The sequence below is a fragment of the Streptomyces botrytidirepellens genome (assembly GCF_003721215.1).
Classification (GTDB): domain Bacteria; phylum Actinomycetota; class Actinomycetes; order Streptomycetales; family Streptomycetaceae; genus Streptomyces; species Streptomyces himastatinicus.
In genome coordinates this window covers 1-57,671 of record NZ_RIBZ01000324.1, presented here as the reverse complement: position 1 = coordinate 57,671, position 57,671 = coordinate 1, and the positions used below count along the sequence as shown (strand labels likewise).

Here is a 57,671-nt window from a genome sequence, read left to right as displayed (position 1 = left end):
TCGCCGCCACCGCGTCCAGGACCGGCTTCACCCGCTCCCCCGCGGTGTCCGGATCACCCTTCAGCTGGAAGGCGACCAGCCCCTCACGGCCGCCGGCCGAGCGCACCGGCGGCTGGATCCGCGCGGTCTCCCCGGTCTTCTCCAGTCGGGCGGTCAGGTCGCGGGCCGCGGCCCGCCAGCCGTCCGGGTCCGTGCTGCGCAGCATCACCATCTCGCCGGCCGGGGTGCTGAGCCCGGCGTCCTCGAGAACCTTCTGGGCGCGTGCGGAGTCGCCCGCGCCGTTCTCGGAATTGGTCATCTGCCGGGAGCCGGACATGCCACCGACGACGGCGACGACCACCACGAACAGCAGCCATCCGATGATCGCGGACTTGCGGTGGCGGGTGCTCCACCCGCCCAGCCGCACGGCCAGGCCTCGCCTCGTTGTGCTCATGGCGTCTCTCCCACTGGGGATGTGTACGGAATACGGACCGGATCGGTCATGTCCTAGACGCTAGAAAACGGCGCGTTCCCGCCCCAGCCGGGCAACCCCCGAATCCCCGAGCCATAGGGCGAGGGCGGGGGGTGGTGTCAGGTGTACCCCCGCGCGGGGCGCGGCCCCCGTGACCGATCATGCGGCGTCCAGCAGACTGAGGACATCGGAGGGGCAGGAAGCCGCACCGCACAGCTGAAAGACCCTGGAGGGCGTGGGATGAAGGTCCGCAAGCGACTGTCGGCCTGTGTACGGGGGCTCGGGGTATCCGTTCTCGCGCTGATGTCGATCGTCGTCTTCGTACTGACCGTCCTGTCCATCGCCTTCATCCCGCTGGGCCTGGGGGTCTTCACCACCCCGGCGATGGTGGGCGTGCTGCGCCGGCACGCCACTCAGCGCCGGTTACTCGCGGCCAAGTGGTCCGGCGTCCAGATCCGGATGCCGTACCGCCCGCTCCCCGACGACCGGCGCTCCGGGGTCACCGGTCAGGTGGAGCTGTGCACCTTCCTGCTGAAGGACCCGGCGACCTGGCGCGACCTGCTCTGGCTCCAGGTCGACATGACGGCCGGGTACGTGATCGCGCTGCTGGCGTTCGCCTTCCCGCCGTACGGGGTCGAGGGCTCGGTCCTGGCCGCCGGGGTCTGGGAGCCGATCGTCGACGCGGGCGGCACCTACTGGTACGCGTTCGTCCCCGTGACCTCGCAGGGCACCGCGAACCTCGCTGCCCTGACCGGCCTCGGCCTCATCGCCCTCGGCCTGTTCGTCTCGCCCCTGCTGCTGCGCACCCACTTCCTGCTGGCCCGCGCCTTCCTCGCCCCCACCCCGCAGATGACCCTCGCCGCGCGCGTCGAACGGCTCACCGAGACCCGGACCGATGCCGTGGACACCTCCGCCGCCGAGCTGCGCCGCATCGAGCGCGATCTGCACGACGGCGCGCAGGCCCGGCTCGTCGCCATGGGCATGAGCCTGGGCACCATCGAGGCGCTCATCGAGAAGGACCCGGCCAAGGCCAAGGAACTCCTCGCCGCGGCCCGCACCAACTCCGCCGAGGCCCTGGCCGAACTGCGCGACCTGGTCCGCGGCATCCACCCGCCGGTCCTGGCCGAACGCGGCCTGGGCGACGCGGTGCGCGCCCTCGCCCTGCGGATGACGATCCCGGTGGAGGTCGAGGTGGAGGTTCCGGGCCGGTTCGCGGAGCCGGTCGAGGCGGCCGCGTACTTCGCCATCAGCGAGGTCCTCACCAACGCGGCCAAGCACTCCGGCGCCGCGCGCATGTGGCTCGACATCCACCACGAGGCCGGGATGCTGCGCATCGCGGTCACCGACAACGGCAGCGGCGGCGCCCGCATCGCGCAGGGCGGCGGCCTCAGCGGCGTCGAACGGCGGCTGGGCACCTTCGACGGCGTCCTCGCCGTCAGCAGCCCGCCCGGCGGCCCCACCATGGTGACGATGGAGATCCCCTGCGCCCCGGTCGCCCCGCGACCGACGGTCTGAAGCCCGGCATCCGGGCCCCGGCGGGGGCGGGACGACGGTACATTCGACGCATTCGGCCCGGCAGTCCGTTCCGGGCCCGATGACGTCATGGAGCCCGCCGTGCGCGTAGTCGTTGCCGAGGATCTGTTCCTGCTCAGGGACGGGTTGGTACGGATGCTGGAGGCCTACGATTTCGAGATCGCGGCCGCCGTCGAGAGCGGGCCGGAGCTGACGCGGGCGCTGGCGGAGCTGAAGCCCGACGTCGCGGTGGTGGACGTACGGCTGCCCCCGTCGTTCAGCGACGAGGGCCTCCAGTGCGCGCTGGCGGCGCGGCGGGATCGGCCGGGTCTGCCGGTGCTGGTGCTGTCGCAGCACGTGGAGCAGTTGTACGCGCGCGAGCTGCTGGCCGACGGGAGCGGCGGCATCGGCTATCTGCTCAAGGACCGGGTCTTCGACGCGGACCAGTTCATCGACGCGGTGCGGCGGGTCGCCGAGGGCGGTACGGCGATGGACCCGCAGGTCATCTCGCAGCTGCTGACCCGGCGCTCGCAGGACCGGCCGATGGGGCATCTGACGCCGCGGGAGCGCGAGGTGATGGAGCTGATGGCGCAGGGCCGGTCGAACGCGGCGATCGCCGCGCAGCTGGTGGTGACCGAGCGGGCCGTCGCCAAGCACACCTCCAACATCTTCGGGAAGCTCGGCCTGCCGCAGTCCGACGACGACAACCGGCGGGTGCTGGCCGTGCTGGCGTACCTGGACCGGGGGCGGGCGGAGACGAACGGGCGATAACGGGGCCTTCCCCCGGCGCGCGCGCCCCATTGCTCCCGCCCCGCATCGCTGGTTAAGTGCCCTGCGCACCACAACCGTTGGCCGTTGTCCGTTGGGGGGCGCATGAGCGACCTGAGCAGACGCACGCTGATCGGAACTGCCGGAGCACTCGGGGCCGGGGCCGCGTTAGGGGCCCACTCCCCCGCGCTGGCCCACACGCCACGGCCACCACAGGACACCACCGCACAGGACACCGCCGTGACCGCCTTCTCCACCGCCCCCGCGCGCGCCGCGCTGCGGCGCCTGCTCCCCGACCACGCCGAGCAGTTCCGGCTGGTGGCGCTTCCCGGGGGCGAGGGGAAGAAGGAGCGGTTCGAGGTCACGGGGTCGACGGGGCGCATCACCGTGGCGGGGACGAGCCCCGCGGTGCTGCTCACCGGCGTCCACTGGTACCTCAAGTACACCTGCCACGCCCAGATCACCTGGGCGGGCGATCAGCTGGAGCTGCCGAAGAAGCTGCCCGCGCCGCACGGCACCGTGGAGCGGTCGACCGCGCTGCCGCACCGCTTCGCGTTCAACGACACCCACGACGGCTACACCGCCCCGTTCGCCGACTGGGACCGCTGGGAGCACCTGATCGACGTCGCGGCCTTGCACGGCAGCAACGAGCTGCTGGTCACCGCGGGCCAGGAGGTCGTCTACCACCGGCTGCTCCAGGACTTCGGCTATACGGACGCGGAGCTGCGCGCCTGGCTGCCCACCCCGGCCCACCAGCCGTGGTTCCTGATGCAGAACATGAGCGAGTACGGCGGCCCGGTGTCCACGGCGCTGCTGGAGAAGCGGGCCGACCTGGGGCGGCGCATTGCCGACCGGCTGCGGGAGCTGGGCATGCGGCCCGTCTTCCCCGGCTACTTCGGCACCGTCCCCGACGGCTTCGCCGACCGCAACCCGGGGGCGCGCACCGTGCCGCAGGGCGACTGGAACGGGCTCCGGCGGCCCGACTGGCTCGACCCGCGCACCGACGCGTTCCACGAGGTGGCCGCGGCCTTCTACCGCGTCCAGCACGAACTGTTCGGCGCGTGCGACCTGTTCAAGATGGACCTGTTGCACGAGGGCGGCAACGCCGGGGACGTCCCGGTGCCGGACGCCGCGCGCGCCGTCGAGACCGCGCTCCAGAGGGCCCGCCCCGGCGCGATCTGGGTGATCCTGGGCTGGCAGGCCAACCCCCGGCGCGATCTGCTGGACGCGGTCGACCACGACCACATGCTGGTCGTGGACGGTCTGTCGGACCTGGACACGATCACCGACCGGGAGAAGGACTGGGGTTCGGTGCCGTACGCGTTCGGCACGATCCCCAACTTCGGCGGCCGTACGACCATCGGCGCCAAGACCCACATGTGGACGCAGCGGTTCACCGTCTGGCGGGACAAGCCGGGCAGCAAGCTGGTCGGCACGGCGTACATGCCGGAGGCGGTCGAACGCGATCCGGCGGCGTACGAGCTGTTCAGCGAGCTGGCGTGGCGGGACGAGACAGTGGACCGGGACGCGTGGTTCCGTGACTACGCCGACGTCCGCTACGGCGCGCGGGACGCCAAGGCGCGGGAGGCGTTCGCGGCGCTGCGCGACACCGCGTACCAGATCAGCAGCAAGGACGGCCGCCCCCACGACTCCGTCTTCGCCGCCCGGCCCTCCCTCACCGCCCGCTCCGGCACCTACTACGCCACCCACACCCCCGCCTTCGACCCCGCCCGCTTCGACGCGGCCCTGGCGGCGCTGCTGGGGGTACGGGCCGGGCTGCGCGACAGCGACGCGTACCGCTACGACCTGGCCGACACGGCGCGGCAGGCGCTCGCCAACCGCTCCTGGCAGCTGATTCCGCAGCTCGCGGACGCGTACGCGCGCAAGGACCTGGACACCTTCCGGGCGCTGTCCCGGCTGTGGCTCAAGCTGATGCGGCTGAGCGACGACATCACCGGCACCCACCGGCTCCTGCTCCTCGGCCCCTGGCTGGAGGACGCCAAGCGGATGGCCTCGGGCGCCGAGGAGTCCGCGCAGCTGGAGTTCGCCGCGCGCGCCCTGATCACCACCTGGGCGGACCGGGGCGCCGCGGACCCCGGCAAACTCGCCAACTACGCCAACCGCGACTGGAACGGCCTCATCGGCGACTTCCACCTGCCCCAGTGGCAGACCTACCTGGACGAGCTGGAGGACGCGCTCGCTGAAGGCCGCGCGCCGCGCACGTTCGACTGGTACACGGTCGAGGAGCCGTGGACGCGGGAGCGGAAGAGCTATCCGGTCCGGCCGGTGGCGGACGCGTGGCGCACGGCGAGCCGGGTGCACGAGGCGCTGGCCAAGGCCCCGTACCAGGGGACGCTGGCCGTCGCCACGGAGCCGGGGACGCTGCCGCCGGGCGGTGCCGGGGTCATCACCGCGACCCTGCGCAACGTCAACGGGCTGCGGGCCACCGGCCGCGTCGACTTCGACCTGTCCGTGACCGGCCTCGACCCCGCGCCGCAGGGCCCCACCTCGCTGCCGTCGGTGCCCGCAGCGGGCAGCGGCGAGGTCCGCTGGCGGGCCACCGCGCCCGACGGGCCGCTGGAGGATCCGCTCAAGCCCTTCCCGTACGAACTCGCCGTGCGGTACGGGCCGCGCGGCGAGGACCGGGTGCGGGCGGTGCACACCGGCACCCTGTGGGTGGCGGGCCCGCTGGCCGACGGCTGGAAGACGGTCACCAACAACGGTGCGGCCTTCGGTCAGTTGGGCGAGCGGTTCGCGATCGACGGGGCGGGCCAGGACCTGTGGAAGGCCACCGCGGAGTTCGGCGCGGCGTACCGGGCGGGCGCGCTGCGGTCCGGCGGGGCGGTGACGGTGACGGTGGACGCGCAGGCCACCACCGGGCCCTGGGCCCGCGCGGGGATCGTCGTCCGCAACGCGCTGGGCACGGCGGGCTCGCCCGGGTTCCTGAACCTGTCGGTCACGCCCGCCAACGGCGTCGTGCTGTCGTACGACTCCAACGGCGACGGCACGCTCGACACCTACCAGCGGATCACGGGCGTGAAGGCGCCGGTGCTGCTGCGGCTGACGCGCGCGTCCGCCACCTCGTACACCGGCGAGCTGTCGACCGACGACGGCGCGACCTGGCGCAAGGTGGCGACGGTGACCGTGCCGGGCGCCGCTGCCGCGCAGGACGCCGGGCTGTTCATGAGCGCGGCGAACGGAGGCAGCGGGGCACGCGGCACGGTCGAGTTCAGCGGCTGGCGCGTGAGCTGAGGCCCCGTGCCTGAAGGCGGCTCCGTCCCCGCTTCCGGGGGCGGAGTCGCCCGCTTTGTGACCTCCCCCCGCCGCCGCTCGTTTACGCCACGTGGAGCAGCAGCAGGCGACAGCCACCCCCGACGATGACACCGATGCCGACACCGCGGGCCCGATCGACGTCGAGCAGGCCGAGGCCGCCATCGTCGAGCACTATCCGCGGCTGGTGCGGCTCGCGTACCTCATCCTGCCGCCCGGAATGGGCCGCACCCGGCGCGTCCTGGCCGCGCACGCGCTGGCGCAGCGCGCCCTGCCGCGCAACCAGGCCAGGCCCGACACCTCGGAGATCGAGCTGCCGTGGCAGCGCGGCACCAAGGGGACGGCGGGCGACGCGGGGTACGCCTATGTGCGGCTGCGCGTGCTGCGCTCCGCGCTGCGGGCCGCGCGGCCGCGGCGCCCGTGGATGCTGTCGGCGCCGCTGCCCCTGGTGTGGGGGCTGCGGCTGTTCCCCCGGTCCGGCGGGGCCGATGAACTCGCCCTGGACAAGGCGCTGTCCGAGCTGTCGGGCCCCGGCCGGGCCGCGTACGTGCTGCGCGAGCTGGAGCGGATGGAGGACCGCGAGGTGCGGGCGCTGCTCCAGGCCGCGGGGGTGGACGCGGACGACGCGCTGGACGCGCTCGACGAGGCGGACGAGGTACCGGAGCCCGCGGGCAGCCGGGACGACGGTTCGCTGCTGGAGTCGGCCGAGTTCGACCCGTGCTCGCTCCAGGCGCGCCCCACCGATCTGATGCGCCGCCGCCAGCATCTGCGGGCGCTGCTGGTGGCGGTGGTGGCGCTGGTGGTGTGCGGGTCGCTGCTGGGGATGCCGGGCGAGGGCTGGGGGCCCGGCGGTGCGGCGGCGCCGTCGTACGCCCGTAACCCGTCCTCCGAACGGGCCCTGGACCCGGAGCGGTTGACGCGCGCCGAACCCTTCGCGTGGCGTACCGCGACCCGCGCGGACTTCTCGTCCTGGCCCGCCCGCGGCGACCGGCTCGGCGACACCGCGCTGCTGCGCCGCGCGCTGGCGGTCTGGGCGCGGCCGGGGAGTTCGGTGCGGGTGTCGACGTCGGCGGGCACACAGTCGGGGCCGCCGTCCGGGCCGCCGCAGCTGTTGTACGCGGGCGTGGTGGACCAGGCGGCGGTGGTGCTGCTGTACGACGGACTGCGGGTCGCCCGGTACGCGGAGGCGAGCGGCGGCGAGGGCGGCACGGTGGCGCTCGACCTCGCCCGCCTCGACGCGGCGGACGCGGCCGCGTCGACCGCGCTGGTGCTGGGCCGCACGGACGGCAACGTCCGCTATCTGACCGCCCCCTGGGTGCGCCGGGCCTCCGTACGGGACCTGCTGCGGCCCGCCGGGCGGCCGCGCCCGGTGCGGCTGACCACCGACGGGGTGACCGACCCGGTGCGCACCGTGCCGCGGCTGCGCCCGTGCCGGGGCTGGCCCGCGGTGCGGTTCGGCTCGCGGCTGGTGGCGGACCTGGGCGAACTGGCCCCGGCCCGGCTGACGTACGGCGGCCCCGGAACCACCTCGCGCGGCGGACCGCGCGACGTGGCGGGCCGGGACGCCCTGCTGAGCTGGGAGCGGACGGCCTGCCGGCTGCCGCTGATGGCGGGGCGCGGGGTGCGGTCGGTGAACATCTGGCGGTTCGGGGTCCAGCGGCTGCCCGAGCGGGGCGGCCGGGCGGCGTGGCTGTGCACCCGGGCCGAGACCTGGCGGGGCGCGGGCAGCCGGGTGCTGGCCCAGTTCCAGCCGTGGACCACGCGCCGGGGCGCGGCGGGCATGGTCGCCGCCACGGCGGACGGCTCCCCCGCCTGCGGGCCGCGCGCACCGCGCGTCCTGGCGGGCGTGCTGTGGAAGGCGCGGTCCGGCCGCTGGTTCCTGCTGGCCGCGGGCAGCCGCCAGGTCACCGGGATCACGGCGAGCGGCGGCGTCCGGGGCCGGTCCTACCACCGCGCCCTGACCGTCCCCGCCAAGCCCGGCGCCCACGCCACCCTCAAGGGCCGCCTGAGGAACGGCGGCCACCTGAGCTCCCTGCGTTAGCGTGCCGCGGCTTCGGCCGCGTAGACGGCGACCGTGCGGCCGGGCACGGTGAAGGTGCCGGTCGCGCGCTCGTACGTGGACGTCTTCACCGTCGCGTCGGAGCCGTGCGCCTGGACCGGGTGGAGGGCGTACGGGGTCCCGGCCAGGGCGGGGACGGTTTGCGACTGCCGGGACGGGGTGGCGTTGAAGACCACGACGAGCCGGCCGAGCCGCATGGTGATGACACCCGGTGTCTCCCCGGTCCCGGACAGTGGGAAGGACAGCGCGTCCTGCACCCCCTCCCCCGTGGCCTGGCTGAACGCCTTCTCGGTCGTGCGGATCCGCAGCAGATCCCGGTAGGCCCCCGAGGCGCCCGTGATCTCGGTGCAGCCGGGGCGCGCCGCGGGATTGGTCAACAGGGGTGCGGCGTAAGGCCACTTGGGCTGGTTGTCCGCCGCCGGGGGCAGTCCCCGGCCGAAGCCGCTGCCGTCCTCGCAGGCCCAGTGAATGGCGTTGAACCAGTCGCCGCTGTCGTAGGAGTTGCGGTCCAGCGACTTGGAGCGCAGCAGCTCGGTGCCGGCCTGGCTGAGTGCCGGGCCCTGGGAGAGGGTGGCGGTGGCCAGGGCCAGGACCTGCGCCCGGGCCCGGTCGGCGGCCGGGGTGGGGGCGGGCAGCTTGTAGGCGAGCGCGTCGTAGAGGGTCTCGTTGTCGTGGGCGTCGGCGTAGGCGAGCGCGTCGCCGGGGGCGGCGGCGTAGCCGGCCGGGGAGCCGTTGTAGTCGACCTCGGAGCCCTTGACCCGGCGTCCGCCGGTGTCGGTGAAGGTGTAGTCGGCGAGGTTGCCGGAGAGCCCGACCTTGATCAGGTCCTGGGCGTGCAGCAGCCGGGCCCGCTGCTCGTCGGGGGTACCGTTGGCGGGTGAGCCGTTGGGGTCGGTGAAGAGGCCCGAGGCGAAGCCCTGGACGCGGGGGTCCTCGTCGAACGGCCCGCCTCCGCGCACCGCGTCCCGCGCCCGGTCGCTGAAGGTGGCGATGCCGGTGCCGGCCATGTGGCGCTGGGTGGCCTGGACGAAGCGGGCGTCGTCGGCTGCCTCGCCGAAGTTCCAGCCCTCGCCGTAGAGGATGATCGACTTTCCGTCCACCCCGTCCTCGGCGGGGGTCAGCGCGTCGAGGGCCTTGCGTACGGCCAGGATGTTGGCCTTGGGGTGGTGGCCCATGAGGTCGAAGCGGAAACCGTCGACCTTGTACTGCTTGGCCCAGGTGACGAGGGAGTCCACCACGAGCTTGCCCATCATCGCGTGCTCGGGCGCGGTGCCGGGGCAGCAGGTGGAGGTGGCCACGCTGCCGTCGTCCAGCAGCCGCTGGTAGTAGCCGGGCACGATCCGGTCCAGGACCGACGTGCCGTCCTGACCGGCGGCCACGGTGTGGTTGTAGACCACGTCCATCACGGTGCGCAGCCCGGCCCGTGCCAGGCCCTGCACCATCTGCCGGAACTCCCGGGTGCGCGCCGGGCCGTCCGGGTCGCTCGCGTACGACCCCTCGGGCACGGTGTAGTGCAGCGGGTCGTAGCCCCAGTTGTAGCCGTCCCTGGCGGCCGTCTGGGCCACGCACTTCTGCTGCTGGTCGGAGTCGGCGGGCAGGGCGGCCAGATCGCAGCCGGGCCGGGCCTGGTCGGACCGCCGCTCCGGGACGGTGCCGAAGTCGAAGGCGGGCAGGAGATGGACGTACGAGGTGCCGGACCGGGCCAGCCGCCGCAGGTGCCGCATCCCGTCCGAGTCCTGGTCGGTGAAGGCGAGGTACTGGCCGGGGTGGGCGCTGGTGCGGTCCGCGATGGAGAAGTCGCGGATGTGCAGCTCCTGGATGCGGGCGTCGCGCGGCGGGACGGCCTCGGGCTTCTTCAGCGCCGCCCAGCCGGCGGGTGCGAGCCGGGGATCGGCCAGGTCGGTGACCAGGCTGCGGGCGGAGTCGGCGGTCAGGGCGGTCGCGTAGGGGTCGGTGACCTCGTTGGTGACGGTTCTCCCGACGCTCGGCGCCCAGACCCGGACCCGGTAGCGGTAGGGCTTGTCCCGCCAGTCGGAGGTGCCGGTCACGCTCCACACCCCGCTGCGGGCGCCCCGCCGCATGGCGACGGTGCGCCCGTCCAGGTCGAGCGAGACGCTCCGGGCGGTCGGCGCCCACACGGACAGGGTGGGGCGGCCCCCGTGGAAGACCGGGCCGAGCCGGGCCCGGCGGGCCCGGGCGGCGTAGAGGTCGTCCAGGACGCCGGGGATCTGTACCCCGGTGCGGTGCAGTACGCGGCCGTCGGCCGCGCGCTGCACGGCGGCGAGGGGCCCGCGCAGCGCCGTGGCGGCCTTGTCGCGGTCGCGCGGGTCGAGCGAAAAGGCGGGGCGGTCGGCCAGGTGGGGGTGGGCGGCCTTCTGGGCGTCGGTCAGGGGGGCCGGGGTCAGCCGCAGGGTGCCGCCGTCCGCGGAGCTCAGCTCCTCGGCGGTCGCGGCGGTGTGCTCGACCTTCCAGACGACGGTGGCGCGGTCGATCCACTGCGCCTCGGCGGGGGCCTGCGCCTCGGCGGCGGGCACCGCGGCCCGGGCGGTCTGCGCCACGGAGGGCAGGGCCGCCGCGCCCAGCGCCAGGGTGGTGAGCGCGGCGGCAGCGCGAAGAAGGGTCACTTTCACGAGTCCTCGGCCGATCCACAGTCACGGGCGCCCACGTGCAGCGCCACCGCCGTGTTCGCGCCCAGCGTGGCGGTGAACCGGCCCGAGGAGTCGACCGTGACGGGCTTGCCGCTCTGCACGTCGCAGTAGCCGCCCGCCGGGAGCGAGGTCGGGAAGGTCCGGGTCAGGGAGCCGCTTTCGTGGTTGATGGCCACGTACGCCTTGTCGCCCCGTCCGAAGGCGATGGCGTCGTTGCCGTTGTCCCACCAGTTGGTCACCGACGTGCCCCGGGCCGTGGTGCGGAGGGCGACCATGCTCATGATCTCGGGCCACTTGTGCTGGCACTTCCAGCCGTCCTGGTAGCAGGCGCCCACCGTGCCCCCGCCCGGCGGACCGGCGTCGTTGTCGCTGAACTCGTAGCCGGAGTGGACGTCCGGGGAGCCGTAGGGCCAGGCCAGCATGAAGACGTTGGCCAGGGTGTAGTCGGCGCCGTCTCGGTAGCTGAGGGTGGAGCCGTTGCGCTCGGTGTCCCAGTTGTCGACGAAGACACCGGACCGGCCGCTCGCCATATGGCCCCAGCCCTCGCCGAAGTTCTTCAGATACGCCAGCTTCTCGTCCTGGAACACCCGCTTGAGGTCACGGCCGTAGCGGAACTCCTGCACATCGCCGTTGCGCAGGTACTCCGTCGGGGAGACCGCCTCGCCCTCGCCGTAGATGACCTCCTGTTTCCAGTAGACGCCGGGGTCGCTCAACTGGCCCTTGATGGCGGCCAGGTCGTCCGCCGGGATGTGCTTGGCACCGTCGACGCGGAAGCCGTCCACACCGAGCGAGAGCAGGTCGTTCAGGTACTGCGCGAGCCGGGTGCGGACGTACGGCTCACCGGTGTCCAGGTCCGCGAGGCCCACCAGCTCGCAGTGCTGCACGTTCCAGCGGTCCTGGTAGTTGCTGATCTGCGAGGTGCAGTCGTCCATGTCCTGGGGCTGGTAGATCCCGGGATAGGTGTACTTGGTGTACGAGGAGCCGCCGGTACCGGAGCCGGATCCGGCGGACATGTGGTTGATGACGGCGTCGGCGACGACCTTGACGCCCGCCGCGTGGCAGGTGTCGATCATGTTCTTGAAGGCGGTGCGGTCACCGAGCCGCCCGGCGATCTTGTAGCTGACGGGCTGGTAGGACGTCCACCACTGGCCGCCCTGGATGTGCTCGGTGGCCGGGGACACCTCGACGTGGCCGTATCCGGCGGGGCCCAGGGTGCTGGTGCACTCCTTGGCGACGGAGGCGTACGTCCACTCGAAGAGTTCGGCGGTGACGTCCTTGGTTCCGGGCGGTGTCGCCTGCGCGGTCCGCGGGGACACGGCGACGAGCGCCGTCGCGCCCGCCGCGAGGGCGAGCACGGTGGCGAGAGACGTACGGGTGCCGGTCATCGTTCCTCCGTGGGGGGAGTCTCGTACCGTGGTGGGGTCTCGTTACGACTTGGTCGCTCCGGCCGTGAGGCCCGCCACCAGATGGCGCTGCACCCACGCGAAGACCAGCGCCGCCGGGGTGGCGATCATGACGGCGGCTGCGGTCATCGCGCCCCAGTCGGAGGTGTACTGGTTGACGAAGGTCTGGAGGCCCGCGGCGAGCGTCAGGTTCTCCTCGCCCGTCATGAAGGCGGACGCGTAGGCGACTTCGGCCCATGCGGTGATGAAGGTGTAGAAGGCGGTGACCGCGATGCCCGGTTTGGCGAGCGGGACGACCAGCCGCCAGAAGGCGCCGAAGGGGGTCAGCCCGTCGACCCGCCCCGACTCGTCGATCTCGGCCGGGATGGTGTCGAAGTAGCCCTTCATCATCCAGGCGCAGAACGGCACGGCCACCGTCAGATAGGTGACGATGAGCGAGATCGGCTGGTTGAGCCAGCCGAGCGTCGACATGATGGTGTAGAGCGGCACGATGAGGACGGCCACCGGGAACATCTGGGTGACCAGCAGCAGCCACATCAGCGGCCGCATGCCGGGGAAGCGGAAGCGGCTGACGGCGTAGCCGGTGGTGGCCGCGACGAACACCCCCAGCACGGTGGTGACGCCGACGATCAGCAGGGAGTTGCCGAACCAGGTCGGGAACTCCGTATCGCCCAGCACGTGGCCGTAGTTCCCCAACGTGGGGTCCTTGAGCGCATCGGTGCTGAACGCCTCGCCCTTCGGCTTGAACGAGGTCACCAACAGCCACAGCGGCGGGAAGACCGCGATGGCCGAGGCGAGGATCAGGGTCGTGTGCAGCCCGATCGAGGCGAGCGGGCCGCGTCGCCGGTCGCGCATGGCTGTCACACCTCTCCCTGCTTGCGGAGCGCGCGGCGGTAGACCACCGCGAAGAGCACGAGGATGAGCAGGATGAGGACGCCCCAGGCGGAGGCGCCCGCGTAGTCGCGCGGACTGTTGACGAAGGAGATCCGGTACGCGTACGTCACCAGGATCTCCGTGGTGTCACCGGGGCCGCCCCGGGTGAGCAGGTAGATCACCGGGAACATGTTGAAGGTCCAGATGGTGGAGAGCAGGACCACGGTGGAGGAGACCGGCCGCAGCCCGGGCAGGGTGATGTGGCGGAACCGCTGCCAGGGGCTCGCGCCGTCCATTTCGGCGGCCTCGTACCGCTCGCCGGGGATGGCCTGGAGCCCGCCGAGCAGGGCGACCAGCATGAACGGCACCCCGATCCAGACGTTGACGGTGATCACCGAGACCTTGGCCAGGGTGGGGTCGTTCAGCCAGGGCACGGCGTCGATGCCGCCGCCGTCGAGCAGCTTGTTGAGGAGGCCGTTCCTCTCGTTGTAGAGCAGCCGCCAGGCGAAGACGGAGACGAACGCGGGCACCGCCCAGGGCAGGATCAGCAGCGAGCGGTAGACGGCGCGCCCGGCGAACCGGCGGTTCAGCAGCACGGCGAGACCGAGGCCGAGCGCGAAGCTGACGGCGACGCAGGAGACGGTCCAGGTCACCGTCCACAGGAGCCGGTCCAGGAAGACCTCGTCCTTCAGGACCGCGGTGAGGTTGTCGAGGCCGGTGAAGCGGTAGGTGGCGGGGAGGTGATTGATTCCGATGGTGCGCTCGACGTTGGTCTCGTCGGCGTCGGTGAGCGAGAGGTAGACGCCGCGGCCCAGTGGATAGCCGATGATCAGGCCGAGGACGATCACGACGGGCGCGACCATGGCCCAGGCGTACCAGTGGCGGGCGAGCGCGGTGCGGATCCGGCTGGTGCCGGCGGCCATCGTCACCGGCCCTACTTCCAGTCGCCCTTGAGGAGCTTCCGGTACGCGTCCCCGACCGAGGTCGCCGCCTCCTTCGGCGATGTCCTGCCGGCGAGGACGTTCGGGAACTGGACCAGGACCGCCTGGAAGAGGCTGTTGCCCTCGGGGATCCACGGGCGCTCGACGGCCTTGTCGACGGCGGCCTTGAAGAACTTCACATTGGGGTTGGCCGCGACCGCCGCGTTCCGGTAGACGGAGGTGCGGGTGGGCAGCAGGCTCAGCTTCTCGGTGGTCTTCGCCTGCACCTCGGCCGAGCTCATGTAGCGGGCGAAGGCGTAGGAGGCGTCGAGGTTCTTCGAGCCCGCGTAGACGGTGAGGTTGTGGCCGCCCTGCGGGGCGCCCTGGCCGCCGCTGCCCGCCGGGACGGGGACCACGCCGAGGTTGGACGGGTCCTTGAACGCCTTGCCCGCCAGGGTGTCCTCGATCGCCCACGGCCCGTTGAGGGTCATCGCCACGTCGCCGTTCTTGATGGCGTGCTGCATGGTGTCCCAGCCGTCGGTGGCGTCGGTCTCCGCCGCGCCGGAGGCGACCAGGTCGCGGGCGGCGGCGAACGCCTTGACGCCGGGCGCGTCGTCGACGGTGACCTTCTTCGCGCCGGTGTCGAGCAGGTCGCCGCCCTCGCCGTAGAGGAAGGGCAGGTACCAGTACGCGTCGTCGCCGCGCAGATAGAGCCCGGTCTTGCCGGTCTTCTGCTTGATCTTCTTCGCGGCGGCCTTCAGCCCGGCCCAGCTGGTGGGCGGCGCCACCCCGGCCTCCTTCAGCATCTTCTTGTTGTAGAAGAGGCCGAGGGTGTCGATGACCTGCGGTACGCCGTACGTCGCGCCCTTGAACTTCGTCCCGGCGGCCGCCTTGGGCAGATAGTCGGACCGGTCGGCGAGGGCCGTGGTGCCGTCCAGCTTGGCGAGGTAGCCGATGTTGGCGAGGTCCTGGGTCCAGGCCACCTCGGCGCGCAGCACGTCGGGCGCGCCGGAGCCGCCGGAACCGGCGGCGTTCTTGAACTTGGCCAGCGCCTCGCCGAACGGGACGTTGACGTAGTTCACCTTCACGTCCGGGTACTTCTTCTGGAAGCCGCGCGCGAGCTGCTCGTACGTGCCCTTCTCGGCCTCGTTCGAGGTGTCCCAGTAGGTCACGGTGCCGGAGATCTTGCCGTCGGATCCCTTTCCGCCGCCGTCCCCGTCGCCGCCGCCGCACGCGGTCCCCGTGAGCGCGATGACCGCGACGAGCGCGGTGGCCGCAATGCCATGTCGCATCTGAACCCCTCCCCGAGCCGGCCGGCGGCGCCATGGCGGCCGCCGGATTGCGCAGGAACGTAACAGCGCCGCGGAGCGCCGGAAAGACCCCCGGAAAAAACTTGCGGTGGTTTTCTGCAAGCGGACCCGATCGTTATTCCCGCGTGTCCCTGCGGTAGCCGCCCAGGCGCTTGACAGGGCGCCATACGTCCCCGGAGTGCGCCTTTTGGGCGCCACCCACCCCTGCAAGCTCTTCCGCAAGACATTGCAGAGCTGTTACGTTCACCGGCATGACCCAGGAGCTCACGACCTCCCTCCAGGCCGAGCCCGCGCGATCCCCCGAGGGGACCGCCTGGTGGCGGGACGCCGTCATCTACCAGGTGTACGTCCGGTCCTTCGCCGACAGCGACGGCGACGGCATCGGGGATCTGCGCGGTGCGCGCGAGCGGCTGCCGCATCTCGCCCGGCTCGGGGTGGACGCCGTCTGGCTGACGCCGTTCTACGCCTCCCCGCAGGCCGACGGGGGCTACGACGTGGCGGACTACCGCGCCGTCGATCCGCTCTTCGGCACCCTCCAGGACGCCGACGACCTGGTGCGCACCGCCCATGAGCTGGGGCTGCGGGTGATCGTCGACGTCGTCCCGAACCACACCTCGGACCGCCATCCGTGGTTTCTCGACGCGCTCGCGGACCGGCCTCGGGGGGCGGCCCGCGAGCGGTACCACTTCCGTCCCGGCCGGGGCGCGGGGGGCGAACTGCCGCCGAACGACTGGGAGTCCGTCTTCGGCGGCCCGGCCTGGACCCGTACCACGGGACCGGACGGCGCCCCGGGCGAGTGGTATCTCCACCTGTTCGCGCCCGAGCAGCCCGACCTCAACTGGGACTGTCCGGAGGTCCGCGAGGAGTTCGACTCCGTACTGCGCTTCTGGCTGGACCTGGGCGTGGACGGATTCCGTATCGACGTCGCCCACGGCATGGTCAAGGCCCCGGGGCTGCCCGACATCGGCCGCACCGAACAGGCCAAGCTGATCGGCTCGCAGGTGCTGCCGTTCTTCGACCAGGACGGGGTGCACGAGATCCACCGCGGCTGGCGGCGGCTGCTGGACTCCTACCCGGGGATGCGGATCGGCGTCGCCGAGGCCTGGGCGCCCAGCGCCGAGCGGCTCGCCCTGTACGTGCGCCCGGACGAGCTGCACCAGGCGTTCAACTTCCAGTTCCTCAAGTGCCCGTGGGACGCAGCCGCGATGCGCGAGGTGATCGACGAGTCGCTGGCCGCGACCGCCTCGGTCGGCGCCCCGACCACCTGGGTGCTCTCCAACCACGACGTCGTCCGGCACACCACCCGGTACGCCGACGACGGCCCCGGGCAGGGGCTGCGGCGGGCCCGGGCCGCGGCGCTGCTCACCCTGGCGCTGCCGGGTTCCGCGTATCTCTACCAGGGCGAGGAGCTGGGCCTTCCCGAGGTCGTCGACCTGCCGGACGAGGCCCGTCAGGATCCCGCGTTCTTCCGTACCTCCGCCGACGGACAGGACGGCCAGGACGGTCAGGAGGGCCGCCGCGACGGCTGCCGGGTGCCGCTCCCCTGGTCGCGCTCGGGCCCGTCGTACGGCTTCGGGCCGGGCGGCAGCTGGCTGCCGCAGCCCGACGGCTGGGCGGACGCCTCCGTGGAGGCGCAGACCGGCGACCCGGAATCCACCCTGGAGCTGTACCGCGCCGCGCTCGCGCTGCGCCGGGATCTGCCGGGCCTGGGCGACGGGCCGATGAGCTGGCTCACGGCCCCGGCGGGGGTGCTCGCGCTGTCGCGCCCGGGCCTCGTCTGCACGCTCAACACCCTCGGGGAGGAGGTCCGGCTGCCGCTGCCGGGGCGCGCGCTGCTGTCCTCCGCGCCGCTGGCGTACGACGCCGGTACGGTGCGTATTCCCGCCGAATCCTGCGCGTGGTGGGCAATCTGACATGCGACCGGTAAGGTCCCACTCCATGACCGCACGGCTTGCTGACATCGCAGCCCAGGCGGGGGTCAGCGAAGCCACCGTCAGCCGCGTCCTCAACGGCAGGCCGGGGGTGGCGTCGGCCACCCGCGAGTCCGTCCTCGCCGCCCTGGACGTGCTCGGCTACGAGCGGCCGGTGCGGCTGCGGCAGCGCAGCGCCGGGCTGGTGGGACTGATCACGCCCGAGCTGGAGAACCCGATATTTCCCGCGCTCGCCCAGGTGATCGGGCAAGCGCTGACCCGGCAGGGCTACACCCCGGTGCTGGCCACCCAGACCCCCGGCGGCTCGACCGAGGACGAGCTGACCGAGATGCTGGTGGACCGCGGCGTGGCCGGGATCATCTTCGTCTCCGGGCTGCACGCGGACACCTCGGCCGATATGCAGCGCTATGACCAGCTGCGCGGCCAGGGCGTGCCGTTCGTGCTGGTGGACGGCTTCTCGCCGAAGGTGCGGGCGCCGTTCATCTCGCCCGACGACCGGGCGGCGATGCTGCTGGCCGTCACTCATCTGGTGTCCCTCGGGCACACCCGGATCGGGCTCGCGCTCGGGCCAAAGCGGTTCGTGCCCGTGCTGCGGAAGATCGAGGGCTTCCAGCACGCGATGCGGGACCGGCTGGGGGTGGCGCCCGAGGAGTCCGAGGAGCTGATCCAGCATTCGCTGTACACCCTGGAGGGCGGTCAGGCCGCGGCGGGCGCGCTGATCGACCGGGGCTGTACGGCGGTGGTGTGCGCCAGCGACATGATGGCGCTGGGCGCCATACGCGCGGCCCGGCGGCGGGAGCTGCGGGTACCTCAGGACGTCTCCGTGGTCGGCTTCGACGACTCCCCGCTGATCGCCTTCACCGACCCGCCGCTGACCACCATCCGCAAACCGGTCCAGTCGATGGGGCAGGCGGCGGTGCGGGCGCTGCTGGAGGAGATCGGCGGCACCCCGGCGCCGCCCAGCGAGTTCGTCTTCCTGCCCGAACTGGTGGTCCGCGGGTCCACCGCCGCGGCGCACGGCGCCCGCCCGTAACGGGACATAACCCCACCCCGTATCGGACATCTCTGGCAGACTGTTGCCCTATGGGTGAAGCGACTTCTCGGACCGCGATGGACCGGCTGCGGACGCCGCGGCGGCCCCGGCTCTGGTTCGAGATCGTCCTGCTCGCGGTCAGCTACTGGACGTACTCCTTAATCCGCAACGCCGTCCCGGAGCAGCGCGCCGAGGCGCTGCGCAACGCGGGCTGGATCTGGGACTGGGAGCACCGGCTCGGGATGGCCTTCGAACGCGGCGTCAACCATGCGAGCGACTCGGTCAGCTGGCTCATCGTCGGCATGAACTACTACTACGCCACGCTGCACTTCATCGTGACGCTCAGCGTGCTGGTGTGGCTCTACCACTGGCACCCGGGCCGCTACGCCGCCATCCGGCTGGCCCTCTTCGCGACCACCGGCGTGGCCCTGCTCGGCTATTACCTCTTCCCGCTGGCCCCGCCCCGGCTCATGCACGGCGGGCACTTCATCGACACGGTCGTGGTGCACCACACCTGGGGCTCGATGGCGTCGGGGAACCTGGCCACCATGTCCAACCAGTACGCGGCGATGCCCTCGATGCACATCGGCTGGTCGCTGTGGTGCGGCCTCACCATCGCCACCCTGGCCCGCCCGGTGTGGGTGCGGGTCCTGGGCCTGCTGTACCCGACGGCGACGCTGCTGGTGATCGTCGCGACGGCGAACCACTTCTGGATGGACGCGGTCGGCGGCATCATCTGCCTGTCCTTCGGCTTCGGGCTGTCGTACGCCTGGTACGGGGCGCTGCCGTACCGGCTGCCGAAGCAGGTGGCCGGGCGGCGGCGGGCGCCCGAGGGCGAGCTGCGCCCGGCCTGAGGGGTGTCGGCGCCTGCCTGCACGGTTTGATCGGCCCCGGCCGACCCGCCATTCTGATGCACCGTGTACATCGACGCCACATCTGCCACTTCCGCCGCTCCCGCCCCCGGAGCCTTACTCCCCCGCCCCCGGGCCGCCGAGCCGCCCTTCCACCTGGTGGCCACCGACCTCGACGGCACCCTGCTGCGCGGCGATCTGACGGTCTCGCCGCGCACCCGTGCCGCGCTGGCCGCCGCGGGGCGCGCCGGGGCGCGGCATCTGGTCGTCACCGGCCGCCCGGCCGCGTCCTGCCGGGAGTTCTTGGTGGCGATCGGCTACCGGGGGCTCGCGGTGTGCGGGCAGGGCGCGCAGCTGTACGACGCGACCGCGGACCGGCTGCTGGTCTCGGCCGCGCTCGACCGCGACCTGGCCCGGTCGGTGGTGGCGCGCACCGAGGAGGCGCTGGCCGCGGGCCCGCTGGAGCTGGCCGTGGTGACCGCGGCGCCGGAGAACCGCTTCGTGGTCACGGCCGGGTTCGCCGACGGGCGGCGGCCGGGCTGGGACGCGATGGTGGACCGGGAGGCGCTGTGGGCGCAGCCGATCGAGAAGGTGCTGATGCGCCACCGGTCGGTGGCCGACGACCGGGTCGCGGCGGCCGCGGCGCGGGCGGGTGCGGGCGAGGTGTCGGTGACCCACTCGGAGAAGGGCATGATCGAGGTGCTGCCCGCGGGGATCACCAAGGCGGTGGGGCTGGGACTGGCCGCGGAGCGGATGGGGTTCGCCCCCGCGGACACCATCGCCTTCGGCGACATGCCGAACGACATCCCGCTGCTGGGCTGGGCCGGGTACGGGGTCGCGATGGGCAACGCGCATCCGGATCTGATCGCGCTGGCCGACGAGGTGGCACCGCGCAACGACGAGGACGGGGTGGCGGTGGTGGTGGAACGGCTGTTCGCGCACGTCGCGCCCGCTTGAGCACCCGCTTGAGCGCACCTTGATCCCGGCTTGCTCTTGACTTGAGTCGCCGTCCGAGACCTTGACGTTGGTTATACAACTACACAGAATGTCCAAGGTGCGAGCTGAACCACATTACGTCGACGAGCGCTCCGGCGCCTCGTATCCGATCGACGAGCCGCGCTGGTGCGGCGACGACGGCGCGCCCCTCACCGTCTCCGCACTGCCCGGCATCACCCCCGCGCAGGTGGACACCGGGGCCCGGTCGCTGTGGCGCTACCGAGCGGCCCTCCCGGTGCGCATCGACGCCCCGGTGTCCTTGGGTGAAGGATGCACGCCGCTGGTCGAAAAGGACTGGGGCGGGGGTCGGGTGCGCTTCAAGCTGGAGTGGTTCAGCCCCACCGGCAGCTTCAAGGACCGCGGCACCAGCGTGATGATCTCCCTGCTGGCCCAGCGGGGCGTTCGCGAGGTCATCGAGGACAGCTCCGGCAACGGCGCCGCCTCCGTCGCCGCGTACTGCGCCGCCGCCGGGATCCGGGCCCGGATCCTCGCCCCGGAGTCGACGTCCCCGGCCAAGGTGCTCCAGAGCCGGGCGTACGGCGCCGACGTCCAGCTGGTGCCCGGCGACCGGGACGCCACCGCCGCCGAGGCGCTGCGCCAGTCGGCCGCCACGTACTACGCGAGCCACAACTGGCACCCCTTCTTCCTCCAGGGGACCAAGACCCTCGCGTACGAGCTGTGGGAGGACCTCGGGTTCGCCGCCCCCGACGCCGTGGTGACCGTGGCCGGTGCCGGGTCCACCGTACTCGGCTGCGACCTCGGCTTCGGCGAGCTGCTGGCCGCGGGCCAGATCGCCCGGCGGCCGCGGCTGCTGGTCGCGCAGCCCGCCAACTGCGCCCCGATCCACGCCGCGTTCCACGGTGAGACGGCCGCCCCCGCCTTCTCCCCGACCATCGCCGAGGGCACGGCCATCCGCGAACCCGTCCGGCTGCCGGAGGTGGTGAGCGCGATCCGCCGCTCGGACGGGGACATGGCCGCCGTCCCCGAGGACGCCATCGTCGCCGCGGTCCGCAGGCTGGCCGCCATGGGGCTGTACGCCGAGCCGACCAGCGCGACCGCGGCCGCGGCGATCGACGTCTTCCGGGCCCGCGGCGCGATCCGCCCCGGGGAGACCACCGTCGTCCTGCTGACCGGCTCGGGGCTGAAGGCGGCGACGACGATGGGCGCCTTGTTCGGCCCGGAGGGGAGCGAGCCGCGATGACCGACCAGGAGCCGGAGCCCGGGGACGCGTTCCGCGGCAGTGCCGAGGACGAACTGCTGCTGCGCGAGGCCGAGAAGATCGTCACCGCCATCGGCCGGATGTTCCCCGGCCTGTGCGAGGTGGTGCTGCACGATCTGCGCCGCCCCGACCAGGCCATCCGCGCCATCGAGTCCAATCTCTCCGGCCGGTCGGTCGGCGACCCGGCCACCGAACTCGGCCTCGCCCGCATCGAGGACCCCGTCTTCCCCGGCATCGTCCAGAACTACGCCAACCGCTTCCCGGACGGCCGCCCGGCCAAGAGCACCTCCATCGGCATCAAGAACAGCGCGGGCACCTACGTCGCCGCCATCTGCCTCAACCTGGACGTCTCCCTCTTCGCCAGCGTCGCCCGCAGCCTCACCAACCTGGTCCGCACCGACGATCAGGAACAGCCCCTCATGGAGACCTTGCGGGCCCGTACCGTCACCGAACTGCGCACCGTGGTCGAGGAGTTCGCCGCCGCCCGCGGCCACACCCCGCGGGGCCTCGGCTCCGCCGCCAAGAAGGAACTCGTCCGCTCCCTCCAGACCCGTGGTTTCCTCCAGGTCAAGCACTCGGTGCAGGTCGTCACCGAACTCCTCGGCGTCTCGCGCGCCACGGTCTACAACTACCTGCGCGCGCCGTGAAGGCCCCTCTCAGTCCGGTGCGGCCGTGCACTGCTCGGCGGGCGGGTGGCGGTCCGGCCAGGCGAGCTTCTCGAACTCGATGTGCCGGTCCTTCCTGGGCGACAGCCGCACGATGGCCACCGCCTTGTCGTACGGCGTGCCATAGCCGTTGAGGCAGATCCAGCCGCTCGCCCCGCGCACCATCTGGTCCCCGTGCAGCCGCGGCCACGCCGCCGCGATGGAATCCAGGTCCGGCACCTGCCCCTTGGTGGTGGTGCGGTTGCGGATGCCCGCGATGGCCGTCGTGGCGGAGTCGTAGGTGGTGATCGTCCGGCCGTCGGCGAGCCCGGTCGGGCCGATGTCGCCGACCGCGGAGGCCTTGTCCCCGCCGCCGACGAGCGTGCTGAGGGCCCGGAAGTCGGCCGCGGAACCGCCCGTCCGGGGCGGGTTGCCGGTGGTCCAGGCGCTCTCGTGGGTGATGGTCGCGTACTCGACGGTCAGCCCGGCGCCGTAGGAGAACGCGTCCCAGTCCATCGAGGGGTCGTACGCCAGCGTCGACGCGCCCGAGACCGTGACCACACGGTAGTGCTGGTCCGCGCAGCCGCGCTTGCCCAGCGCCCTGATCAGATGGGCGAGCGCGGGCGGGCGGCCGGAGAAGTAGACCGTGGTGGCGCGGGAGTCACAGAGGTTGTTGACCATCTGGACGAAGTCGTTCGGGATGGCCTTCGACGAGTCGTACTGCTCGGAGTACGGCGTCCCCTTCGTCTCCGCGCGGAAGGCGGCGCGCAGCGATCGCGCGTAGAGGTCGTCCGCATGGGTGTCCTCCACCAGGAAGGTGTCCCGCGGCCGCACCTTCAGGTGGTGGGTGAGCGCCCGCGCCTGGTCGCGGTTGGACGGCACGACCTTCGCGAGACCCGGGTACCTCCGGGGGTTCCCACGGTCGTTGCCCAGGTCGTCCGCGGTGATCGGACCGCCGACCACCGCGATGCCCTTCTCCCTGGTCAGATAGGCGATGGTCTGCTCGGTGCGGGTGACGCTGAGGTTGAACCCGAAGACCGCGCGCAACCGGTCCTTTCCCGAGTGCGCCATCCCGGCGAGCTGGTCCGACACCTCCTTCCAACGGGTCATGTCGCGGCCGGGGTTGGCGAGCACCAGCCGGATCGCGGGTTCGTCGCCGCTCTCGTGGTTCGCCCGGTACTGGGCGAGATAGGCGCCCTGGACCTCCCGTACCACCTGGGCCCGCTCCGCCACGTCGTCCTCTCCGAACGTCATGGGGATCATCAGCGCGATGGTGGCGTACGCCTTGCCGCTCTTGGTGACCTTCGTGTTCTCGGCCTTGATGCGGTCCGACACCGGGCCCAGCTCGGCCATGAAGGCGTGGCCGCCGTCGGTGACGCCCGTGCACTCGTCGTCGCCCGCGCGCTTGTCGACCCCGGCGCCGCACGAGCGGTCGGGCGTCAGCGTGACGACGCCCACCGCCACGAGACCGCCCACGACCAGCCCCACCAGGAGCCAGTTCAGGACCCGGCGGATCGGCGGAAGGGCGGAGTGCCAGTTCCGGATGGCTCTGAGGGGATGGGTCAGGGCACGGGTCACGGAATGGCTCATCGACTACTTCCCTTGACTGGAAGATCAGGGGCCTGAACCCCGCTGACCAGGGCGTCGATCCAGCCGCCGTCCGCGATGGCGTCGACGTACGCGTTGTACGCCCGCTCGCGGCGCGGGCTGTTGCCGTACTCGGCGCACAGCGCCTCCAGCGCGGTCCGCACCTGCACCAGGTCGGTGTCCCGGTGGCCCGACGGCACCGCCGACAGCGGCGCGGACAGCCGCCATACGAGGGCCAGCAGCCGCCGGATCGCGGCGTGGACGCGCTGATCGCCGCCGGGTCCGCAGGACGCGCAGTCGGGCACGCCCTCCGTGGGCGGATCCTCGGGGGCGAAACCGGCCCATGCCGGGGGCGCGGCCGCGATGAGGTTGAGATCGCTCAGCCACTCGGCGGGGGCGCGGTGCAGATAGCGGTAGTGCAGCGCCCGCACCACCAGGGTGTCGATGCGGCCCTGGGCGAGCGCGTGGTGCAGATAGCGCGGATCGTGCCGGTCCGAGTCGCGGGCCCGCACGTCGCCGTCGTTGTAGCGGGCGGCCGCCACGGCGTGCAGACCGGCCCAGGACGCCTCGTCGGCCCCGGTTCTCACGCCGTGCAGCAGGAGCGCGCGCAGCGCCCGGTCGGTGATCAGCGGCGGCTCCCCGGGGTGCGGCACCGGCCAGGGCCGGTGGTCCCAGTGCGGCCGCTCCAGGGTGGCGTCCCGCAGCCGTCTGACGCGCAGATCGGGGCTGAGGCCGGGCAGCGCCGCCCGGTCGGCCCGCAGCAGCCGCGCCGCGGCCTCCGCGTCCAGCGCGGGCGCGATCCGCAGCACCTCCTCCCGTACGCCCCCGTCGGGCAGCAGCCGCGCCACCAACCGCGCGCCCACGGGTTCGTCCGTGCCGGGCCACGGAAGGGACAGCAACTGGTCGAGGGCGAAGGGGCCGGGCTCGCGCAGCCGTGCCGTCGCCGCCCCGGCGAGCGCCAGGGCGTCGCCCGTGCGCCCGCCGCTCAGCCGGGCGATCACAGTGGGCAGCGACGGCGGGTACGTGACGGCGTCGTCGAGCATCGTACGGATCTCCGCCTCGCCGACCCGGGGGATGCCGAGCCGCACCAGCCACGCCTCCGGCGGGCACCGGTCCGGTTTCGTCCACGGGGGCGCGTCGGTGGTGAGGGCGTGGGCGGCGGAGCCGTCCCCGAGCGAGGTGGCGAAGACCACGGGCAGCATGATGCGCCCGCGCCCGCGCCACTCCCGGCTGTCCCGCGCGTAGCGCGCGACGAACGGATCGAGGAAGCGCTTCCGCAGCGCCTCGTCCACGTTGTCCAGCAGGATCAGCGACGGATGCTGGGTCCGGCGCTTCACGAAGCCGTACGCGCCGTCGATGTCCGCCAGCAGGGCGGCGATCAGATCGGCCTCCACCTCGTCCCGGTCCGCTCCCCCTCTGCGGAACTTCCGGACCAGCGCGAACAGCCGCTGCGTGGTGTCACCGTCGATACGGTCCAGATGGGAGTGCCACCACGACGAGCCGTGCCGGCCGTCGTCGCCCCGGGCGAGGAGGGTGTCGGTGGCCGCGCTCAGCACCTCCTGGAGCCCCGGCACCCCGGGCAGCAGCCCCGCCACGACCCCGCCCAGCGCGTTCAGCCACCGCCCGATGACCACCTTGCGCGCCTGCGCGTCGGGGTTCCGCTGGTCGAGGAGCTCCCCCAACTCCTCCTCGGCCGCCACCAGATCGGGCGGCTGCACCTCGTCGCGGTCCCGGGCCTCGGGGCGCCAGGCGCTGATCACCAGCAGCGCGGGCGAGAGCCGCGGGAAGGTCAGGGTGTGCCTGGTGCCGTCGCGCTCGTAGCCGAGCTGGTGGGAGACGGTGAAGAGCAGATTGGTCACCGGCGACGCGTGCGCGGTGTCCAGCCGGTCGCGGTCGCCCTGGTCGTCGGCCGAGTACGGGGCGTCCGCCAGATCCACCCGGGCCGTGGGCACCGCTGCGTGATAACCGTCGTACAGGGCGTCCAGCAGCGCCGTCTTGCCGGTGGCCCGGCCGCCGACGACCTCCACCACGGGCTCGCCCGCCGGGAACCGCCGCTTCTCCCACGGCCCGCCGCCCGGCGGCATCCCGAGCAGCGCCGGAGCCAGCGTGCCCATGACGCGATCGAGGTTGTACAGGCCGCTCCCCATCGTGCCCCCCGTGGCTCGCCCTTCCCCCCGCTATACCCGGCGAACACGCCCCCCATGTACGGACATCAGGCGATCCAGCGGTAGCGGTGCTCGGGGCGGCCCGTACTGCCGTAGCGCAGGGTGACCTCGGCCTGGCCCGTATCGGCGAAGTACTCCAGGTAGCGGCGCGCGCTCACCCGCGAAAAGGCGCCCGCCTCGGCGCATTCGGCGGCGGACAGCCCGTCGGCGTGGGCCCGCAGGGTCCGCTCCACGAGGTCGGCGGTGTGCGGGGCCAGCCCCTTGGGCAGCTCGCGGGAGGCGCGCGGGCGGCCGCCGAAGATCTGGTCCACGTCCTCCTGGCGCGCCTCGCCGAGGGTGTCGAGGCGGGCGCGCAGGGCCGCCGCGTGCCGCAACTGGTCCCGGAGCGCGGCCCGGTCGAACGGCTTGATGAGGTAGTGCAGCGCCCCCGCGCGCAGCGCCTCGCGCACCACGTGGGCGTCCTTGGCGGCGGTCACGAACAGGGCGTCCACATGGTGGCCGCCGTCCTCCGCCTTCGCGCGCAGCTCGCGCAGCACGCTGATGCCGTCCATGTCCGGCAGATAGACGTCGAGGAGCACCAGGTCGGGGCGGAGCTCCTCGGCGGCGCGCAGCGCCTCGGCCCCGGTGTGCGCGACCCCGGCCACCGTGAAGCCCTCCGTGGCGGCCACGAAGCGGCTGTGCAGCTTGGCCACCATGAAGTCGTCCTCGACGACCAGCACTGTCGTCACCGGCCGGCCCCTTTCCCGCGTACAGGCCCGCGATCACGCCGCGAACTCAACGACCACAACGTCCTTTACTACCGGAAGAGAGACAGCCCGGTAACCCATAGGCAACATGTGGCGCACCTCACAGGCAAGCCCGAAAGGTGGTGTCACCAGGTGCGACAGCGTCCGAGCCTGCCGCTGCGTCCTGCCCTGCGTACCCCGCTCGCCGTGCTCTCGGCGGCCCTGCTCGTCCTCCTCGCGCCGCCACTGATCAGCTCCGGGGACGGCTCCGCGGGCGGCACCCACATTCCGGGCCTGCGCTTCATGGTGCCCAACACTCCCGGCGGCGGCTACGACATCACCGCCCGTACGGCCGCCAAGAGTGCCGAGGACGCCGACCTCGCCAACAACATCGAGGTGTTCAACCTCCCCGGCGCCGGCGGCACCGTCGGCCTGAGCCAGCTGGTCGCCGAGCGCGGCAACGGCAAGCTCGCGATGTCGATGGGACTGGGCGTCGTCGGCGCCGTCCACACCAACCACGCGCCCTCCTCGCTCGCCGACACCACCCCCATCGCCCGGCTCACCGAGGAGCCGGACATCGTGGTCGTCGCCAAGAACTCCAAGTACCGGACCTTCGACCAACTCCTCGCGGACTGGCGCAAGAAGCCGCACGCCCTCCCGGTGGGCGGCGGCTCCTCACCCGGCGGCCCTGACCACATGGCCCCCATGCTCATGGCCAAGGCCGCCGGGATCGCCCCCAAGACCGTCAACTACATCGCGTACGACGGCGGCGGCGAGCTGCTGGCCTCCGTCCTCGGCGGCAAGGTCGCCTTCGGCGTCTCCGGCATCGGCGAATACCTCGACCAGATCAAGTCCGGCGATCTGCGGGTGCTCGCGGTCACCAGCGCCGAGCGGCCGAAGGGGCTCGACGCGCCGACGCTCAAGGAGTCCGGGCTGGATGTGACGTTCACCAACTGGCGCGGCATCGTCGCCCCGCCCGGCCTGAGCGACAGCGAACGCGACAAGCTCACCGGCCTGATCGCCAAGCTCCACGCCTCCCAGGAGTGGAAGGACGCCGTCAAGCGCAACCAGTGGACCGACGCCTACCTCACGGGCGAGGACTTCGGGCGCTTCCTGGACGCGCAGGACAAGCGCGTGGACACCGTGCTCAAGGAGCTGGGACTGTGACCGACACCCCCACGGGCCCCGCGCCCGCGCCGCCCTCCGGTCTCGCGGAGCGCCTGCGCGGCCGCTCCGAACTCGGCGTCTGCGCGCTGCTGCTGGTCCTCGGCGTCCTCGTGCTCACCGACGCCCTCACCATGGACGCGAGCTTCGCGCAGCGCGGTCCGGTCGGTCCCAAGACCGTGCCCGTCGTCGTCGGCGCCGGGCTTCTGCTGGTCGCGGTCCTCCTCGCCGTGGACGTCCTGCGCGGCGGCCGCGGCGAGGCCGAGGGCGGCGAGGACATCGACCTGAGCGCGCCCGGCGACTGGCGCACCGTGCTCCTCCTCGCCGGGGTCTTCCTCGGCAACGCCGTCCTCATCCAGCCCCTCGGCTTCCCGATCTCCGGCGCGCTGCTCTTCTGGGGCTCCGCGTACGCGCTCGGCAGCCGCTCCTTCTCGCGTGACCCGATCGTCGCGGCCGTGCTGTCCGTGGTCACGTTCTTCGTCTTCGACCGGCTGCTCTCGGTGCCGCTGCCCGGCGGGCCGCTCATGGGGGTGCTCTGACCGATGGATTCCCTGAACTCCCTCCTCGACGGCTTCGGCACCGCCCTCTCCCCCATCAACCTGCTGTGGGCGGCCGTCGGCGTGCTGCTGGGCACCGCGATCGGCGTCCTGCCCGGCATCGGCCCGGCGATGGCGGTCGCGCTGCTGCTGCCCGTCACGTACGGGCTCGACCCGACGGCCGCGTTCATCATGTTCGCGGGCATCTACTACGGCGGCATGTTCGGCGGCTCCACCACGTCCATCCTGCTCAACACCCCGGGCGAGACGGCGGCCGTGGTCGCCGCCATGGAAGGCCATCCCATGGCCAAGTCCGGGCGCGGCGCGCAGGCCCTCGCCGCGGCCGCCATCGGGCACTTCGCGGGCGGCATGATCGGCACGGTCCTGCTGGTCTTCCTCGCCCCGACCGTCGCCGACCTCGCCGTCGACATCGGCGCCCCCGACTACTTCGCCATCATGGTCCTGGCGTTCGTCGCCGTGACCTCCGTCCTCGGCAGCTCCCGCATCCGCGGCTTCGCTTCGCTCCTCATCGGCCTCACCCTCGGCCTCGTCGGCCTGGACCGGCTCACCGGACAGCAGCGGCTCACCTTCGGTTCGCTCCNCTCGTCGGCCTGGACCGGCTCACCGGACAGCAGCGGCTCACCTTCGGTTCGCTCCAGCTCGCCGACGGCATCGACGTCGTGATCGTCGCCGTCGGGCTCTTCGCCATCGGCGAGGCGCTGTGGGTGGCGCTGCACCTGCGGACCCGCCCCGACCGGCCCATCCCCGTCGGCCGCCCCTGGCTCGGCAAGGCCGAACTCCGCCGCACCTGGCGCCCCTGGCTGCGCGGCCCCGCGATCGGCTTCCCCTTCGGCGCCATCCCCGCGGGCGGCGCCGAGATCCCCACCTTCCTCTCCTACGTGACCGAGAAGCGGCTCTCCAAGCACCGCGACGAGTTCGGCAAGGGCGCCATCGAGGGCGTCGCGGGCCCCGAGTCGGCGGCCTCCGCGTCCGCCGCGGGCACGCTCGTCTCCATGCTCACGCTCGGCCTGCCCACCACGGCCGTCGCCGCGGTGATGCTCGCCGCGTTCCAGCAGTACGGCATCCAGCCCGGCCCGCTGCTCTTCGAGCGCGAACCGGACCTGGTCTGGGGCTTGATCGCCTCACTCTTCATCGCCATGGGCCTGCTGATCGTCCTCAACCTGCCGCTGGCCCCGGTCTGGGCCAAGCTGCTCCGCATCCCCCGGCCCTACCTGTACGCGGGCATCCTCTTCTTCGCGGCCGTCGGCGCGTACGCGGTCGGCGGCGAGCCGCTGGACCTGGTCATCCTGCTCATCATCGGCCTGCTGGGCCTGCTCATGCGGCGCTACGGACTCCCCGTGCTGCCCGCCGTCATCGGCGTCATCCTCGGCCCCGGCGCGGAACTCCAGCTGCGGCGCGCGCTCCAGATCAGCGACGGCAGCCTCACGGGCCTGGTCAACACGCCCTTCGCGGTGACCGTGTACGTGGTGATCCTGCTGATCGTGGCCTGGCCGGGGGTCCGGAAACTGCTCCCGCGCGCGAAGACCCAGCGATAACCATCCCTTCTGACACTGAGAACAACCAGCTCTTGGAGGTATGGCCGTACACCCCGGCACCCTGGAACACATGGAGACAACGGGGAACATCAAGGACGCGATCGCGGCCGAACGCCGCGAGCTGGCCGACCTGTTGGACGACCTGACCCCCGCACAGTGGGACACCCCCTCGCTGTGCGCGGGGTGGCGGGTGCGGGAGGTCGCGGCGCACATGTCGCAGGGATTCCGCTACCCGCTGCCCCGGACCCTGCTCGAACTCCTCAAGGCACGCGGCGGCCTGCACCGCATGACCGACCGCCTCGCCCGCAAGGACGCGGCCGCGTCCTCCACGGCCCAACTCGCGGCGTACCTCCGCGACAACGCCCACCATCCCTGGACACCCCCGGTCGGCGGCTTCACGGCGGCACTCGGCCACGACGTGATCCACGGCCTGGACATCACCGTCGCGCTGGGCCTGGACCGCCGGGTCCCCGAGGACCGCGTACGCGCGCTCCTGGCCACCGTCGACGCCCGCACCCTGAAGTTCTTCGGCGCCGACCTCACCGGCGTCCAGCTCCGCGCCGACGACCTCGACTGGTCCTACGGCACCGGCACCCCCCTGACCGGCACCGCCCAGGACCTGCTCCTGGTCGCCTACGGCCGCAGGCTCCCGCCGGGCCGCCTGCACGGCGAGCCGGGCGGCCGCTTCGTCCTCGCCTGAGGGGCGGTCCCCTTCACAGGCTTCGCGGACCTCTCTACTGTGTGCCCGCATCACGGTGTGCGTTCATCTGCCCGCGGGAGGGCGGACGTTGGGGGCTGCACAAACGGGTGGAGGGTGCTCGATGGTCAGATACGAGGGTGTGGGCGGCTGGGTCGAGATCGGCCCCGCATCGCTCACCGTCTGCCGGACAGATCTGAGGCCGGAGCCCCTCCCGCCGCGCGTGCTGCCCTTCCAGGCGCTGTCCGGTGTCGAGCTGAAGGACGCGACCCGGCTGCGGCGCGGACGCCTTCACCTGTGGTTCGGCGGGCGCGTCCTGGTCCCGGTGGGATCCGACGAGGACCCCAACACGATCGGCTTCACGTACGGGCAGCGGGAGGTGTTCCGGGCTCTCCACGAGTACCTCTGGAACGTCGTACGCGCGAACGAGGCCCAGGACATCGACGTGGCCGTCGCCTACGAGGCCGCGAACGACCCTCTGGTGGCCTGGCCGGCCCAGCGCGAACGGGCCAGGGAGAGGTCCGAGGCGGACCGGGCCGCGGGCGAGTACGCCGCGGAACAGCAGCGCATCGCCGAGTTCGCCCGCAAGGTCGGCCCGGAGGCCGCCGCCCGCGAGGACATCATGGCCGCCGGTCTCGCCTCGGCCACGGGGGACCGGTGCCGGTACGTCCTCAAGCGGCTGCCCGGCTACCTCCTCGGCGGGGAGCAGGTGTTCGTCGTGGCGGAGTGCCGCCTCGGCGACGACACGGGCCCGGGCACGGCCGTCCTCACGAACCAGCGGCTCATGTTCGTCAAGTCCACGTTCTCCGGCAACGAGCTGTCCGTGCTCCGGCTCGCGGAGATCAGGGCGGTGGCGGGCAAGCAGAAGATCACCCAGGGTGTCCTCCAGGTGGAGACCCTGCGGGGGCTCGTCGTCGAGTTCGGCGGCCTCAAGGGGGAGGACCTGGCACGCCTCGACGAGGCGCTGCGCCTGGCCCTCGGCTCCCTCGGGCGGGCGGCCCCGCCCCCGGTCCCGGCCCCGGCCCCGGTCCCGGCACCGCCCAGCGCCCCGGCCGTGCCCCAGGACATCCTCGACCAGATCGCCAAGCTCGGCGAGCTGCACGCGGCCGGTGTCCTCACCTCGGCCGAGTTCGAGCAGAAGAAACGGCAGTTGCTCGACCGGCTGTGAGAGCCGCCGGGTGGCGCGGCGCCGAGGACCGCGGCGCCCCACTCCCCCGGGACCTGCCGCTTCGCGGTCCCCGTCGCTTAGGCTCGGCAGCGGGCCTTGATCACGGCAGGGCGTGGGACGGAGACACGGGACGGAGGCGGCACGCATGGCCGTACCGCAGGGACGCAGGAGCAGCACCTTCACCCGGCTGCTCCGGCACGGCTTCACCGACCCCTCCGCCGCGCAGCGGCTGCTGGACTCGCCCGAGGTGGCCGGCGTGCGGGCCGACTCCGTGCTGCTGGACGCGCTCGGCGGGACCGCCGATCCGGATCTGGCGCTGCTCGGGCTGGTGCGGCTGGTGGAGGCGCTGCCCGAGGAGGCCGGGGACGGGGACGAGGCGGGGACGCGGCAGGCGCTGCTGGACACGCTGGTCGCCGCCAAGCCGCTGCGGGACCGGCTGCTGGGGGTGCTCGGGGCGTCCGAGGCGCTGGGTGATCATCTGGCCCGGCATCCGCAGGCCTGGCACGCGCTGCTGACGTACGAGCCGGCGGATCTGCATCCGACGACGCCCGAGTTCGAGCAGGCGCTGGCCGAGGGGATCTGGGGCGAGCCGGGGGCGGGGATGCCGCGGCCGGACGCGCTGCGGGTCGCGTACCGCCGGGCGCTGCTGGCGATCGCGGCGCGCGATGTGTGCGGGACCACCGATGTCACGCAGGCGGCGGCCGAGCTGGCGGACCTGGCGACGGCGACGCTGCGGGCGGCGCTGGAGATCGCGGCCGAGGAGCAGCCCGAGGACGCCGCGGCGTGCCGGCTGGCGGTGATCGGGATGGGGAAGTGCGGCGGGCGCGAGCTGAACTACGTCTCGGACGTCGACGTGATCTTCGTGGCGGAGACCGTGGACGGGGTGGAGGAGGGCAAGGCCGTGCAGGCGGCCACCCGGCTGGCCGCGCGGCTGATGCGGATCTGCTCGGACGTGACCATCGAGGGCACGATCTGGCCGGTGGACGCCAATCTCCGGCCGGAGGGGCGCAACGGCCCGCTGGTGCGGACGCTCTCCAGCCACCTGGCCTACTACCAGCGGTGGGCCAAGACGTGGGAGTTCCAGGCGCTGCTGAAGGCCCGGCCGGTGGCGGGCGACGGCGTGCTCGGGCAGGCGTACGTGGACGCGGTGGCGCCGCTGGTCTGGCAGGCGGCCGAGCGCGAGAACTTCGTCCCCGATGTGCAGCAGATGCGCCGCCGGGTCGTCGAGAACATCCCGGTCGCCGAGATCGACCGGGAGCTGAAGCTGGGTCCCGGCGGCCTCAGGGACGTCGAATTCGCCGTACAGATGCTCCAGTTGGTGCACGGGCGGACGGATGAGTCGCTGCGCAGCGGCACCACCCTGGACGCGCTCGCCGCGCTGGCCGCGGGCGGCTACGTGGGGCGCTCGGACGCGGCCGCGCTGGACGAGGCGTACCGCTTCCTGCGCTCCATGGAGCACCGCATCCAGCTGTACCGGCTGCGCCGCACCCATCTGGTGCCGGAGGACGAGGCGGACCTGCGGCGGCTGGGCCGGTCGCTGGGCTTCCGTACGGAGCCGGTGGCCGAGCTGGGGACGGCGTGGCGGCGGCACGCGCGCGAGGTGCGGCGGCTGCACGAGAAGCTGTTCTACCGGCCGCTGCTGGACGCGGTCGCCCAGCTGGAACCGGGCGAGGCCCGGCTCAGCTCCAAGGCGGCGGGGCAGCGGCTCGAGGCACTGGGCTACGCGGATCCGACCGGCGCCCTACGTCATTTGGAGGCTTTGGCGTCCGGTGTGACCCGGAAAGCGGCCATTCAGCGTACGCTGCTGCCCGTGCTGCTGGGCTGGTTCGCCGATTCCGCAGACCCGGACGCCGGGCTGCTGGGCTTCCGCAAGGTCTCCGACGCCCTGGGCAAGACGCCCTGGTATCTGCGGCTGCTGCGGGACGAGGGCGCGGCCGCGGAGAATCTGGCGCGGGTGCTCTCGGCCGGGCGCCTCGCCCCCGATCTGCTGCTGCGCGCCCCGGAGGCGGTCGCCCTGCTCGGCGATCCGGGTGGGCTGCGACCGCGCGGGCGGGAGCATCTGGAGCAGGAAGTGCTGGCCGCGGTGGGCCGCGCGGACGGCGCCGAGCAGGCGGTGGCCGCGGCGCGCGGGGTGCGGCGGCGCGAGCTGTTCCGTACGGCGGCGGCGGACGTGATCGAGAGCGCGCGGCTGGCCAACGGGTCGGTACGGCCCACTGTGAGCTGGCCGCCGCCGGGCGGCGAGGAGTCGCGCACCGCGACTGCCAAGGCCACGGCTCCCGCCGTACCGTCGAAGGCGCCCGAGGTGCCCCGCGCGCTGCGCGACTCCGAGCCCCACGTACCGGCCCGGCCCGCCGCCCACGCGGCACCGGCCGAGGAGGAGCCGACGGACTCCGCGGTGCTGGCCGACATGGTCGGCGACGCCGTCTCCGACCTCAACGCGGCGACCATCGCGGGCGCGCTGCGCGCCGCGGTCCGCGACACCTGGGGCGACGAGCTGCCCACCCGCTTCGCCGTGATCGGCCTGGGCCGGTTCGGCGGCCATGAGCTGAGCTACGGCTCGGACGCGGACGTGCTGTTCGTCCACGAGCCCCGCGAGGGCGCCGACGAGCAGGAGGCCTCGCGCGCCGCGTTCGCCGTGGCCAACGAGATGCGGCGGCTGCTCCAGCTGCCCACCGCCGATCCGCCGCTGCTCATCGACGCCGATCTGCGCCCGGAGGGCAAGTCCGGCCCGCTGGTGCGCACCCTCGCCTCGTACGCCGCGTACTACCGGCGCTGGTCGCTGGTCTGGGAGAGCCAGGCGCTGCTGCGCGCCGAACCGGTCGCGGGCGACCCGGACCTCGGGGCGCGCTTCATCGAGCTGATCGACCCGTTGCGGTATCCGGCCGAGGGGCTGGGCGACGACGCCATCCGCGAGATCCGCCGCCTCAAGGCCCGCATGGAGTCCGAGCGCCTGCCCCGCGGCGCCGACCCGACCACCCACGCCAAGCTGGGCCGCGGCGGTCTCAGCGATGTGGAGTGGACGGTTCAGCTGCTCCAGATGCGCCACGGCTGGGCGGAGCCGGGGCTGCGCACCACCCGCACCCGCCGGGCCCTGGCCGCGGCGCACGCGGCCGACCTGATCAGCACCGAGGACGCCCAGACCCTGGACGAGGCCTGGGTGCTGGCCACCCGGGTCCGCAACGGCGTGATGCTGGTCCGCGGCCGCCCGGGCGACACCTTCCCCAGCGACTCGCGTGAACTGGCCGCGGTGGGCCGCTACTTGGGCTACGGCCCGGGGCACGTCGGCGAGATGCTCGACGACTACCGCCGCACGACGCGGCGTGCGCGGGCCGTGGTGGAGCGGCTGTTCTACGACTACGAGGACTGACGCCCCGCCGCCGAGCAGGGCGCGTCGCGCGGTGCGCCGGGTGGCAGCAGCCTGCGCTCGGCGGCGGTGAAGTCGCGGCCCACGGCGGCGCAGAGGTGGCGAAAGGCGCGGTCCGGGTCGAGGTCCGTGGCCTGGAACCAGCCGTCCCCTGCGGTGAGGAGGCGCCCGTTGCCGACGGCGGCGGCGTACGTCTTGTTGGGGGACGGCAGTTCGGCGACCGAACCGCCGGTGTCGACGTTCCAGACGGTGTAGAGGGAGTCGGCCGCGCCTTCCGTGACCAGCCGGTCGCGCCCGCTGAAGCCGACCAACCCGTCGTCCTCACGGACCGGCAGGGGCTTGTTCAGCACGGTGCCGCGGTCGACGTTCCACACCCGCACGAAGTGGTCGGTGTTCTCCGTCGCCAGGTGCTCCCCGTCGCGGGTGAAGGCGACACTCACCTTGTAGCTGCCGGAGACGGGCGCCCCCTGGATGGGGCCTACCGAGAGGGATCTGAGACGTTTGCGTATGCGCAGATCCCATAGCTGGACCTTGCCGTCCCGCAATCCGTCCCGGGTGATCACCACCATGTGGTCGGGGTGGCCGGGGCGGGCGCGGAGCTGTCCGTAGGACGCGAAGGCGTCGGAGGCGGTCCGGGGCGTGAGGCGTCCCACGTGTACCGGCCGCGCCAGGGGTTTCCCGGTGGTGATGTCCACTCGTACCAACGTGCCCTGCACGGTGAGCACGGCGATCTCGTTTCCGCGCATCGTCTCCACGGTCTCCAGCTCCCCCGCCGGTCCGTCGGGCAGGATGCCCGCCAGATCCAGCGTGACGCCGCGCCCGGGATCGTCCATCGAGATCAGTTGAAGACGCTGCGATCCCCGGCCCCACAGGATGAGTCGTCGTGAGTCCGCCGTCCACAGCGGGATCCACCCGTATAGTCCGGTTGCCGGGGGCAGGGTGACCGTCCTGCTCGCCTCCCCGTCCGTGGGGAGGATCTCAAGGTGTTCTCCGAACACCTTGGCCACCCGCTTGCCGTCGGGGGACGGCTCGTGGCGCGGGTCGGTCGCCTCGACACCCGGGTCGAGGCGGGGCAGCGTCACCGGCACGGCCCTCGCGGTCATGAGCGCGTCTCCGGCGGCGACGTAGACGGACAGCGTTCCATCGGACCGCGCCACGGCGCCCACACCGTGGTCCGAGAGCGCGTCGACGGAGGAGGACAGCGGCACCGTGGTGCCGTACGTCGCGCCGGTGCGGAGTGCGGTCAGCGTCAGTACGGCGTAGTACCCGTTGTCCGAGGGATGTGCCATGACGTTGTACTCGCCGGTGACATCCCGCGCGACGTCGGGTTCGACGCGTGCGTTCGCCACGTGCCTGGCCGTGTCGCGCCCGACTTTCAGCACGCGGGAACGGCGCTCCTGGCTCGTCTGGACGAGTTCGCCTCCTCCGTTGACGCTCACGGAAGTGCCTGCGGGCACGGTCCGCACCAGACGGCCCGTGCGCAGGTCGCGGAGTTCCGCCCGCTGGCGGGGACGATCGTCGGTGAGGCGGGTGAGGACCACCGTGTCGGGATCGGTGGTGAAGGCGGCGTCCGAGCCGTACCCGTCGGGTATCACCTCCGGTGCGGTGGGCAGTCGGCCGCCGGTCCGCACGTCCCACGCCGAAAACCCGGTGCGGTCTTCGTTCTGCCACTCCAGCGTTCTGAGCAGCCGTCGGCTGTCGCTGCTGAAGTCCAGGGTGATGTCGTGGACCTTGAGGCCTGCCTCGTCGTCGGTGCGCAGGAGGCGCGGCTCGGTGCGCTTCCGCAGGTCCCAGACGCGGACGTTCCCGTCCGCCGTGCCGAGGGCGTAGCTGCGGCCGTCGGGGCTGAGGGCACCGCTGGCCTCCGAAGTGGGGACACCCGGCAGCCGCCATGGGCGGGGGCGTCCCTCCGGCAGGCCGGTGACCACCGTTATGACGCTTCGCTTGCTGCGTTCCGGGACCGAGCGGATGATCACCGTACGGCCATCCGGGGTGGCCGTCATGCTCGTGAAGCGGCCCGGCCACAGCGCAGGGTGGCTGCCGGTGAGCCGCTGGCCCCGGACGTACTGGCGCAGCAGGGCCGCCGATGCCTGCGGTGTGCCATCGGTGCGCCACGCGGCGAGGGCGAGTTGCAGGGAGGTGGCGGGCTGGCTGCCGGCACGGCGGTTGGCGGCCTCGGCGAGCAGGCCGGACGCCTCGGTGCGCCGCTGCTGTTCGATCCGCTGCTGACCGCTCCAGGCGACGAAGGACAGCGTCGCCGCCACCAGGACCAGGGCGGTGAGCCCGGCGGTCACGATGCGCCACCGCCGTCTGCCGCGTCGCTCGTGGCGGCGGCTCGCCTCGATGTAGTGGCGTTCTGCCGGAGTGATGTCCTCGGGCTGCCGGGCCAGGCGGTCCACGGCCGCCGCCAGGGTGCCACCGCGCAGCAGGTCACCCGGTTCGTTCCCCTGCTCCCGCCAGCGCCGCAGATCGCCGCGGAGCTGTTCCTGCCACGCCCGGAATTCCTTGGAGTCCACGAGCCAGCGGTGGAGTCGCGGCCAGAGTCTCGTCAGCGCCTCATGGGCCAGATCGACGATCTCCTCGCCGTCGGGCGCCCGGCCGTGCACCACCAGTTTGGTGGGACCGAGCCGCCGCGCGAGGGCGCGCAGGTCGGGTTCGAGGTAGGCCGTACGGGCGGGCAGGCGCGAGAAGCCGCCGCTGTCGTCGGGGCGTGTGAGCTGGGCGAACAGCCGACGGGCGGTGGGTTCCTCGGCCTCGGTGACATGGTCGCGGAAGACGTCCTCGGCGTAGCCGACCAGGGCTCCGGGCACGCCGCCCAGAGCGTCGTAGGCGGCGTGGGTGAGCATCGACCGGCTGCGCCGTTCCCACAGCCGGGTCAGGGCGAACTCGACCAGGGGCATCCGCCCGGGCTCTTCCGCGGCGTCGGCGGCTATCCGTTCGGGCAGGCCCGGCTCGAACCACAGGCCGGGGACGGCGTCGACCGGGGCGGTGATCGCGCGGAGCAGGTTGTGCGAGGACAGCGGGGCGAGGAAGCGGGTGGCGTCGCTGAGCACGTCGGCCGTCCGCGGGGTCACCAGGGTGTCGAGGGTTTCGGACCGGGCAGTGACGACGATGCGCAGGGCGCGTTCCTGGGGTGGCCCGGCCTCGCTGCCGAGGGCGATCAGGAGGGCGAACAGCTCGCGGGCGGCGGCGGGTTCGGAGGTGGCGTACTCCTCGAACTGGTCGACGAAGAGCACATGCCCGCCGCGGCCGCCCCGGGCGGCCAGGCGCGCGCCCAGCCCGGCGGCGACGCCGTTCGACGCCTGCGAGGCGTCAAGCTCGGGGACGGCGTCGGGCTCGGGGACGGCGTCGGGCTCGGGGACGGCGTCGGGCTCGGGGACGGCGTCGGGCTCACCACCCGGCCCCGGATCGGCATCCCCCGAGTGCGCGGCCGCCGCCCGCCCCTGGAGCAGATCCGCCAGCTCCGCCGCCCTCCGCAGCCGTTCCACCTCACCGGCGTCCGGTTCCAGGAGCGGGATCACCGTGCGGGCGAGGGCGGCCGCCGGGCGCGCCCCGGGGACCGGGCGGAGTTCGGAGACGGTCGTCCCCGCCGCCCGTAACGAGGGCAGCAAACCGGCCCTGACCAGGGACGACTTACCGCATCCCGAGGGGCCGACGACCACGGTCAGCATGGCCCGGCCGAGGGCGTCGCGCAGGCGACGGGCGTCGTCCTCACGGCCGTGGAAGAACTCCTCGTCCTCCTCCCGGAACTGCGACAGCCCCCGGAAGGGGCAGCGCGGGCGCAGCACCCGCTCGTCGACCAGCGACGCGGACGGGATGAGATAGGCGGTGGTCGAGGCGTCGCCCCGCTGGACGGCCACCGTCATGCCGACGACGCCGCCCTGCTCCTCGTCCCACACCGGGGACCCACTGAATCCGGGCGATACGCGGCGGGCCGCCGACTCCGCCTCCATCTGGAGCCAGCCCGCGCTCTGCGGCCCGCGCAACGTCCCGGCCGCCCATACGCCCTGTTCGGCGCCCCGGGGGTAGCCCAGTACGCGGAAGCCGTGGCCCCACACCTGGGTGCCGTCCACCAGGGGCACCGGACGGGCGCCGGGCACCGGGCGGTCCAGCCTCAGCAGCGCGACGTCGCCGGTGCCGTCGTCGGCCCACCGCCAGGTGACGACGGTGGCGCGGGCGACCGGTAGGGCCCCTTCCGCGTCCCGGAGCAGCGGGAAGTCCAACGCCACCGCGTCGGCCGGGGGTTCCCCGGGGACCTCGGACCGTTCGAGCGCCTGGGCGACGACGTGGGCGCAGGTGCACACCACGTCCGTGTCGACGAGGAACCCGGCACCGACCACGACCCCGGTCGGGGTGTGGATCCGTACCAGCGCGGCCGTCAGAACATCCTGTTCGCGAACAGCCGTCACGGCATGCCCCCCGGCCCCGTCGTGTCACCCCTGCGTAACGGACATCACGGTAGCCGAACCCACCGGTTCACGGGGACCGGTCGGCCGGGGGCTTGACCGCGACGACGGGGACGGGGCTCTGCAACAGCAGCCGCTGGCTGACGCTGCCCAGGAAGGCCTTGCCCACCGGGGAGCGGCGGCGGATGCCGATGACGAGCCGGTCGATGCCGGGGCGGGCCTCGATTTCGTCCAGGACGGCGTCGACGGGGTCCCGGTCGCCGGGGCCGCTGCGCTCGACGAGCGTGATCGTGACGTCTTCCGGCAGACCGGAGTGGTCCAGCGCCGACAGGCGCAGGTTGACGACCACCAGATCGGTGCCCAGCAGCCGGGCTTCGGCGATGCCCGCGGCCAGCGCCTGGTCTCCTTCGCGGCCCTCGGCGACGGCAGTCATGACGGTCATGGTGGGTGAACCCTTCTTTCAGAGCCTTGGAGCACGGCGGGATGGATCAGGAGTAGCGCGCGCGGAAGTCGTCCTCCAGTTCCTCCAGCGAGCGGTCCTTGGTCTCGGGGACGCACTTCCCGATGAACGCGAGGGCCAGCACGCCGAAGGCGGCGAAGCCGAGGAAGGTGTTCGAGATGCCCATGGCCTTCACCACGGGCGGGAAGCCGAGGGCGACCAGGGCGTTGGCCATCCACAGGACGAAGATGCTGATGCCGATGGCCATGCTGCGGATCTTCAGCGGGAACATCTCGGAGAGGATGAGCCAGACCAGCGGGCCGATGGTGGCCTGCATGGAGAAGACGAAGAGCACGACGAACACGAGGATGAACCAGGCCTTCGCGCTGCCCTCGGGCATCAGCATCGCGGAGAGGCCGACCAGCAGGTGGAACGTCGTGGTCAGGGCGAAGCCGCCGAGCAGCATGGTGCGCCGCTTGATCTTGTTGATGACCGACAGGCCCACGGTGATGCCGATGACGCTGAAGGCGCCGTTCAGGGTGTTCGCGATGATGGCCGAGTCGCCCGAGAACCCGGCGTCGCCGAGGAGCTGGGTGCCGTAGTACATGACGGAGTTGATGCCGGTGAACTGCTGACAGATGCCCAGCCCGGCCCCGATCAGGATGAGCAGCCGGACCCAGCGCACCCCGAGGTCCACCGCACCGGCGGTCTTGGCGGCCCGCTCCTCCTCGGCGAGCCGGTGGACCTCGGCCATCTCGGCTTGGGCGCGCTCGGCGGTGCGGACCTGGGACAGGACCGCGAGCGCCTCGTCGTCCCGGCCCTGGGCGACCAGCCAGCGCGGGCTCTCCGGCAGCCGCAGCATGCCGATGAACAGCCCGATCGCGGGCAGGACGGCGACCAGGAGCATGAGCCGCCAGATGCCGTCGGTCTCGCCCCAGATGTTGAAGATGAGGGCGTTGATGACGAACGCGGCGAACTGGCCGGACACGATCATCACCTCGTTGCGGGTGACGATGCTGCCGCGGCGTTCGACCGGGGCGAGCTCGGCCAGGTAGACCGGAACGGTCGCCGAGGCACCGCCCACGGCGAGCCCGAGGATGAACCGGAACAGGGCGAGGACCTGCCAGTTCGGCGACAGGACGCAGCCCAGGGTGCCGAGCATGAACACCAGGGACAGCATGATGATGTTGTGGCGGCGCCCGTACCGGTCGGACAGGGCTCCGCCGATCATGGCGCCGAAGGCGGCACCGAAGACCAGATTGCTGACGACCACTCCCTCGGTGAACGCGGTCAGACCGAGATCGGCGGTGAGCGGTTCGAGAGCACCGTTGACCACGCCGGTGTCGTAACCGAACAGCAGGCCGCCGAAGGTCACGATGACGGAGACCAGGCCCAGGCGTCGCGAGTGGGGTCCCGGTGCGTCCGGAGGCAGTCCGTGGGAGGTGGGGCTTGGGCTGGTCCTGGTCATGCCTGTGGCTCCTCTTCGAGCATTCGTGAGGGGGACGTAAGGGCGTGAGGGGAGGTAAGGACGTATGGGGGCGTACGACGTAAGGGAGGTAAAGGGACGTCAGGGGGTCCGGCTGCGCCGGGTTACCGTGCCGCCGCGACCGGTCCGGCGGTGAGCGCGGCGCGCAGCAGGTCGACCGACCGGCGGACTCCGTCGGTGGGGGTGCGGGCGAGGTCTTCGTGCTCGATGCTCAGCGTTCCCGCGTAACCGGCCGCGTGGAGTGCGGTGATGAACGCGGACCAGAAGTCGGTGCCGCCGGGGTGGCCGTCGCCGAGGGTGACGTAGTTCCAGGACCGGTCGTCGACGCGGTCGAACGGCAGGGTCTCCAGCCGGGACGTCAGCCCCTGCCGCTCGACTTCGAGCCGGGTGTCCTTGGCGTGCACGTGGTAGATGGCGTCGCCGAGCGCCTGGACGCTGCGGATCGGATCGGCGCCCATCCACATCAGATGGCTGGGATCCATGTTGGCGCCGACGACGGGGCCGACCGCCTCGCGCAGGCGCAGCAGGGTCGGGGCGTTGTAGACGAGCTGGTGGGCGTGCATCTCCAGGGCCAGGCGCACCCCGTGGTCCCGTGCGAAGCCGACGAGCTGCCGCCAGTACGGAACGGCGGCCTCCCACTGGCGTTCCAGCACCTCGGTGTTCTCCGGCGGCCAGCAGGTGGTGATCCAGTTGGGGGTGCTGTCGCCCGGTGCGGCCGGGAGCCCCGACATGCAGACGACCGTGTCCACGCCGAGCAGACCGGCGAGACGGATCGTGCCGCGGAGGACACGGTCCTGCTCGGCGCCGGTGACCGGGTGGAGCTGGTTGCCGTTGGCGTTGAGCGCCGAGATCCGCAGCCCCCGCCCGCTCACCGCCGCGCTCAGCTCGGCACGGGCGGCCTCGTCGGCGAGCAGGCGGTCGAGGTCGACGTGCGGTGCGGTGGACCAGTTGCCGGTGGCGAACTCGACGGTGTCGAGCCCCAGGTCGGCGGCGAGGTCCAGGGTTTCTCTCGTGGTCAGCGCCGCGACGCTGTCGGTCATCAGTCCGATGTCCATGTTTGTGTCTCCTCAGTGAGGGCGCGGGGGGACCGTGTTCAGGGTGGAGGCCGCATAGGGGGCGGGCCGTGTTGAGGGCGGGGACCGTGCGTTCCACGGGTCGTCCGGCCGTGGGCGACAGCGGTGATGGCGGGGTGGCCTCGACGGGTGCGGTTGTCCCCGTGCCGGGTGGGTGCGGGCATGGTTCAGCCGCTGCCGACAGCGCCCGCTCGTCGTGTGGGACGAACTGCTGGGCACTTGTTCGTACTACTAATACGTACTAGTTCCCCGGTACTATGAGCCGCGGTGTGATGCATGTCAATACCTGAACGCGGGAGGCGCGCATGCGAGACCCAGGGGTCACCGGCGGACCAGGCGAGCCCGCAGCGGCACCCATTCGCCCCAAACGCCCCACGATGTCCGACGTCGCGGCGCGCGTCGGAGTCTCACAGGCCCTCGTGTCCCTGGTGTTCCGCAACCAGCCCGGCGCGAGCTCCCTGACCCGCCAGCGCGTGTTCCAGGCGGCCGAGGAGCTGGGCTACCGCCCCGACACCGCCGCCCAGTTGCTGCGCCGCACGCGCAGCCGCCAGCTGGGCGTGCTGTTCACCATGCGCCACCCGCACGACGTGGGCATCGTCGAGGCCCTCTACCCCGCCGCCGAGAAGCACGGCTACCACCTCGCGCTCAGCGCCATGGTCGCCACCCGCGACGAGCGTCAGGCCGTGGAGCAGCTGCTCGGGCTGCGCAGCGAAGCCATCATCATCATCGGCGCCGAGTCCAGCCCGGAGAACCTGGTCACGGTCGCGGGCCCCACGCCCCTCATCGAAATCAACCCGTGCACGAGGGCGGCCGGCGTGGACGTCGTCCGGACCGCCAACAGCAAGGGGATACGCCAGGCCGTCGACCACCTCACCGGGCTCGGCCACCGCGCCATCATCCACATCGACGGCGGCGCGATGCCCGCCGCCGACGAACGGCGGCGCGGTTACCGCACCGCGATGCGGCGCCACGGGCTCGCCGAGCACATCCGGATCCTCCCCGGTGACTACACCGAGGAGTCCGGCGCCCGGGCGGCCCGCGAACTCCTCCAGCAGGGCGACCTGCCCACCGCGATCATCGCGGGCAACGACCGCTGCGCCCACGGCGTGCTCAACACGTTCCTGCGCGCCGGTCTCACCGTGCCGACGGACGTGTCCATCGTCGGCTACGACGACAGCCAGCTCGCCCAGCTGTCCTTCATCGACCTCACATCCGTGCGCCAGGACGCCGCCGACGTGGCCCGGCTCGCCGTCCAGACGGCCGTCGAACGACTCGACGAGGGGCGCACCGTCGACCGGGACATCATCCTCGACCCCACCCTCGTCGTCCGCGGAAGCACCGGCCCGCCCCGCGCCCGGTAAGCGGGCCGGGGCGGGACCGGGTCAGGGCCGGAATCGGCGACCTACAGCACCGGCAGGCTCTTGCGCAGCTCGAAGGGGGTGACCTCCGAGCGGTACTCCTCCCACTCCTGCTTCTTGTTGCGGAGGAAGAAGTCGAAGACGTGCTCGCCGAGCGTCTCGGCGACCAGTTCGCTGCGCTCCATGAGGTTGATGGCCTCGCCGAGGTTCTGCGGCAGCGGCTCGATGCCGAGCGAGCGGCGCTCGGCGTCGGACAGCGCCCAGACGTCGTCGTCGGCGCCGGCCGGGAGTTCGTAGCCGCCCTCGATGCCCTTGAGGCCCGCGGCCAGCAGGACGGCGTAGGCGAGGTAGGGGTTGGCGCCGGAGTCCAGGGAGCGGACCTCGACGCGGGTGGAGCCGGTCTTGCCGGGCTTGTAGAGGGGGACCCGGACGAGGGCGGAGCGGTTGTTGTGGCCCCAGCAGATGTACGAGGGGGCCTCGCCGCCCGCGCCCGCGGTGCGCTGGGAGCCGCCCCAGATGCGCTTGTAGGAGTTGACCCACTGGTTGGTCACGGCGGAGATCTCCCCGGCGTGACGGAGCAGCCCGGCGATGAAGGAGCGGCCGACCTTGGAGAGCTGGAACTCGGCGCCCGACTCGTAGAACGCGTTCCGGTCGCCCTCGAAGAGGGAGAGGTGGGTGTGCATGCCCGAGCCGGGGTATTCGGAGAACGGCTTCGGCATGAAGGTGGCCTGCACGCCCTGCTCCAGCGCGACCTGCTTCATGACCAGGCGGAAGGTCATGATGTTGTCGGCGGTGGAGAGCGCGTCGGCGTAGCGCAGGTCGATCTCCTGCTGGCCGGGGGCGCCCTCGTGGTGGGAGAACTCGACCGAGATGCCCATCGATTCGAGCATGGTGATCGCCTGGCGGCGGAAGTCCATGCCGATGTTCTGCGGGGTGTGGTCGAAGTAGCCGGAGGAGTCGGCGGGCACCGGGCGGGTGCCGTCCATCGGCTTCTGCTTGAGCAGGAAGAACTCGATCTCGGGGTGGGTGTAGAAGGTGAAGCCGAGGTCGGAGGTCTTGGCGAGGATGCGCTTGAGCACGTAGCGCGGATCGGCGAAGGAGGGGGAGCCGTCCGGCATCAGGATGTCGCAGAACATCCGGGCGGTCCCGGGGGCCTCGGCGCGCCAGGGCAGGATCTGGAAGGTGCCGGGATCCGGCTTGGCGATCATGTCGGACTCGTAGACCCGGGCGAAGCCCTCGATCGCGGAGCCATCGAAGCCGATGCCCTCGTCGAAGGCGCCCTCCAGCTCCGCGGGTGCGACGGCCACGGACTTGAGGAAGCCGAGGACGTCGGTGAACCACAGCCGCACGAACCGGATGTCGCGCTCTTCGAGGGTACGGAGCACGAACTCCTGCTGCTTATCCATGGTCCCCTATCCTTGCAGGTCAAACGGCTCTTTCAACGGGCGCGGGGCACCTCGACGGCCCCAGTATCACGCGGCGGGGTTTCGGCGAGGTTTCGGACCCGCCCGGACCCGCTCCTCGCGCTCCGACACGATGTGTGCATCGTACTTTCATGCGGCCCGCTCCCGGACCCGTGCGTGCGGCGACTCAAGGCCGCCTCCGCCTCCACAATGCACCCTTTGATACCCCTTAGGGGTAAGCTGTCGTATTGTCGTGATCATCAGAGGATGAGACCGGAGCCCGGGGAGACGGCGGTGCGCGAACGCCACCGGCTGCTGGTGCAGCGCATAGAGCGGCGCGTCCGCCGCGTCCCGCCCCGATGGGGAGCGAGGGACTCGGCGGTGGACGCGCCGGCCGCTCATGCGCACATCTCCCACCAGCATTGGGGTGCTCACTCATGCACGAACCCTCTCGCCGCGCCGTGCTCGGCGCGGGATTCGCCGTCGCGGGCGGCGGTCTGCTCGGCGCCTGTAGTCCCTCGGGCGGCGAATACGGAATGGACAACTCGGGGCTGGGCGGGCACGCGGGACCGGCCGCGGCGCCCCCGTCGGAGTACATCTCCCCGCACGGCCCGGAGGTCCGGGACCGGGAACACCGGCGGGGGCCCGGTCCGGTCCGGCGGGTCCAGCTCACCGCCACCGCCACCACGCTGGACCTCGGCGCCCGCAAGGTGAAGTCCTGGGCGTACGAGGACCAGGTGCCAGGCCAGGCGCTCCGGGTCACGGCGGGCGAGACCCTCGCGCTCACCCTGGTCAACCAGCTGCCGCAGCCCACCACGCTGCACTGGCACGGCATCCGGCTGCGCAACGACATGGACGGCGTCCCGGGCATCACCCAGCCGCCCGTCAAGACCGGCACGGCCTTCGACTACCGCTTCACGGCGGTCAACCCGGGCACGTACTGGCTCCACCCCCACACCGGCGTCCAGCTCGACCGGGGGCTGTACGCGCCGCTGATCGTCGAGGACCCGAAGGAGCCGCTGGAGTACGACAAGGAGTGGATCGTCGTCCTCGACGACTGGCTCGACGGGGTGGGCGGCCGCACCCCGGACAAGGTGCTGCGGCAGCTGAACGGCGGCCGGACCATGGCCCACGGCATGGAGACGGCGGCGAGCGGCATGCCGCTGATGTCCCGCCACGGCGGTACGCCGTCCCCCACCCCCTTGCCCCCCTCCCGCCCGGCGGCCGCCGCCACGAGCGAGCTGCTGGGCGGCGAAGCGGGCCACGTCACGTACCCGTACTACCTCATCAACGGGCGCACCCCCGACTCCCCGCAGGTCTTCCGGGCCAAGCGCGGCGACCGCATCCGGATCCGGATCATCAACGCGGGCGGCGACACCGCCTTCCGGGTGGCGCTCGGCGACCACAGGATGACCGTCACCCACACCGACGGCTACCCCGTGCGGCCCACCACCACCGACGCGCTGCTGCTGGGCATGGGCGAGCGGTACGACGTGCTGGTGACCGCGAAGAGCGGGGTGTTCCCGCTCGCCGCCGTCGCCGAGGGCAAGAAGCGGTCCACGCTGGCCGTGCTCCACACGAGCGGCAGGAAGTCCAAGACGTTCACGCGCCCCAAGGAGCTGGACGGCAAGCTGGTATGGGCGGCGCAGCTGAAGGCCGCGGAATCGGTACGGCTGGAGCCGCGCCCGCCGGACCGCGAGCTCAGGCTGCGGCTCACGGGCTCGATGCGGAAGTTCGACTGGGGGATCAACGGCAGGCCGTACGACCCGACGCAGCGCTATCCGGTGCGGGCGGGCGAGCGGGTGCGGCTGACCTTCATCAACGGCACCCCGATGTGGCACCCGGTGCATGTGCACGGCCACACCTACCAGCTGTCGGACGGCGGACCGCGCAAGGACACCACGATCCTGCTGCCGCACCGGAAGGTCAGCCTCGACTTCGACGCGGACAATCCGGGGCTGTGGATGGTCCACTGCCACAACGTCTACCACTCGGAATCGGGGATGATGACCATCCTTGGTTACCAGAAGTAACCGCGGCCCGGGCCGGGTCCGGAGCCGGGCGAGGAGACCTCGGACACGCACCGGCCATCGCGTCAGACAGACGATTACACTGGGCGCCGTGCCTCAACTTCGCCTCGCTCTGAACCAGATCGACTCGACCGTCGGCGACCTCGCCGGAAACGCCGAGTCGATAGTCCACTGGACCCGGCACTCCGCCGAGCAGGGCGCCCATCTGGTGGCGTTCCCCGAGATGGTGCTGACCGGGTACCCCGTCGAGGACCTCGCGCTGCGCTCCTCCTTCGTCGAGGCGTCGCGCACCGCGCTGCGCGCGCTGGCCGAGCGGCTGGACGCCGAGGGCCTCGGCGAGCTGCCGGTGATCGTCGGCTACCTCGACCGCAGCGAGCGGGCCCGGCGGTACGGCCAGCCGGCCGGCTCCCCGCAGAACGCCGCCGCCGTGCTGCACCGCGGCTCGATCGCGCTCACCTTCGCCAAGCACCATCTGCCGAACTACGGCGTCTTCGACGAGTTCCGCTACTTCGTGCCCGGCGACACCATGCCCGTCGTCCGCGTCCACGGCATCGACGTCGCGCTCGCCATCTGCGAGGACCTGTGGCAGGACGGCGGCCGGGTGCCCGCCGCCCACTCCGCCGGGGCCGGGCTGCTGCTGTCGATCAACGCCTCGCCGTACGAGCGCGAGAAGGACGACACCCGGCTGGACCTGGTCCGCAAGCGCGCCCAGGAGGCGGGCTGCACCACCGCGTACCTGGCGATGATCGGCGGCCAGGACGAGCTGGTCTTCGACGGCGACTCGATCATCGTCGACCGCGACGGCGAGGTGATCGCCCGCGCCCCGCAGTTCGCCGAGGGCTGCGTCGTGGTCGACCTCGACCTGCCCGCCGCCGACCCGGACGCGGTCCCGGAGGGCGTCGTGGACGACGGGCTGCGCATCGACCACCGCACCCTCTCCGCCGGCCCCCTCCCGGCCTACGACCCGGAACCGGGCCTCGCGGGCGGCGAGGCGGAGCGGCTCGGCGACGACGAGGAGATCTACACCGCGCTGGTGGTGGGCCTGCGGGCGTACGTCGCGAAGAACGGATTCCGCAGTGTGCTGATCGGGCTCTCCGGCGGCATCGACTCCGCCCTCGTCGCGGCGATCGCGTGCGACGCGGTGGGCGCGCAGAACGTCTACGGCGTGGCCATGCCGTCCCGCTACTCCTCCGAGCACTCGGTCGGCGACGCGACGGAGCTGGCGCGGCGCACCGGGCTCAACTTCCGCACCGTCCCGATCGCCCCGATGTTCGACGCCTACATGGGGTCGCTGCACCTCACCGGGCTCGCCGAGGAGAACCTCCAGTCGCGGCTGCGCGGCACGATGCTGATGGCGATCTCCAACCAGGAGGGCCACATCGTCCTCGCCCCGGGCAACAAGTCCGAGCTGGCGTGCGGGTACTCGACGCTGTACGGGGACTCCGTGGGCGCGTACGGCCCCATCAAGGACGTCTACAAGACCTCCATCTTCCGGCTCGCGAAGTGGCGCAACCGGGCCGCGGAGGAGCGGGGCCAGACCCCGCCCATCCCCGAGAACTCCATCACCAAGCCGCCGAGCGCCGAGCTGCGCCCGGGCCAGGTCGACACCGACTCCCTCCCGGACTACGACGTGCTCGACCGGATCCTGGAGCTGTACGTGGACCGCGACCAGGGCCGTCAGGAGATCGTCGCGGCGGGCTACGACGATGAGCTGGTGACGCGGATCCTGCGGCTGGTCGACACCGCCGAGTACAAGCGGCGCCAGTACCCGCCGGGGACGAAGATCTCCGCCAAGGGCTTCGGCAAGGACCGCCGCCTGCCGATCACCAACCGCTGGCGCGAACACGGCTGAAAATTAATTCCGGCGGCCATGTCGAGAACCCGTAACCGGCTCCGTCCCCGGGGTGAAGGCGGCCACAATGGGCCGCACCAGCACCGAGGAGAACCATCATGGCCAAGTACTTGCTGCTCAAGCACTACCGCGGCGCTCCGGCAGCGGTCAACGACGTGCCCATGGACCAGTGGGCGCCGGAAGAGGTCTCGGCGCACATCGCGTACATGAACGACTTCGCGGCCCGGCTGGAGAAGACGGGCGAGTTCGTCGACGGCCAGGCGCTCGCCCCCGAGGGGACGTGGGTCCGGTACGACGGTGAGGGGCGCCCGCCGGTCACCGACGGCCCGTTCGCGGAGACCAAGGACCTGATCGCCGGGTGGATGGTGATCGACGTCGACAGCTACGAGCGCGCCGTCGAGCTGGCCGGGGAGCTGTCGGCCGCCCCCGGGGCGGGCGGGAAGCCGATCCACGAGTGGCTGGAGGTGCGCCCGTTCCTGGCCGCGCCGCCCACCATCACGGAGTGCCTCGGCCATGGATGAGGCCCTCCTCAGGAGCCTCACGCCCAGCGTGCTCACCGTCCTCGTCCGCCGCGGAGCCGACTTCGCGGCGGCCGAGGATGCCGTTCAGGAGGCTCTTGTCGAGGCGGTCCGCGTCTGGCCCGTCGACTTGCCGCGGGACCCGAAGGGCTGGCTGGTCACCGTGGCCTGGCGCAAGTTCCTCGACGCGACCCGGGCGGACGCCGCCCGGCGCCGCCGTGAGGACCGCGTCGACGAGGAACCGGCGCCCGGCCCCGCGCCCGCGGTGGACGACACGCTCCAGCTCTACTTCCTGTGCGCCCACCCGTCGCTGACGCCGTCGTCCGCGGTCGCGCTCACGCTGCGCGCCGTCGGCGGGCTGACCACCCGCCAGATCGCCGCGGCCTATCTGGTGCCCGAGGCGACCATGGCGCAGCGGATCAGCCGGGCCAAGCGCACCGTCTCGGGCGTGCGGTTCGACCAGCCCGGCGACGTCGCCACCGTGCTGCGCGTCCTCTACCTGGTCTTCAACGAAGGCTACTCCGGCGACGTCGACCTCGCCGCCGAGGCCATCCGGCTGACCCGGCAGCTCGCGGCCCGGGTCGACCACCCCGAGGTGGCGGGGCTGCTCGCGCTGATGCTGCTCCACCACGCCCGGCGCGCCACCCGGACCGCGCCCGACGGCAGCCTGGTGCCGCTGGCCGAGCAGGACCGCGGCCGGTGGGACACCCGCTCGATCGCCGAGGGCGTGGAGATCCTTCAGGCGGCACTCGCCCGGGACCGGCTGGGCGAGTTCCAGGCCCAGGCCGCCATCGCCGCACTTCACGCCGACGCGCCCACCGCCGGGGAGACCGATTGGGTGCAGATCGTGGAGTGGTACGACGAGCTGGTGCGCCTGACGGACAGCCCGGTCGTCCGGCTCAACCGCGCGGTGGCCGTCGGCGAGGCCGACGGACCGCGCGCCGGGCTGGCGGCGCTCGCCGAGGTGGACGACGCCTCGTTGCCCCGCCGTGCGGCGGTGGCGGCGTACCTCCATGAGCGCGACGGCGACCTGGCGACGGCGGCGCGGCTGTACGCCGAGGCGGCCCACGCCGCACCCAACCTCGCCGAGCGCGACTACCTGACGCGCCAGGCCGCCCGCCTCAACACCCACCTCCGCTGAAGCGGCTACGCGGTGGGGGCCAGGAACTCGCGTATCAGGGTCAGCCACTCCGCTGGAGCCTCCACGAAGGGGAGGTGGCCGGTGGGGAGTTCGGTCAGCTTCGCGTCGGGGATGCCCGCGGCGACCTCGTGGTGGTGGTGCGGGGTGACCATCACGTCGTGGATCGTGGAGATCACCAGGGTGGGGACCGCCACGCGGGGCAGGTCCGCGCGGACGTCGGCCCGGGTGCCCAGGAGCACCTGGTCGACCGCGCCCGGCGGGATGGAGTCGCGGGTCGCGGCGATCGTGGCGGCCAGTTCGTCGGCGGGCATCCGGTCCAGGTAGGGCGCTCCGGCGCCGAGCAGCGCCGTCCAGCGGGCCACCGCACCGTGGCCGTCGTCGGCGCGCAGCAGCCGCAGCCAGTCGTCCAGCAGGAGCCGCATCCGCGCGCCCGGGTGGGCGAAGGCGGCGGTGAGGACGAGGGCGGTGACCCGGGAGGGGTGGCGGGTGGCGGCGCGGACGGCGAGCGGGGTGCCCAGGGAGTATCCGGCGACGGCGAAGGTGTCCAGGCCCTCTTCGACGGCGGTGGCGACGAGCGCGTCGGCGAGCCCGTCCAGGTCCAGGGGGTCGGTCGCGCGCGGGGTGCGGCCCGAGCCGGGGTAGTCGGGGCCGACGACGCGGTGGTGGGCGGCCAGGCCGTCCAGCAGGGGGCCGTAGTTGGCGTCGACGGAGCCGGTGGCGCCGTGGGCGAGGAGGAGTCCGGGGCCGGTGCCCCGGACGGTGCGTCCCAGGGGGGATGTGGTGGTCATGGCGGGGACGCTAAAGCCTCACATCGATGCGAAAGTCAAGCGGCGCGGGCGGCGGCAGAGGCGTGGGCGGGTCGGTCGGGTGGGCGCGGAGGGACTGGAGCAGCAGGGCCACCAGGCGGCGGGAGGCGGCGCGCGCGGCGGCGGGGGGCTCCGCGTCGAGGCCCCCGTTGGCCAGGATCAGCAGCTTGAGGTCGCCCGGCACGAAGTCGGAGCGCAGCTGTCCGCTCCGCTGGGCGCGCCGCGTCAGCTCGGCGAAGCGGCGCGCGTTGTGGTCGCGGACGCGCGCGAAGTCGGTGGTCATCGAGTCGAGGAGGGCGGCGGTGAAGCCGCGGTCCACGGCCTGCGTGGCGCAGACCTTCTCGATGACGGCGCAGAAGCCGCGCCAGGGGTCGGGGTCGTCGAGGGCGGCGTCGAGAGTCGCGACGCACCGCCCCATCTGGACGGCGAAGGTTTCGGCGATGAGCGCCTCTTTGGTGGGGAAGTGGCGGTAGAGCGTCGCGGGTCCCACTCCGGCGCGGCGGGCGATGGCGCGCATGGGCACATCGAGCCCATGGGCGGCGAAGGTGGCGCGGGCGGCCTCGGTGATGAGCTCGCGGTTGCGCCGGGCGTCGGCGCGCTTCCGAGACAGTTCGTCGGTCATGCTCTCTCACTTTAGGCGCAAACGGACGCCCTGTTCCAATTCGCTGTTAGCGTCGGCCGCAGTCGAGTGAGAGGTACCGAAATGTTCGCTTTGCAGTACTCCGAGCAGGGCCCGCCGGAGGTGCTCACCGTCGGCGAGGCCGAGGAGCCGCACGCCGGGCCCGGCGAGATCCGTATCGCCGTACGGGCCGTCGGGGTCACCCCGGCGGACTGGAAGCTGCGCTCGGGGGCGATCCCGATCGAGGTGCGGCTCGACTGGCCGCACATCCCCGGGATCGACGCCTCGGGGGTCGTGGACGAGGTCGGGGAGGGGGTCGGCGGCGTCGCGGTCGGGGACGCGGTGTTCGGGGTGGTCGACTTCGAGAAGTTCGGGGGCGCGGCGGCCGAGTTCGCCGTGCTGGTCGCCTGGGCCGCCAAGCCGGACGCGCTGAGCTGGGAGGAGGCGGCCGGGGCGGGCGGCAATGTGGAGACCGCGACCCGCGCCCTGCGTCTGCTGGACGTCGGCGAGGGGACGACGCTGCTGGTCGAGGGCGCGGCCGGGGGCGTCGGCACGGCGACGGTCCAGCTCGCGGTCGCCCGCGGGGCCACCGTGATCGGTACGGCCCGGGAGGCGAACCACGACTTCCTCACCGGGCTCGGAGCGGTGCCCACCACCTACGGCCCCGGCCTCGCGGAACGGGTCGCGGCGCTGGCACCCGGCGGTGTCCACGCGGTGCTGGACGCGGCGGGCTCGGGCTCGCTGCCGGACCTCGTCGCCCTCGCGGGGGACGCGAAGCGCGTGGTGTCGGTGGCCGATATGGGCGCTCATGAGCACGGCGTCCATCTGACCTGGGCCGGAAGCGGGGATACGCCCGGCTACGAGGGGCTCGCGGTGGCGGCGCGGCTGGCCGCCGAGGGCCGGTTCCGGGTGCCGCTGCACGGGGTGTTCCCGCTGGCGGACGCGGCGAAGGCGCACGAGGTGAGCGCCGCCGGCCATGTCCGCGGGAAGGTCGTGCTGACGGTGCCGTAGCACCGGACGCCGTAGCAGGGATGACGGAGCCGCTCCGCCACCCCGTCCGCCCCCGTCAGCTCAGATCAACGGAAGCGACCACGGCGCCCAGAAGGGCGCTCAGGGCCGCGGCGCACCAGAAGGCAAGGCCAGACCGCCCCCGAATGCCCTCCTTGGGGACACCGGCCCACATGGCAACTCTCTCCACCGTCGGCGCGATGCCCACGGCGACGAAGACTCGTAAGGCCGTCTCCGTCAGTTGCCATTCGCCAGGGGGGAACAAGACAGCGCCGGCGATGAATCCCGCCGTCGTCGCCATTTCCAGCTCCCAGCTCTTGGCATGCCTCACGACGGCGATGGCTTGCACGAGCAGGAGAACGAGGAGAACGCCCTGGAGTATAAGCACTGCTTTTCCTTCCGTTTGAGTACTGGCAGCGCGTCCGCCCGAGGTGTCGGGGCAGGTTGACACCGCCCCGACACCCTTCGGTAGCCGTCCGCTACTTCTTCCAGCGCTTCACCTGTACGCGCGGATAGATGATCCACTTGTTCCACCAGGAACCGTATTTCTGCCACCATCCAACGGTGATCTTTACGCCCTTGCTCTTGGGCATGGCGGCCTTCAGCTGGATTTCAGTGGCCAACCAGCGCACGCCACCACCGACCGCCTCCAGGACGAGGCCTATGATCCGTGACGCCCAGGAAGGGATCGTGATGCCGATCCGTCCGAACGCACTCAGCAACCGGGCTCCAGCCTTGAGCGACGTGGCCAGCTTCTTGGCCTTCTTCTTCTTGACCAGCCAGGTTTTCTTCTTCCACCTCTGACCGTCGAGATCGGAGCCGTTGACCGGGTCGCTCGGGTACGCGTACCGGCTCGGCGCCCCCTCGGCGACCGGGTCCGGCTGGAGGAACCTCCCTGTCGTCGGCGTATAGACCCTCATCCCCATGACAACGGAGCCCCCGGGTGGTGCAGCGGCCCGCTGGTATCCGCCGAGCCATCCGTAGGTGGCCGCGGATGTTCCGGTGAGCGGTACGCCGTACTCGTCATAATGCCGGACGTCCGCAGCCCGCGAGGGGTCGAGCGGCAAGGACACCGCCACGTCACCGTGCAGGTTTGTCAGCTGAAGAACTCCTCCGCCGTCAACCGTGGTAGTAGCGGCGAACTGCCCCTCGGCGTCGCGGACATGACGGAGCAGCCCGTCCCCCGTACAGCGTGTGCCATCCCTCGTCCGGATCGATGGAGGCGGTTGCTTTGCCGCCTCCGCCGCGCCCCTTCCGCCCTCGGGGACCACTCCGACGATGCCGCGAAGGCGGCCCCGGATTCGGCCGACGACAAAGCCGCCTCGGCCCCCAGGGCCATGGCCAGGACCAGCGCCGTCTCCCGCACCCCGGGCCAGGAGCCACCTATGGCGGCAGACAACGCGTGTGGCCCTGCCCCCGACCAACAGGCCGGCGGACAGGGCCACATCTCGGTCCCGGTCGTGACCCGGGTCAGCGCACCTCGGACAGCGTGGGCACCGAGTCGCTGCCCGCGACGATCCGGGACTTCTCCGAGGACCCGCGGTCCAGCAGTCCCGCCGTCGCCGCTATCGCCAGGCCGACCACCGCGAGCACCGCGCCGACCAGGGTCGGGGAGGTCCAGCCCCAGCCGGCGGAGATGGCGACGCCGCCGACCCAGGCCCCGCCCGCGTTGGCGAGGTTGAAGGCGGAGTGGTTGGAGGCGGAGGCGAGGGTCGGGGCGTGCTTCGCCTTGTTCATGACGAGCATCTGGAGCGGCGTGGTGGTCATGAAGCCCACCGCGCCGAGCAGCACGACCGAGACCAGCGCCGCCCACTTGATGTGCACGGTGAAGTTGAACACCACCAGCATCACGGCCAGCGCCGTCAGCGACCCGTACAGCGTGGGCCGCAGCGCGCGGTCGGTGAGGGGCCCCGCGACCAGCGCGCCCAGGGTCATGCCGATGCCGAAGAGGGCGAGCACGATCGTGACGGAGGACTCGGCGAAGCCGGTGACCTCGGTCACCATCGAGGCCAGGTAGCTGTAGACGGCGAAGACGCCGGCGAAGCCGAAGACCGCGGTGAGCAGCCCGAGCAGCACCTGCCGGTTGCCGAGGGCGCGCAGCTCGTGGGCGAGGCCGCCGTGCTGGTCCTGCGGCACCTGCGGGACGAGCCGGGCGAGCGAGGCCATGGCCAGGACGCCGATGCCGGTGACGACCAGGAAGGTGGCGCGCCAGCCCAGACCCTGGCCGAGCGCCGTGCCCACCGGGACGCCGACGATGTTGGCGATCGTCAGGCCCAGGAACATGGTGGCGACCGCGCGGGCCTGCCTCTCCTCGCTCACCAGCCGGGAGGCGACCACCGCGCCGACGCCGAAGAACGCGCCGTGCGGCAGCCCGGCGAGCACCCGGCCGGCGAGCAGCAGCCCGAACGAGGGGGCGAGCGCGGAGGCGAGGTTGCCGACCGTGAAGAGCCCCATGAGCAGCACGAGCATGCGTTTGCGCGGGATGCGCGCACCGAGGGCGGTGAGCAGCGGGGCGCCGATGACGACGCCGATGGCGTAGGCGGAGACGAGGTAGCCAGCGGTCGGCACCGAGGTGCCCAGATCGTCGGCGACGTTGGGCAGCAGGCCCATCATCACGAATTCTGTGGTGCCGATACCGAAGGCAGAGATCGCGAGCGCGAGCAGTGCCAGGGGCATGAGAGACCTTTCACCGGTAAGGAAGGAGATCGTGCGAGCGTGCGTATGTTCTCTACCGGAACAAAGTCTCTCACGCGCTTTATTTCCTGAGCACCAACCTCAAGGTGAACAGCTTGTTAGATCTTCGATTGGCAGGCTCAGAGAGTGACCGACGCCGCTACCGGAAGGTGGTCACTGCCCGTCTGCTGAAGGGTCCAGGCCGAGACCGGGTTCACCCCGCGCACCATGATCTGGTCGATGCGGGCCATCGGGAACGAGGCGGGCCAGCTGAAGCCGAAGCCGTCGCCCGCGGCGCCCTGCGCGGAGCGCATCTGCGACGTGACGGGGGCCAGCGAACGGTCGTTCATCGTGCCGTTCAGGTCGCCGAGCAGGACCACCTTGTCCAGCGGCTCGTCGCGGATGGCCTCGCCCAGCGCGTCGGCGCTCGCGTCGCGCTGCCCGGCGGTGAAGCCCGCGTTGAACTTCACGCGCACGGAGGGGAGATGGGCGACGTAGACGGCGACCTCGCCGCCCGGCGCGGTGACGGTGGTGCGCAGCGCCCGGGTCCAGCCCATCTTGATGTCGACCGGCTTGGTCCCGGACAGCGGGTACTTGCTCCACACCCCGACCGTGCCCTGCACGGCGTGGTAGCGGTAGGTGCTCTTGAGCGCCTTCGCGTACGTCGGCACGGCCTTGGCGGTCAGCTCCTCCAGCGCGACCACCTGCGCACCCGAGGCGGCCACGTCCTTCGCGGTGGTCACCGGGTCGGAGTTGTCGGCGTTGACGTTGTGGGTGACGACGGTCAGGTCGCCGTCGCCGCCGGACTTGTCGGAGAACATCAGCCCGCCGAACAGGTTCAGCCAGACGGTGACCGGCAGTACGAGCGCCAGCAGGGCGATCGCCGAACGCCGCACCAGGCCGAGCACCAGCAGCAGCGGGAGGAACACCCCGAGCCACGGCAGGAAGGTCTCCAGCAGGCTGCCGAGGTTGCCGACGCGGTTGGGGATGTCGGCGTGGAAGACCATGATCAGCGCGAGCAGGACCGCGAACGCCGCGAGCACCAGACCGCGCCGCCAGATTCCGCGGCTGTGCCGGAGCCGGTCGCGCAGGCGACCGAACCGGGAGTCGGTCCACTGGGGCGCGTCCCCGGACTGTCCCGTCTCCTGCGTGTACGCCTGCACCATGCGTTGTCCGTCCCTCACTTGCCGCTGCCCGCCTATCGCTCACGACCCTAGGCGATGACCAGGGCATTCCCGACGCCCCCACCGGGCGTCCCTGCCCGGTGGACGCCCGGGCGGTGGGCAGGGGTTCCGGTTCCCGCGACAACGGGGGCGGTTGTGACGCAACAGGCACAAAGGCATCGGGACGCGCCGTCCGTCATACGCTCGCACACGCCGTCTCAGCCGCGTGCCGAGACCCCCTCCAGAACGGTGTCCACGATCCGTTCGGCCAGCCCCTCCGGCAACTCCCGCCACTCGTGCAGGATGGCGCGCGACAGCATCGGCCCGGTGAACAGGTCGGCCAGCAGCTCGGGGTCGGTGTCCGCCCGGATCTCACCGTTCGCGACGCCCCGCCGCAGCACCGACCGCAGCAGTTCCCGGCGGACCTCGATGACGTTCTCGTCGTACGCCCGCCACAGCTCCCGGTGGGCGTGCATCTGGGCCAGGATGCTGCGCATCAGGGCGGAGTTCCGCTTGGCCAGCCCGCGCCGCCGCATGAACTCCAGGATGGTGACGAGGTCGTCGCGGACCGAGACCCCGGCCGGTCGGGGGCCCGGCTCCTCCAGCGACCGCAGGACGTCCAGCATCAGCGCGTCCTTGCCCGGCCAGCGGCGGTAGACGGTGGCCTTGGCCACCCCCGCCGCGCGCGCGATCCCCTCGATGGACAGCGCGCCGACGGACGCGCCCTCCTCCAGCAGCCGCAGCGCGGCCTCGATGATCGCGGCGTCGGTGGCGGCGCTGCGCGGCCGTCCGCGCGCCGAGGGCCCGGCCGGGCCGGATGCCGATGCGGCGTCGGCCCGGGCGTCG

At 72.4% G+C, this 57,671-nt stretch carries 42 protein-coding genes and 1 pseudogene (1 of these 43 running past the window's edge); 22 read left to right on the top strand and 21 right to left on the bottom strand.

What is annotated here, in order from left to right:
• Positions 1-433, bottom strand: the 5' end (the start) of a protein-coding gene (locus EEJ42_RS28905; protein ID WP_123104488.1) for an MMPL family transporter. The gene continues 1,763 nt to the left of window position 1, outside the view; 433 of the gene's 2,196 nt are visible here — the first part of the coding sequence; the start codon lies at positions 431-433; its stop codon lies off the left edge, out of view.
• A gap of 258 nt (positions 434-691) precedes the next feature.
• Between EEJ42_RS28905 and EEJ42_RS28900 the strand changes: the two genes are divergently transcribed.
• The 4 genes from EEJ42_RS28900 to EEJ42_RS28885 all read left to right on the top strand — a co-directional run bounded on the left by EEJ42_RS28900 (position 692) and on the right by EEJ42_RS28885 (position 8,042).
• Positions 692-1,966, top strand: a complete 1,275-nt coding sequence (locus tag EEJ42_RS28900) for a sensor histidine kinase (RefSeq protein WP_123104486.1) — start codon at positions 692-694, stop codon at positions 1,964-1,966.
• 99 nt (positions 1,967-2,065) lie between these two features.
• Positions 2,066-2,734 (top strand): LuxR C-terminal-related transcriptional regulator, encoded by a 669-nt coding sequence (locus tag EEJ42_RS28895; RefSeq protein ID WP_123104502.1) that lies wholly within the window; start codon positions 2,066-2,068, stop codon positions 2,732-2,734.
• Between the two features lie 102 nt (positions 2,735-2,836).
• Positions 2,837-5,983 carry an alpha-N-acetylglucosaminidase gene (locus tag EEJ42_RS28890; RefSeq protein ID WP_123104484.1) on the top strand — a complete coding sequence of 1,049 codons (3,147 nt, stop codon included), beginning with the start codon at positions 2,837-2,839 and terminating at the stop codon, positions 5,981-5,983.
• Between the two features lie 91 nt (positions 5,984-6,074).
• Positions 6,075-8,042: a hypothetical protein gene (locus tag EEJ42_RS28885; RefSeq protein ID WP_123104482.1), complete on the top strand. Its 1,968-nt coding sequence runs from the start codon at positions 6,075-6,077 to the stop codon at positions 8,040-8,042.
• Here EEJ42_RS28885 and pulA read toward each other — a convergent pair.
• The 5 genes from pulA to EEJ42_RS28860 are packed head-to-tail and all read right to left on the bottom strand — an operon-like array spanning position 8,039 to position 15,196.
• Positions 8,039-10,705: a pullulanase-type alpha-1,6-glucosidase gene (gene pulA, locus EEJ42_RS28880; protein WP_425472972.1), complete on the bottom strand. Its 2,667-nt coding sequence runs from the start codon at positions 10,703-10,705 to the stop codon at positions 8,039-8,041. The two genes, EEJ42_RS28885 and pulA, sit on opposite strands and share 4 nt — an antisense overlap.
• Positions 10,687-12,093 carry an alpha-amylase gene (locus EEJ42_RS28875; RefSeq protein ID WP_123104478.1) on the bottom strand — a complete coding sequence of 469 codons (1,407 nt, stop codon included), beginning with the start codon at positions 12,091-12,093 and terminating at the stop codon, positions 10,687-10,689. The genes pulA and EEJ42_RS28875 overlap by 19 nt, the downstream gene beginning before the upstream one ends.
• Before the next feature lie 42 nt (positions 12,094-12,135).
• Positions 12,136-12,966 carry a sugar ABC transporter permease gene (locus EEJ42_RS28870; protein WP_123104476.1) on the bottom strand — a complete coding sequence of 277 codons (831 nt, stop codon included), beginning with the start codon at positions 12,964-12,966 and terminating at the stop codon, positions 12,136-12,138.
• Between the two features lie 5 nt (positions 12,967-12,971).
• Positions 12,972-13,907 (bottom strand): carbohydrate ABC transporter permease, encoded by a 936-nt coding sequence (locus tag EEJ42_RS28865; protein WP_123104500.1) that lies wholly within the window; start codon positions 13,905-13,907, stop codon positions 12,972-12,974.
• An 11-nt stretch (positions 13,908-13,918) separates the two neighbouring features.
• The gene (locus EEJ42_RS28860) at positions 13,919-15,196 is read right to left on the bottom strand and encodes an extracellular solute-binding protein (protein ID WP_123104474.1); all 1,278 of its coding nucleotides are present in this window, start codon (positions 15,194-15,196) and stop codon (positions 13,919-13,921) included.
• Between the two features lie 269 nt (positions 15,197-15,465).
• On the opposite strand from EEJ42_RS28860, the gene EEJ42_RS28855 reads away from it, so the two are divergent.
• The 6 genes from EEJ42_RS28855 to EEJ42_RS28830 all read left to right on the top strand — a co-directional run bounded on the left by EEJ42_RS28855 (position 15,466) and on the right by EEJ42_RS28830 (position 21,891).
• A complete protein-coding gene (locus EEJ42_RS28855) occupies positions 15,466-17,127 on the top strand; it encodes a glycoside hydrolase family 13 protein (protein ID WP_123104472.1) in 1,662 nt (553 codons plus the stop codon).
• Positions 17,128-17,152: 25 nt separating this feature from the next.
• Complete coding sequence (locus EEJ42_RS28850; protein WP_063735708.1) at positions 17,153-18,178, top strand: LacI family DNA-binding transcriptional regulator; 1,026 nt, start codon at positions 17,153-17,155, stop codon at positions 18,176-18,178.
• Positions 18,179-18,228: 50 nt separating this feature from the next.
• Positions 18,229-19,032 carry a phosphatase PAP2 family protein gene (locus EEJ42_RS28845; protein ID WP_123104470.1) on the top strand — a complete coding sequence of 268 codons (804 nt, stop codon included), beginning with the start codon at positions 18,229-18,231 and terminating at the stop codon, positions 19,030-19,032.
• Positions 19,033-19,095: 63 nt separating this feature from the next.
• Positions 19,096-19,986: an HAD family hydrolase gene (locus EEJ42_RS28840; protein ID WP_246097459.1), complete on the top strand. Its 891-nt coding sequence runs from the start codon at positions 19,096-19,098 to the stop codon at positions 19,984-19,986.
• An 88-nt stretch (positions 19,987-20,074) separates the two neighbouring features.
• Positions 20,075-21,226 carry a threonine synthase gene (locus tag EEJ42_RS28835; RefSeq protein ID WP_123104468.1) on the top strand — a complete coding sequence of 384 codons (1,152 nt, stop codon included), beginning with the start codon at positions 20,075-20,077 and terminating at the stop codon, positions 21,224-21,226.
• A complete protein-coding gene (locus EEJ42_RS28830; RefSeq protein ID WP_123104466.1) occupies positions 21,223-21,891 on the top strand; it encodes a helix-turn-helix transcriptional regulator in 669 nt (222 codons plus the stop codon). The genes EEJ42_RS28835 and EEJ42_RS28830 overlap by 4 nt, the downstream gene beginning before the upstream one ends.
• A 9-nt stretch (positions 21,892-21,900) precedes the next feature.
• Here EEJ42_RS28830 and EEJ42_RS28825 read toward each other — a convergent pair whose 3' ends face one another.
• The 3 genes from EEJ42_RS28825 to EEJ42_RS28815 all read right to left on the bottom strand — a co-directional run bounded on the left by EEJ42_RS28825 (position 21,901) and on the right by EEJ42_RS28815 (position 26,368).
• Positions 21,901-23,478 carry an ABC transporter substrate-binding protein gene (locus EEJ42_RS28825; RefSeq protein WP_123104464.1) on the bottom strand — a complete coding sequence of 526 codons (1,578 nt, stop codon included), beginning with the start codon at positions 23,476-23,478 and terminating at the stop codon, positions 21,901-21,903.
• The gene (locus EEJ42_RS28820; RefSeq protein ID WP_123104462.1) at positions 23,475-25,622 is read right to left on the bottom strand and encodes a hypothetical protein; all 2,148 of its coding nucleotides are present in this window, start codon (positions 25,620-25,622) and stop codon (positions 23,475-23,477) included. The genes EEJ42_RS28825 and EEJ42_RS28820 overlap by 4 nt, the downstream gene beginning before the upstream one ends.
• Positions 25,623-25,687: 65 nt before the next feature.
• Entirely contained in the window at positions 25,688-26,368 is a 681-nt protein-coding gene (locus tag EEJ42_RS28815) for a response regulator (RefSeq protein ID WP_123104460.1), read from the bottom strand.
• A gap of 186 nt (positions 26,369-26,554) precedes the next feature.
• Here EEJ42_RS28815 and EEJ42_RS28810 point away from each other — a divergent pair, with 186 nt between their 5' ends.
• The 6 genes and pseudogenes from EEJ42_RS28810 to EEJ42_RS28785 all read left to right on the top strand — a co-directional run bounded on the left by EEJ42_RS28810 (position 26,555) and on the right by EEJ42_RS28785 (position 34,853).
• A complete protein-coding gene (locus EEJ42_RS28810) occupies positions 26,555-27,532 on the top strand; it encodes a Bug family tripartite tricarboxylate transporter substrate binding protein (RefSeq protein ID WP_123104496.1) in 978 nt (325 codons plus the stop codon).
• Positions 27,529-28,068 carry a tripartite tricarboxylate transporter TctB family protein gene (locus tag EEJ42_RS28805; RefSeq protein ID WP_123104458.1) on the top strand — a complete coding sequence of 180 codons (540 nt, stop codon included), beginning with the start codon at positions 27,529-27,531 and terminating at the stop codon, positions 28,066-28,068. Before EEJ42_RS28810 ends, EEJ42_RS28805 begins: the two co-directional genes overlap by 4 nt.
• A 3-nt stretch (positions 28,069-28,071) precedes the next feature.
• Positions 28,072-29,621, top strand: a pseudogene (locus tag EEJ42_RS28800) (tripartite tricarboxylate transporter permease).
• 70 nt (positions 29,622-29,691) lie between these two features.
• Positions 29,692-30,321, top strand: a complete 630-nt coding sequence (locus tag EEJ42_RS28795; protein WP_123104494.1) for a maleylpyruvate isomerase family mycothiol-dependent enzyme — start codon at positions 29,692-29,694, stop codon at positions 30,319-30,321.
• Between the two features lie 121 nt (positions 30,322-30,442).
• Positions 30,443-31,486 (top strand): SHOCT domain-containing protein, encoded by a 1,044-nt coding sequence (locus EEJ42_RS28790; RefSeq protein ID WP_246097457.1) that lies wholly within the window; start codon positions 30,443-30,445, stop codon positions 31,484-31,486.
• Positions 31,487-31,631: 145 nt separating this feature from the next.
• The gene (locus EEJ42_RS28785; RefSeq protein WP_123104454.1) at positions 31,632-34,853 is read left to right on the top strand and encodes a bifunctional [glutamine synthetase] adenylyltransferase/[glutamine synthetase]-adenylyl-L-tyrosine phosphorylase; all 3,222 of its coding nucleotides are present in this window, start codon (positions 31,632-31,634) and stop codon (positions 34,851-34,853) included.
• Here the strand turns inward: EEJ42_RS28785 and EEJ42_RS28780 are convergent.
• The 4 genes from EEJ42_RS28780 to EEJ42_RS28765 all read right to left on the bottom strand — a co-directional run bounded on the left by EEJ42_RS28780 (position 34,841) and on the right by EEJ42_RS28765 (position 42,236).
• A complete protein-coding gene (locus EEJ42_RS28780; protein ID WP_123104452.1) occupies positions 34,841-39,259 on the bottom strand; it encodes an nSTAND1 domain-containing NTPase in 4,419 nt (1,472 codons plus the stop codon). The two genes, EEJ42_RS28785 and EEJ42_RS28780, sit on opposite strands and share 13 nt — an antisense overlap.
• Positions 39,260-39,326: 67 nt before the next feature.
• Positions 39,327-39,698 (bottom strand): universal stress protein, encoded by a 372-nt coding sequence (locus EEJ42_RS28775; protein ID WP_123104450.1) that lies wholly within the window; start codon positions 39,696-39,698, stop codon positions 39,327-39,329.
• 46 nt (positions 39,699-39,744) lie between these two features.
• Positions 39,745-41,163: a sugar porter family MFS transporter gene (locus tag EEJ42_RS28770; RefSeq protein ID WP_123104448.1), complete on the bottom strand. Its 1,419-nt coding sequence runs from the start codon at positions 41,161-41,163 to the stop codon at positions 39,745-39,747.
• A gap of 122 nt (positions 41,164-41,285) precedes the next feature.
• Positions 41,286-42,236, bottom strand: a complete 951-nt coding sequence (locus EEJ42_RS28765) for a sugar phosphate isomerase/epimerase family protein (RefSeq protein WP_123104446.1) — start codon at positions 42,234-42,236, stop codon at positions 41,286-41,288.
• A 395-nt stretch (positions 42,237-42,631) separates the two neighbouring features.
• Here EEJ42_RS28765 and EEJ42_RS28760 point away from each other — a divergent pair, with 395 nt between their 5' ends.
• On the top strand, positions 42,632-43,615 hold the full coding sequence (locus tag EEJ42_RS28760) for a LacI family DNA-binding transcriptional regulator (protein ID WP_123104444.1): 984 nt from the start codon (positions 42,632-42,634) through the stop codon (positions 43,613-43,615).
• A 41-nt stretch (positions 43,616-43,656) separates the two neighbouring features.
• Here the strand turns inward: EEJ42_RS28760 and glnA are convergent, their stop codons facing one another.
• Positions 43,657-45,018 (bottom strand): type I glutamate--ammonia ligase, encoded by a 1,362-nt coding sequence (gene glnA / locus EEJ42_RS28755; RefSeq protein WP_123104442.1) that lies wholly within the window; start codon positions 45,016-45,018, stop codon positions 43,657-43,659.
• Positions 45,019-45,452: 434 nt separating this feature from the next.
• Between glnA and EEJ42_RS28750 the strand changes: the two genes are divergently transcribed.
• From EEJ42_RS28750 to EEJ42_RS28735, 4 genes are all read left to right on the top strand, one after another.
• Complete coding sequence (locus tag EEJ42_RS28750; RefSeq protein WP_123104440.1) at positions 45,453-47,048, top strand: multicopper oxidase family protein; 1,596 nt, start codon at positions 45,453-45,455, stop codon at positions 47,046-47,048.
• An 88-nt stretch (positions 47,049-47,136) separates the two neighbouring features.
• Positions 47,137-48,897 (top strand): NAD+ synthase, encoded by a 1,761-nt coding sequence (locus EEJ42_RS28745; RefSeq protein ID WP_184503319.1) that lies wholly within the window; start codon positions 47,137-47,139, stop codon positions 48,895-48,897.
• 98 nt (positions 48,898-48,995) lie between these two features.
• Complete coding sequence (locus tag EEJ42_RS28740; protein WP_063735685.1) at positions 48,996-49,418, top strand: YciI family protein; 423 nt, start codon at positions 48,996-48,998, stop codon at positions 49,416-49,418.
• Complete coding sequence (locus EEJ42_RS28735; protein ID WP_123104438.1) at positions 49,411-50,556, top strand: RNA polymerase sigma factor; 1,146 nt, start codon at positions 49,411-49,413, stop codon at positions 50,554-50,556. The genes EEJ42_RS28740 and EEJ42_RS28735 overlap by 8 nt, the downstream gene beginning before the upstream one ends.
• Positions 50,557-50,561: 5 nt before the next feature.
• On the opposite strand, the gene EEJ42_RS28730 is transcribed toward EEJ42_RS28735, so the two are convergent.
• Positions 50,562-51,344: an alpha/beta fold hydrolase gene (locus EEJ42_RS28730; protein WP_123104436.1), complete on the bottom strand. Its 783-nt coding sequence runs from the start codon at positions 51,342-51,344 to the stop codon at positions 50,562-50,564.
• A 10-nt stretch (positions 51,345-51,354) separates the two neighbouring features.
• Complete coding sequence (locus tag EEJ42_RS28725) at positions 51,355-51,984, bottom strand: TetR/AcrR family transcriptional regulator (RefSeq protein WP_123104434.1); 630 nt, start codon at positions 51,982-51,984, stop codon at positions 51,355-51,357.
• A gap of 81 nt (positions 51,985-52,065) precedes the next feature.
• Between EEJ42_RS28725 and EEJ42_RS28720 the strand changes: the two genes are divergently transcribed.
• Complete coding sequence (locus tag EEJ42_RS28720; RefSeq protein WP_123104432.1) at positions 52,066-52,992, top strand: NADP-dependent oxidoreductase; 927 nt, start codon at positions 52,066-52,068, stop codon at positions 52,990-52,992.
• Positions 52,993-53,047: 55 nt separating this feature from the next.
• Here the strand turns inward: EEJ42_RS28720 and EEJ42_RS28715 are convergent, their stop codons facing one another.
• From EEJ42_RS28715 to EEJ42_RS28695, 5 genes are all read right to left on the bottom strand, one after another.
• Positions 53,048-53,377: a hypothetical protein gene (locus EEJ42_RS28715; RefSeq protein ID WP_123104430.1), complete on the bottom strand. Its 330-nt coding sequence runs from the start codon at positions 53,375-53,377 to the stop codon at positions 53,048-53,050.
• A 91-nt stretch (positions 53,378-53,468) separates the two neighbouring features.
• Positions 53,469-54,260: an RHS repeat-associated core domain-containing protein gene (locus EEJ42_RS28710; RefSeq protein ID WP_246097456.1), complete on the bottom strand. Its 792-nt coding sequence runs from the start codon at positions 54,258-54,260 to the stop codon at positions 53,469-53,471.
• A 199-nt stretch (positions 54,261-54,459) separates the two neighbouring features.
• Positions 54,460-55,665 carry an MFS transporter gene (locus EEJ42_RS28705; protein WP_123104426.1) on the bottom strand — a complete coding sequence of 402 codons (1,206 nt, stop codon included), beginning with the start codon at positions 55,663-55,665 and terminating at the stop codon, positions 54,460-54,462.
• A 137-nt stretch (positions 55,666-55,802) separates the two neighbouring features.
• Positions 55,803-56,828: an endonuclease/exonuclease/phosphatase family protein gene (locus tag EEJ42_RS28700; RefSeq protein ID WP_123104424.1), complete on the bottom strand. Its 1,026-nt coding sequence runs from the start codon at positions 56,826-56,828 to the stop codon at positions 55,803-55,805.
• A gap of 215 nt (positions 56,829-57,043) precedes the next feature.
• Positions 57,044-57,671 (bottom strand): TetR/AcrR family transcriptional regulator (locus EEJ42_RS28695; protein WP_246097455.1); only part of this gene is annotated, 628 nt, incomplete at its 5' end.

Coding starts and splice junctions, on each gene's coding strand:
- EEJ42_RS28900 (WP_123104486.1), top strand. CDS start 692: ATGAAGGTCCGCAAGCGACTGTCGGCCTGTGTACGGGGGCTCGGGGTA.
- EEJ42_RS28890 (WP_123104484.1), top strand. CDS start 2,837: ATGAGCGACCTGAGCAGACGCACGCTGATCGGAACTGCCGGAGCACTC.
- EEJ42_RS28875 (WP_123104478.1), bottom strand. CDS start 12,093: ATGACCGGCACCCGTACGTCTCTCGCCACCGTGCTCGCCCTCGCGGCG.
- EEJ42_RS28870 (WP_123104476.1), bottom strand. CDS start 12,966: ATGCGCGACCGGCGACGCGGCCCGCTCGCCTCGATCGGGCTGCACACG.
- EEJ42_RS28865 (WP_123104500.1), bottom strand. CDS start 13,907: ATGGCCGCCGGCACCAGCCGGATCCGCACCGCGCTCGCCCGCCACTGG.
- EEJ42_RS28860 (WP_123104474.1), bottom strand. CDS start 15,196: ATGCGACATGGCATTGCGGCCACCGCGCTCGTCGCGGTCATCGCGCTC.
- EEJ42_RS28855 (WP_123104472.1), top strand. CDS start 15,466: ATGACCCAGGAGCTCACGACCTCCCTCCAGGCCGAGCCCGCGCGATCC.
- EEJ42_RS28850 (WP_063735708.1), top strand. CDS start 17,153: ATGACCGCACGGCTTGCTGACATCGCAGCCCAGGCGGGGGTCAGCGAA.
- EEJ42_RS28845 (WP_123104470.1), top strand. CDS start 18,229: ATGGGTGAAGCGACTTCTCGGACCGCGATGGACCGGCTGCGGACGCCG.
- EEJ42_RS28835 (WP_123104468.1), top strand. CDS start 20,075: ATGTCCAAGGTGCGAGCTGAACCACATTACGTCGACGAGCGCTCCGGC.
- EEJ42_RS28830 (WP_123104466.1), top strand. CDS start 21,223: ATGACCGACCAGGAGCCGGAGCCCGGGGACGCGTTCCGCGGCAGTGCC.
- EEJ42_RS28825 (WP_123104464.1), bottom strand. CDS start 23,478: ATGAGCCATTCCGTGACCCGTGCCCTGACCCATCCCCTCAGAGCCATC.
- EEJ42_RS28820 (WP_123104462.1), bottom strand. CDS start 25,622: ATGGGGAGCGGCCTGTACAACCTCGATCGCGTCATGGGCACGCTGGCT.
- EEJ42_RS28795 (WP_123104494.1), top strand. CDS start 29,692: ATGGAGACAACGGGGAACATCAAGGACGCGATCGCGGCCGAACGCCGC.
- EEJ42_RS28790 (WP_246097457.1), top strand. CDS start 30,443: ATGGTCAGATACGAGGGTGTGGGCGGCTGGGTCGAGATCGGCCCCGCA.
- EEJ42_RS28785 (WP_123104454.1), top strand. CDS start 31,632: ATGGCCGTACCGCAGGGACGCAGGAGCAGCACCTTCACCCGGCTGCTC.
- EEJ42_RS28775 (WP_123104450.1), bottom strand. CDS start 39,698: ATGACCGTCATGACTGCCGTCGCCGAGGGCCGCGAAGGAGACCAGGCG.
- EEJ42_RS28770 (WP_123104448.1), bottom strand. CDS start 41,163: ATGACCAGGACCAGCCCAAGCCCCACCTCCCACGGACTGCCTCCGGAC.
- EEJ42_RS28765 (WP_123104446.1), bottom strand. CDS start 42,236: ATGGACATCGGACTGATGACCGACAGCGTCGCGGCGCTGACCACGAGA.
- EEJ42_RS28760 (WP_123104444.1), top strand. CDS start 42,632: ATGTCCGACGTCGCGGCGCGCGTCGGAGTCTCACAGGCCCTCGTGTCC.
- glnA (WP_123104442.1), bottom strand. CDS start 45,018: ATGGATAAGCAGCAGGAGTTCGTGCTCCGTACCCTCGAAGAGCGCGAC.
- EEJ42_RS28750 (WP_123104440.1), top strand. CDS start 45,453: ATGCACGAACCCTCTCGCCGCGCCGTGCTCGGCGCGGGATTCGCCGTC.
- EEJ42_RS28740 (WP_063735685.1), top strand. CDS start 48,996: ATGGCCAAGTACTTGCTGCTCAAGCACTACCGCGGCGCTCCGGCAGCG.
- EEJ42_RS28735 (WP_123104438.1), top strand. CDS start 49,411: ATGGATGAGGCCCTCCTCAGGAGCCTCACGCCCAGCGTGCTCACCGTC.
- EEJ42_RS28730 (WP_123104436.1), bottom strand. CDS start 51,344: ATGACCACCACATCCCCCCTGGGACGCACCGTCCGGGGCACCGGCCCC.
- EEJ42_RS28725 (WP_123104434.1), bottom strand. CDS start 51,984: ATGACCGACGAACTGTCTCGGAAGCGCGCCGACGCCCGGCGCAACCGC.
- EEJ42_RS28720 (WP_123104432.1), top strand. CDS start 52,066: ATGTTCGCTTTGCAGTACTCCGAGCAGGGCCCGCCGGAGGTGCTCACC.
- EEJ42_RS28705 (WP_123104426.1), bottom strand. CDS start 55,665: ATGCCCCTGGCACTGCTCGCGCTCGCGATCTCTGCCTTCGGTATCGGC.
- EEJ42_RS28700 (WP_123104424.1), bottom strand. CDS start 56,828: ATGGTGCAGGCGTACACGCAGGAGACGGGACAGTCCGGGGACGCGCCC.